Source organism: Streptomyces sp. NPDC002513, from assembly GCF_053595355.1.
The window spans coordinates 114,163-170,442 of sequence record NZ_JBSFXK010000008.1 but is presented as its reverse complement, the minus strand read 5'-3'; the positions used below and the strand labels follow the sequence as shown (position 1 = coordinate 170,442).

General features: G+C 71.7%; 47 protein-coding genes and 4 pseudogenes (2 of these 51 cut by a window edge). 20 read left to right on the top strand and 31 right to left on the bottom strand.

Annotated features, from left to right (window positions below; all coding sequences use genetic code 11):
- A protein-coding gene (locus ACWD5Q_RS08680) for an ABC transporter permease (RefSeq protein WP_451426291.1) crosses the window boundary here: on the top strand, window positions 1-716 show its 3' portion. The gene continues 139 nt to the left of window position 1, outside the view; only the last 716 of its 855 coding nucleotides appear in the window; the start codon falls outside the window, past its left edge; its stop codon occupies window positions 714-716.
- Window positions 717-1,003: 287 nt separating this feature from the next.
- Here the strand turns inward: ACWD5Q_RS08680 and ACWD5Q_RS08675 are convergent, their stop codons facing one another.
- The 3 genes and pseudogenes from ACWD5Q_RS08675 to ACWD5Q_RS08665 form a co-directional block, all read right to left on the bottom strand.
- The gene (locus tag ACWD5Q_RS08675; protein ID WP_451426290.1) at window positions 1,004-2,179 is read right to left on the bottom strand and encodes a GDSL-type esterase/lipase family protein; all 1,176 of its coding nucleotides are present in this window, start codon (window positions 2,177-2,179) and stop codon (window positions 1,004-1,006) included.
- A gap of 125 nt (window positions 2,180-2,304) precedes the next feature.
- A complete protein-coding gene (locus ACWD5Q_RS08670; RefSeq protein ID WP_451426289.1) occupies window positions 2,305-2,874 on the bottom strand; it encodes a TetR/AcrR family transcriptional regulator in 570 nt (189 codons plus the stop codon).
- A 78-nt stretch (window positions 2,875-2,952) separates the two neighbouring features.
- A pseudogene (locus tag ACWD5Q_RS08665) lies at window positions 2,953-3,105 on the bottom strand (TetR/AcrR family transcriptional regulator); the annotation flags it as partial.
- A gap of 457 nt (window positions 3,106-3,562) precedes the next feature.
- On the opposite strand from ACWD5Q_RS08665, the gene ACWD5Q_RS08660 reads away from it, so the two are divergent.
- The 4 genes from ACWD5Q_RS08660 (at window position 3,563) to ACWD5Q_RS08645 (ending at window position 8,164) form a co-directional block, all read left to right on the top strand.
- Entirely contained in the window at window positions 3,563-4,870 is a 1,308-nt protein-coding gene (locus ACWD5Q_RS08660) for a ThuA domain-containing protein (RefSeq protein ID WP_451426288.1), read from the top strand.
- Window positions 4,871-4,908: 38 nt separating this feature from the next.
- The gene (locus tag ACWD5Q_RS08655) at window positions 4,909-5,685 is read left to right on the top strand and encodes a polysaccharide lyase family 7 protein (protein ID WP_451426287.1); all 777 of its coding nucleotides are present in this window, start codon (window positions 4,909-4,911) and stop codon (window positions 5,683-5,685) included.
- 111 nt (window positions 5,686-5,796) lie between these two features.
- Window positions 5,797-6,303, top strand: a complete 507-nt coding sequence (locus ACWD5Q_RS08650) for a molybdenum cofactor biosysynthesis protein (RefSeq protein ID WP_451426286.1) — start codon at window positions 5,797-5,799, stop codon at window positions 6,301-6,303.
- 445 nt (window positions 6,304-6,748) lie between these two features.
- Window positions 6,749-8,164, top strand: coding sequence for a M1 family metallopeptidase (locus ACWD5Q_RS08645; RefSeq protein ID WP_451426310.1), 1,416 nt, complete (start codon window positions 6,749-6,751; stop codon window positions 8,162-8,164).
- Window positions 8,165-8,555: 391 nt separating this feature from the next.
- On the opposite strand, the gene ACWD5Q_RS08640 is transcribed toward ACWD5Q_RS08645, so the two are convergent.
- Window positions 8,556-8,996, bottom strand: a complete 441-nt coding sequence (locus ACWD5Q_RS08640) for a protein kilB (RefSeq protein ID WP_451426285.1) — start codon at window positions 8,994-8,996, stop codon at window positions 8,556-8,558.
- A 119-nt stretch (window positions 8,997-9,115) separates the two neighbouring features.
- A complete protein-coding gene (locus tag ACWD5Q_RS08635; protein WP_451426284.1) occupies window positions 9,116-9,796 on the bottom strand; it encodes a class I SAM-dependent methyltransferase in 681 nt (226 codons plus the stop codon).
- 240 nt (window positions 9,797-10,036) lie between these two features.
- On the opposite strand from ACWD5Q_RS08635, the gene ACWD5Q_RS08630 reads away from it, so the two are divergent.
- Together ACWD5Q_RS08630 and ACWD5Q_RS08625 are read left to right on the top strand one after the other, a co-directional pair.
- Window positions 10,037-12,262: a copper-translocating P-type ATPase gene (locus ACWD5Q_RS08630; protein ID WP_451426283.1), complete on the top strand. Its 2,226-nt coding sequence runs from the start codon at window positions 10,037-10,039 to the stop codon at window positions 12,260-12,262.
- Between the two features lie 227 nt (window positions 12,263-12,489).
- On the top strand, window positions 12,490-13,473 hold the full coding sequence (locus tag ACWD5Q_RS08625; RefSeq protein WP_451426282.1) for an alpha/beta hydrolase: 984 nt from the start codon (window positions 12,490-12,492) through the stop codon (window positions 13,471-13,473).
- A 202-nt stretch (window positions 13,474-13,675) separates the two neighbouring features.
- Here ACWD5Q_RS08625 and ACWD5Q_RS08620 read toward each other — a convergent pair whose 3' ends face one another.
- A complete protein-coding gene (locus ACWD5Q_RS08620; RefSeq protein ID WP_451426281.1) occupies window positions 13,676-14,590 on the bottom strand; it encodes a GNAT family N-acetyltransferase in 915 nt (304 codons plus the stop codon).
- A 407-nt stretch (window positions 14,591-14,997) separates the two neighbouring features.
- Here ACWD5Q_RS08620 and ACWD5Q_RS08615 point away from each other — a divergent pair, with 407 nt between their 5' ends.
- The gene (locus ACWD5Q_RS08615) at window positions 14,998-15,960 is read left to right on the top strand and encodes a helix-turn-helix domain-containing protein (protein WP_451426280.1); all 963 of its coding nucleotides are present in this window, start codon (window positions 14,998-15,000) and stop codon (window positions 15,958-15,960) included.
- A gap of 189 nt (window positions 15,961-16,149) precedes the next feature.
- Here ACWD5Q_RS08615 and ACWD5Q_RS08610 read toward each other — a convergent pair whose 3' ends face one another.
- The 3 genes from ACWD5Q_RS08610 to wrbA form a co-directional block, all read right to left on the bottom strand.
- A complete protein-coding gene (locus ACWD5Q_RS08610; RefSeq protein ID WP_451426279.1) occupies window positions 16,150-16,890 on the bottom strand; it encodes a DUF4142 domain-containing protein in 741 nt (246 codons plus the stop codon).
- A 216-nt stretch (window positions 16,891-17,106) separates the two neighbouring features.
- Window positions 17,107-17,991 (bottom strand): NAD(P)-dependent oxidoreductase, encoded by an 885-nt coding sequence (locus tag ACWD5Q_RS08605; protein ID WP_451426309.1) that lies wholly within the window; start codon window positions 17,989-17,991, stop codon window positions 17,107-17,109.
- A gap of 377 nt (window positions 17,992-18,368) precedes the next feature.
- The gene (gene wrbA / locus ACWD5Q_RS08600; protein ID WP_451426278.1) at window positions 18,369-18,986 is read right to left on the bottom strand and encodes an NAD(P)H:quinone oxidoreductase; all 618 of its coding nucleotides are present in this window, start codon (window positions 18,984-18,986) and stop codon (window positions 18,369-18,371) included.
- A 276-nt stretch (window positions 18,987-19,262) separates the two neighbouring features.
- Between wrbA and ACWD5Q_RS08595 the strand changes: the two genes are divergently transcribed.
- Window positions 19,263-19,445, top strand: coding sequence for a hypothetical protein (locus ACWD5Q_RS08595; RefSeq protein WP_451426277.1), 183 nt, complete (start codon window positions 19,263-19,265; stop codon window positions 19,443-19,445).
- A gap of 64 nt (window positions 19,446-19,509) precedes the next feature.
- Here the strand turns inward: ACWD5Q_RS08595 and ACWD5Q_RS08590 are convergent.
- Window positions 19,510-20,061: pseudogene (locus ACWD5Q_RS08590) on the bottom strand (YbfB/YjiJ family MFS transporter); the annotation flags it as partial.
- Here ACWD5Q_RS08590 and ACWD5Q_RS08585 point away from each other — a divergent pair.
- Both ACWD5Q_RS08585 and ACWD5Q_RS08580 read left to right on the top strand, forming a co-directional pair.
- A pseudogene (locus ACWD5Q_RS08585) lies at window positions 20,060-20,452 on the top strand (SDR family NAD(P)-dependent oxidoreductase); the annotation flags it as partial. The pseudogenes ACWD5Q_RS08590 and ACWD5Q_RS08585 overlap by 2 nt on opposite strands.
- Window positions 20,453-20,547: 95 nt before the next feature.
- Window positions 20,548-20,937: an SgcJ/EcaC family oxidoreductase gene (locus ACWD5Q_RS08580; RefSeq protein WP_451426276.1), complete on the top strand. Its 390-nt coding sequence runs from the start codon at window positions 20,548-20,550 to the stop codon at window positions 20,935-20,937.
- Between the two features lie 147 nt (window positions 20,938-21,084).
- On the opposite strand, the gene ACWD5Q_RS08575 is transcribed toward ACWD5Q_RS08580, so the two are convergent.
- A complete protein-coding gene (locus ACWD5Q_RS08575; RefSeq protein WP_451426275.1) occupies window positions 21,085-21,897 on the bottom strand; it encodes a TetR/AcrR family transcriptional regulator in 813 nt (270 codons plus the stop codon).
- A 109-nt stretch (window positions 21,898-22,006) separates the two neighbouring features.
- On the opposite strand from ACWD5Q_RS08575, the gene ACWD5Q_RS08570 reads away from it, so the two are divergent.
- Window positions 22,007-22,426, top strand: coding sequence for a VOC family protein (locus tag ACWD5Q_RS08570; RefSeq protein WP_451426274.1), 420 nt, complete (start codon window positions 22,007-22,009; stop codon window positions 22,424-22,426).
- Between the two features lie 139 nt (window positions 22,427-22,565).
- Here ACWD5Q_RS08570 and ACWD5Q_RS08565 read toward each other — a convergent pair whose 3' ends face one another.
- Window positions 22,566-24,044 (bottom strand): protein kinase domain-containing protein, encoded by a 1,479-nt coding sequence (locus ACWD5Q_RS08565; RefSeq protein ID WP_451426273.1) that lies wholly within the window; start codon window positions 24,042-24,044, stop codon window positions 22,566-22,568.
- A 132-nt stretch (window positions 24,045-24,176) separates the two neighbouring features.
- A complete protein-coding gene (locus ACWD5Q_RS08560) occupies window positions 24,177-24,956 on the bottom strand; it encodes a PIG-L family deacetylase (protein ID WP_451426272.1) in 780 nt (259 codons plus the stop codon).
- 213 nt (window positions 24,957-25,169) lie between these two features.
- Between ACWD5Q_RS08560 and ACWD5Q_RS08555 the strand changes: the two genes are divergently transcribed.
- Window positions 25,170-25,784, top strand: coding sequence for an HdeD family acid-resistance protein (locus ACWD5Q_RS08555; RefSeq protein WP_451426271.1), 615 nt, complete (start codon window positions 25,170-25,172; stop codon window positions 25,782-25,784).
- 208 nt (window positions 25,785-25,992) lie between these two features.
- Here the strand turns inward: ACWD5Q_RS08555 and ACWD5Q_RS08550 are convergent, their stop codons facing one another.
- The 3 genes from ACWD5Q_RS08550 to ACWD5Q_RS08540 form a co-directional block, all read right to left on the bottom strand.
- On the bottom strand, window positions 25,993-26,241 hold the full coding sequence (locus tag ACWD5Q_RS08550; protein WP_451426270.1) for a hypothetical protein: 249 nt from the start codon (window positions 26,239-26,241) through the stop codon (window positions 25,993-25,995).
- Window positions 26,228-26,542: a DUF6400 family protein gene (locus ACWD5Q_RS08545; protein WP_451426269.1), complete on the bottom strand. Its 315-nt coding sequence runs from the start codon at window positions 26,540-26,542 to the stop codon at window positions 26,228-26,230. Before ACWD5Q_RS08545 ends, ACWD5Q_RS08550 begins: the two co-directional genes overlap by 14 nt.
- 83 nt (window positions 26,543-26,625) lie before the next feature.
- The gene (locus ACWD5Q_RS08540; protein ID WP_451426268.1) at window positions 26,626-27,966 is read right to left on the bottom strand and encodes an amidohydrolase; all 1,341 of its coding nucleotides are present in this window, start codon (window positions 27,964-27,966) and stop codon (window positions 26,626-26,628) included.
- A gap of 182 nt (window positions 27,967-28,148) precedes the next feature.
- On the opposite strand from ACWD5Q_RS08540, the gene ACWD5Q_RS08535 reads away from it, so the two are divergent.
- Window positions 28,149-28,322, top strand: coding sequence for a thiazolylpeptide-type bacteriocin (locus tag ACWD5Q_RS08535; protein WP_031179489.1), 174 nt, complete (start codon window positions 28,149-28,151; stop codon window positions 28,320-28,322).
- Between the two features lie 133 nt (window positions 28,323-28,455).
- On the opposite strand, the gene ACWD5Q_RS08530 is transcribed toward ACWD5Q_RS08535, so the two are convergent.
- The 9 genes from ACWD5Q_RS08530 to ACWD5Q_RS08490 form a co-directional block, all read right to left on the bottom strand.
- A complete protein-coding gene (locus ACWD5Q_RS08530) occupies window positions 28,456-30,414 on the bottom strand; it encodes a TOMM precursor leader peptide-binding protein (protein ID WP_451426267.1) in 1,959 nt (652 codons plus the stop codon).
- The gene (locus ACWD5Q_RS08525; RefSeq protein ID WP_451426266.1) at window positions 30,411-31,163 is read right to left on the bottom strand and encodes an ABC transporter permease; all 753 of its coding nucleotides are present in this window, start codon (window positions 31,161-31,163) and stop codon (window positions 30,411-30,413) included. Before ACWD5Q_RS08525 ends, ACWD5Q_RS08530 begins: the two co-directional genes overlap by 4 nt.
- Window positions 31,160-33,508, bottom strand: coding sequence for an ATP-binding cassette domain-containing protein (locus tag ACWD5Q_RS08520; RefSeq protein ID WP_451426265.1), 2,349 nt, complete (start codon window positions 33,506-33,508; stop codon window positions 31,160-31,162). Before ACWD5Q_RS08520 ends, ACWD5Q_RS08525 begins: the two co-directional genes overlap by 4 nt.
- On the bottom strand, window positions 33,505-34,578 hold the full coding sequence (locus ACWD5Q_RS08515; RefSeq protein ID WP_451426264.1) for a lantibiotic dehydratase C-terminal domain-containing protein: 1,074 nt from the start codon (window positions 34,576-34,578) through the stop codon (window positions 33,505-33,507). Before ACWD5Q_RS08515 ends, ACWD5Q_RS08520 begins: the two co-directional genes overlap by 4 nt.
- A complete protein-coding gene (locus ACWD5Q_RS08510; protein WP_451426263.1) occupies window positions 34,575-37,346 on the bottom strand; it encodes a lantibiotic dehydratase in 2,772 nt (923 codons plus the stop codon). Before ACWD5Q_RS08510 ends, ACWD5Q_RS08515 begins: the two co-directional genes overlap by 4 nt.
- Window positions 37,347-37,434: 88 nt before the next feature.
- Entirely contained in the window at window positions 37,435-39,024 is a 1,590-nt protein-coding gene (locus ACWD5Q_RS08505) for a nitroreductase family protein (RefSeq protein WP_451426262.1), read from the bottom strand.
- 72 nt (window positions 39,025-39,096) lie between these two features.
- Window positions 39,097-41,043: a TOMM precursor leader peptide-binding protein gene (locus tag ACWD5Q_RS08500; protein ID WP_451426261.1), complete on the bottom strand. Its 1,947-nt coding sequence runs from the start codon at window positions 41,041-41,043 to the stop codon at window positions 39,097-39,099.
- Window positions 41,033-43,321 carry a TOMM precursor leader peptide-binding protein gene (locus tag ACWD5Q_RS08495; protein WP_451426260.1) on the bottom strand — a complete coding sequence of 763 codons (2,289 nt, stop codon included), beginning with the start codon at window positions 43,319-43,321 and terminating at the stop codon, window positions 41,033-41,035. The genes ACWD5Q_RS08500 and ACWD5Q_RS08495 overlap by 11 nt, the downstream gene beginning before the upstream one ends.
- A gap of 33 nt (window positions 43,322-43,354) precedes the next feature.
- Entirely contained in the window at window positions 43,355-44,431 is a 1,077-nt protein-coding gene (locus ACWD5Q_RS08490) for an AfsR/SARP family transcriptional regulator (RefSeq protein WP_451426259.1), read from the bottom strand.
- A 277-nt stretch (window positions 44,432-44,708) separates the two neighbouring features.
- On the opposite strand from ACWD5Q_RS08490, the gene ACWD5Q_RS08485 reads away from it, so the two are divergent.
- Window positions 44,709-44,909 carry a hypothetical protein gene (locus tag ACWD5Q_RS08485; protein WP_451426258.1) on the top strand — a complete coding sequence of 67 codons (201 nt, stop codon included), beginning with the start codon at window positions 44,709-44,711 and terminating at the stop codon, window positions 44,907-44,909.
- A 117-nt stretch (window positions 44,910-45,026) separates the two neighbouring features.
- Here the strand turns inward: ACWD5Q_RS08485 and ACWD5Q_RS08480 are convergent, their stop codons facing one another.
- From ACWD5Q_RS08480 to ACWD5Q_RS08470, 3 genes are all read right to left on the bottom strand, one after another.
- Window positions 45,027-46,205, bottom strand: a complete 1,179-nt coding sequence (locus ACWD5Q_RS08480) for an anhydro-N-acetylmuramic acid kinase (RefSeq protein ID WP_451426257.1) — start codon at window positions 46,203-46,205, stop codon at window positions 45,027-45,029.
- Window positions 46,206-46,292: 87 nt separating this feature from the next.
- Window positions 46,293-47,879 carry a sodium:solute symporter gene (locus ACWD5Q_RS08475; protein WP_451426256.1) on the bottom strand — a complete coding sequence of 529 codons (1,587 nt, stop codon included), beginning with the start codon at window positions 47,877-47,879 and terminating at the stop codon, window positions 46,293-46,295.
- An 8-nt stretch (window positions 47,880-47,887) separates the two neighbouring features.
- The gene (locus ACWD5Q_RS08470) at window positions 47,888-48,889 is read right to left on the bottom strand and encodes an N-acetylglucosamine kinase (protein ID WP_451426255.1); all 1,002 of its coding nucleotides are present in this window, start codon (window positions 48,887-48,889) and stop codon (window positions 47,888-47,890) included.
- A 217-nt stretch (window positions 48,890-49,106) separates the two neighbouring features.
- Here ACWD5Q_RS08470 and ACWD5Q_RS08465 point away from each other — a divergent pair, with 217 nt between their 5' ends.
- The 5 genes from ACWD5Q_RS08465 (at window position 49,107) to ACWD5Q_RS08445 (ending at window position 54,075) form a co-directional block, all read left to right on the top strand.
- Window positions 49,107-50,054, top strand: a complete 948-nt coding sequence (locus ACWD5Q_RS08465; RefSeq protein ID WP_451426254.1) for a MurR/RpiR family transcriptional regulator — start codon at window positions 49,107-49,109, stop codon at window positions 50,052-50,054.
- A gap of 64 nt (window positions 50,055-50,118) precedes the next feature.
- On the top strand, window positions 50,119-51,015 hold the full coding sequence (murQ, locus tag ACWD5Q_RS08460) for an N-acetylmuramic acid 6-phosphate etherase (RefSeq protein ID WP_451426253.1): 897 nt from the start codon (window positions 50,119-50,121) through the stop codon (window positions 51,013-51,015).
- Between the two features lie 239 nt (window positions 51,016-51,254).
- Window positions 51,255-51,464, top strand: coding sequence for a ferredoxin (locus tag ACWD5Q_RS08455; protein WP_451426252.1), 210 nt, complete (start codon window positions 51,255-51,257; stop codon window positions 51,462-51,464).
- A complete protein-coding gene (locus ACWD5Q_RS08450; protein WP_451426251.1) occupies window positions 51,454-52,821 on the top strand; it encodes an NAD(P)/FAD-dependent oxidoreductase in 1,368 nt (455 codons plus the stop codon). Before ACWD5Q_RS08455 ends, ACWD5Q_RS08450 begins: the two co-directional genes overlap by 11 nt.
- Before the next feature lie 36 nt (window positions 52,822-52,857).
- Window positions 52,858-54,075, top strand: a complete 1,218-nt coding sequence (locus ACWD5Q_RS08445) for a cytochrome P450 (RefSeq protein WP_451426250.1) — start codon at window positions 52,858-52,860, stop codon at window positions 54,073-54,075.
- Window positions 54,076-54,338: 263 nt separating this feature from the next.
- Here ACWD5Q_RS08445 and ACWD5Q_RS08440 read toward each other — a convergent pair whose 3' ends face one another.
- The 3 genes and pseudogenes from ACWD5Q_RS08440 to ACWD5Q_RS08430 all read right to left on the bottom strand — a co-directional run.
- Window positions 54,339-54,884: a DUF302 domain-containing protein gene (locus ACWD5Q_RS08440; protein WP_451426308.1), complete on the bottom strand. Its 546-nt coding sequence runs from the start codon at window positions 54,882-54,884 to the stop codon at window positions 54,339-54,341.
- Between the two features lie 315 nt (window positions 54,885-55,199).
- Window positions 55,200-55,397: pseudogene (locus ACWD5Q_RS08435) on the bottom strand (CoA-transferase); the annotation flags it as partial.
- A 131-nt stretch (window positions 55,398-55,528) separates the two neighbouring features.
- Window positions 55,529-56,280, bottom strand: partial view of a 3-hydroxyacyl-CoA dehydrogenase gene (locus ACWD5Q_RS08430; RefSeq protein ID WP_451426249.1) — the 3' portion only. Its footprint extends 205 nt past the window's final position; 752 of the gene's 957 nt are visible here — the last part of the coding sequence; its start codon lies beyond the right edge, outside the window — the gene reads right to left on this strand; the stop codon is at window positions 55,529-55,531.

Here is a 56,280-nt window from a genome sequence, read left to right as displayed (position 1 = left end):
AGATGAAACACTACGGCGTGGCCGTGCTGTTCGACGTCACGCTGATGCCCATCGTCTTCCTGCTGACCTTCACCTATCTCTTCGGCGGCGCGTTCGCCGGATCGGCCAGGGAATACCTCCAGTACTTCCTGCCGGGCGTCCTCGTGCAGACCGTCGTGATGCCGACGGTCTACACCGGTACCGCGCTCAACATGGACATCACCCGGGGCATCTACGACCGCTTCCGGACCCTGCCGTTCTGGCAGCCGGCCACCATCGTGGGCAGCCTCCTCGGCGACATCGTCCGCTATGTGCTGGCGCTGGCCACCACGATGGGTGTCGGCCTGGCGCTGGGCTTCCGTCCTGACGGCGGAGTGGGCGGCGTGCTGGCCGCGATGCTGCTGCTGCTGGTTTTCGCGGTGAGCGTCAGCTGGATCTTCGCTGCTCTGGGTGTGGTCGCCAAGGCGCCCGAGACGGTGTCCGGCTCCAGCATGCTGGTGATGTTCCCCCTGGTCTTCACGAGCAACATCTTCGTGAAGCCCGAGACGATGCCCGGCTGGATGGAGGCGATCGTCAAAGCCAACCCGGTCAGCAACGCGGCCACTGCCGTACGCGGACTGGTCCACGGCGATGCGAGCGGCTCCGACATCGGCCGGGTCCTGCTGGCCTGCGGAGTCATCACGCTGATCTTCGCCCCGCTGACCATGTACCTCTACCGCGCCAAGAGCCGCACCTGACGGCACCCCCCGAACGAGCCACGGCAGCCGGGGTCGGTTGTCCCCCCGTCGGCTGACCCCGAGCTGCCGTGGCTCCCCCCTCCCTCCCTTATGTAAGCGGCGTCCCTGAGGCGAAGAGCTCCTCGGAGACGCCGCTTCCGCACGCCGTCTCTCCCGCCCTGGGGGAGAGACGGCGCCGCGCACCGGCGGACGGCAGGGGCGGTCGCGGGTGGATGCCGCCCCCGACCGCGGGTGGGGGGTCTCAACGTGGGTGAGACCCTTGCCCTCGGGCCCGGTCGTGCCTCCGGTCAGCCGGACACCGTGGCGAAGGGGCCGTCGGCGCCGAAGACGAGCCGCGCGAAGTTCTCGCCGATGCGGCGGTGTCCTGCGGGGTCGGGGTGGACCCCGTCGGGCAGCGGCAGTTCGGCGTAGTCCACCTCGCCGTAGAGGTCGCGGCCGTCGAGGTAGTGCAGGTGCGGGTCGTCAGCCGCCCGCTGTTCGACGAGCCGGGCGAGTTCGTCGCGGATGACGTTGAGCGTCAGGCGTCCGGCAGCGCGTTCGGCCGCGTCGCCCATGGCCTTGAACCGCACGGTCCCGCCGTCGAAGTCGGGCGCGAGGGGGCCGGGGGTGTCCTCCTGGACCGGGCACAGGATGGCGGAGACGACCAGGAGCGGCGTGGCCGGATGTCCCTCGCGCAGAGTGTCGAGGAAGCCATGGACGGCCGGGGTGAAGGCGCGCAGACGCATCACGTCGGCATTGACGATATTGATGCCGATCTTGACGCTGATCAGGTCTGCGGGGGTGTCCCTCATCGCACGGGCGGTGAACGGGTCGAGGAGTGCGCCGCCGCCGAACCCCAGATTGACGAGCTCCACTCCGCCCTGCGCGGCGGCCAGGGCGGGCCAGATCGCCGTCGGGTGGGCGGCGTTCGAGCCGTGGCTGATGGAACTGCCGTGGTGCAGCCACACGGTGCGCCCGCTGTCCGGCGCCGGCTCGACGGGGGCGTCGGTGCGCAGGGCGATCAGCTCGGTGATCTCCGTATGCGGAAGCCAGATCTCGACGTGCTTGTCCCGCGCCGGCAGGCCGGTGAACCGGGCGGTGCCGGGAGGCCCTTCGCGCAGTTCGACGGACTGGGTGGCCATGTCGATCGTGTGCACCTTGCCACCGGGCACCGTCGCCTGGGCGGCGAGACGTCCGTCGACCAGGAGGTCGTAGACGCCGTCCGCCGGGGTCGGGAGACCGCGGTAGGCCCTCTTGGTGGGCAGTGTGCCCAGTTCGACGGCGGTGGCTCGGGTGCGGAAGACCAACCGCACGCCGGAGGGCTGGGCCTCGGCCATGGCCAGTTGGCCGTCGGGAATCTGCTGCCGGGCCCGAGCGGGCAGCCGGTGCGGCAGCAGACCGTGCGCGGTGCGTTCCACGTCGAGGGCGCCGCGCAGGATGTCGGGGGTGACGGGCGTCGTGATCCAGCCGTGCTCGGTGTTCATTGCCTCAGTGTGTTGTTCAAGATTTCCGGATGGTGCGGATGCTCTGGTGTGCGGTGTGCGGTGTGCGGTGTGCGGTGTGCGGTGTGCGGTGTGGCTGACCGTATGCGGTGGCGCGGCGCCGACGGTCAGGGTGTGGTCCGGTTCCGCAGCAGGGCGTCGAGCGAATCCACGATCCAGGACCAGGACTCCTGCGGGTCGACGGCGGTGTGGCTGAAACTTCCGCCCATCTCCAGGCTGACGTAGCCATGGAAGACGCTGCCCAGCATCCGGACCGCGTGTGTCTGGTCCGGCTCCGTCAGGTCGTAGCCGCGCAGGATCGCCCGCGTCATCTGTGCGTGTCTGACGCCGGCGCTGGCGGCCGCCGTCTCGGGATCGAGTCTGAACTGGGCGGCGGCGTAGCGACCCGGGTGTTCCCGGGCGTAGTCGCGGTAGGCATCGGCGAAGGCGGTCAGGGCGTCCTTGCCCGCGCGTCCGGCCAGGGCGTCGGCGACTCGGTCGGCGAGCTCCTCCAGGGCGAAGAGCGCGATCCTGGTCTTGAGGTCCTGGGAGTTCTTCAGGTGCGAGTACAGACTCGCGACCTTGACGTCGAACCGGCGGGCGAGCGCCGAGACGGTCACCTGGTCGAAGCCGACCTCGTCGGCCAGTTCCGCCCCCGCCCGAGTCAGACGTTCGGTGGTCAGCCCTACTCGAACCATAGCTCTCCTTCCGTTATACGATGCCTATTATGCGTTTGCCTAATAGTTTTAGGCAAACGGGGATCGGTTCTGTGCGGGCTTTCCGCGTACCAAGGCGGCGAGATGTCCCTCGACCTCGGCCTGGCGGTCGAAGAAGAGGTCTTCCTTGGTGGGGAAGTAGTTGAACACCGTGTTGGTGGACACGCCCGCATGCCGTGCGACCTCGGCGACCGTGACCTGATCGAAGCCGTGCGGGTCTGCTGCTTCTTGATCTCTCGAGGGTGCCGTGCTCCCAGGCCGCCTCCACCGTGGCAGCCGCCTTGCCGTCCGGGATGGCCCGGAACATGTTGCCCAGCGGGGCGGTGCCGAAGCCGAGTCGTCTGGGAAGGTGATGCGCAGAGGGGCACCTCTGTGGCGCCGACCGGCTGTCGCGGACGTACGTGATCAGCCGGCTGAACGCTCATCGCGCCGACCGGTCGGTGTCATAGGGCTGAAGACCCGCCCGCGAGTAGTCCGGCGCCCGGCTCCAGGGTGTGATCGTCCACGTCACGTAGGACTCTTCTGCTGTTTCACCTCTTGACATGCTTGGTTCAGACCTTTAGGTTCTCAGGTCACCAGCAGTTCATGGATGCACTCGTTGTTCAGCCTGTTGAACTCGACTCCGCAGCCTCCCCCCACCGTCATCGCGCGCGAAAGGCTGGAAATCGCCATGGCTGAGCCACCCTCCACCGTCTTCAGGCACCGTGCCGGCGCCCGTAGGGTGCTGCGGCTGTTCGTCCTGCTGGCCGCGCTGCTGGGCCTGGCGATGCCCCCCGCGCAGGCGACGACTCGCGCTGTGTCCCCGTTCAAGGTTCTGGCCCTCTACAACGGAACCTGGGACGCCGCGCACATCAGCTTCGTTCGCGAGGCGAACGACTGGTTCCCCCGGCAGGCGGCCGCGAACGGCTTCACCTACACCGCGAGCAACGACTGGAACCTCCTCGCCAACGGCGGAGTCAACGGCTACCAGGTGGTGCTCTTCCTCGACGACCTGCCGCAGACCGCCGCACAACGGGCCGGATTCGAGCAGTACATGCGCAACGGCGGGGCGTGGCTGGGCTTCCACGTCTCGGCGTTCACCACCGACGCCGCGAGTTGGCCCTGGTACCACAACCAGTTCCTCGGCAGCGGCAACTTCGTGTCCAACACCTGGGGGCCCACGACAGCCGTCCTCCGGGTCGAGGACCACAGCCACCCGGCAACCAGAAACCTGCCGTCGACCTTCACCTCGTCGGTCAGCGAGTGGTACAGCTGGTCCAACGACCTGCGCCAGAACCCGGACATCAAGATCCTGGCCTCGATCGATCCAAGCAGCTTCCCGCTCGGGACCGACCCCAACCAGAGCTGGTACAGCGGCTATTACCCGATCCTGTGGACGAACACCAAGTACAGGATGCTGTACGCCAACTTCGGCCACAACGCGATGGACTACGCCACCAACACCACCCTGTCGTCCACCTTCGCCAGCCCCACGCAGAACCGGTTCCTGCTCGACGGGCTCAAGTGGCTCGGCGGATCCGAGGACACCCAGCCGCCTTCCGGCCCGATCTCCGAGACGGCCTGGTACACGGCGCGGAACGCCGGAAACGGCACCTGCGTCGACGCACGGGCCGCGGCCACCGCGAACGGCACCGTCATCCAGCAGTACGCCTGCAACAACACCACGGCCCAGCAGTTCCAGTTCCGTACCACCGACAGCGGATATGTCCGTATAGCCGCCCGCGGCAACGCCCAGCAGGTCGTCGACGTGACCGATCGTTCCCAGGCGGACAACGCCCCGCTGCGGTTGTGGTCCTACTCCGGCGGTCAGAACCAGCAGTGGCAGCCGGTCCAGGAGACCAGCGGGGAATACCACTTCGTCGCTCGCCACAGCGGCAAGTGCCTCAGCGCCGCGGCCACCCCCGGCAACAGCATTCAGCTGACCCAACGAGGCTGCGACGGCTCCAGCGCGCAGAGTTTCCAGCTCACCGCGCAGTAAGTCCCGTTCTGCTCGTCACTCCATGGGAGGCCCCCCGCATGATGCGTTCCAGGCTCCTCACCCCCACGACCCTCGCGGCGCTCGTCGGCGCAGTGGCAGTGCTCGGCACTGGCAGTGCGAACGCCGCGGACCCGAATGTCGCGCCCGGCGGCAACTTCGACCTCTCGATCTGGCAGCTCCAGGAGCCGGTCGGCTCCCCGGGATCCCCGACCACCATCCCCTCGTCCCGGCTCCAGGGCGCCAACGGCTACCAGGACGCGTACTTCTACACCGACACCCGCGACGGTGCCATGACCTTCTGGGCACCCGAGAAGGGCGTCACCACCCCCAACTCCAACTACGCCCGATCCGAACTCCGGGAGATGAACCGCGACGGCAGCCCGGCGAACTGGTCGCTCAGTGGCACCCACCAGATGACCGCGACGCTGCGCGTGGTGTCCGTGACGTCCAACGTGTGCGTGGGGCAGATCCACCTCGGCACCGGGGGATCGTCCACCAAGCCGCTTCTGGAGCTGTACTACCGCGCCAGCGGTGACATCGTCCTCGGCACCGAGAACTCACCGGCCGGCGGTCAGACCCTCCACACGGTCGGGAACGTGTCGGTCGGGAAGACCTGGAACTACACCATCGGCGTCTCCGGTGGCAACACCATCGACCTGACCGTCAACGGCAGCACCACCCACTACCCCATCTCCTCGTCCTTCAATCCGTACAAGCAGTACTTCAAGGCCGGCTCCTACAACCAGTCCTCGTCCAGCAGCACCACCAAGGGAGCCCGGGTCGCCTTCTACAAACTGAACGTCTCCCACAACTGATCCACCGCACACACCGGCAGCAGGGTCCGCTCACCCGGCGGCGGACCCTGCTGCGCGCTGTGCCCGCCCGCGGCGCGGTCCTTGCGGTGAGGAGGCCGTAGGCTCGGGGAGGTGCAGCATGTGGAAATCGTTCAGTTGCTGGTCTCGCCCGTGCACCGTTTCGAGGGCCGCCCGGGTGGCGGTGTCCCCGAGCTACCGCCGGAGGAACTGGTGTCGACAGCGCGGGTGCGCGCGCAACTGGGCATCGTCGGCGACCGATACTTCAACCGTCCGGCCCACCGCAACGCGTCGGTGACGCTCATGGCCGCCGAGCGCCTCCCGCAGGGCGGTTCCGCGGAGGCGGACCTGCGCCGGACCCGGCGCAACGTCCTGCTCCGCGGTGTGGACATCGACTCGTACATCGGCGCGACCGTGTATCTGGACTGCGGCACCGGGCCGGTGGTGCTGGCGGTCCGCGGTGCGGCCAGGCCCTGTGCGTGGATGGACAGCACCCTGGGGCCGGGAGCGCAGCGGGCGCTGCGCGGCGGTGGCGGAGTCCGCTGCCGTCCGCTGACCGACGGGATCCTCACCGTGGGTCCGGCTGTGTTCGGAGTGCATCCGGACGTCGACGAGCGCTGACGCGGCGGCCGCGTCGGCGATCCTTCCCGGGCCCCTTCGTGTGACTCGGGAGCATCAGCCAAACGCGCTCGGAGGCTTCGTGTCAGGGTGCCGAGAACGGGGAGACGTACTCGTCGAAGAGGGCATGCCGACCTTCGCCCGTTGTTTTGCGCACGCCGCCACGGAGAGGGGTATGGGGCGCGGCAGATTTGGCCCAAGAGTCAATGGCATGTTCTTGTCAATTCTGCCAAGCTTCCCGTAGCCGTTGCCCCGACCCCACGGGGAGACGGCAGGAATCTCACCCAGCGATCGCGCAAGCGATACGCGCAGCCCCGGCTGCCCACCGGCGCACCCAGGCCGACGGGTGGCCACCCAGCATGCCGGAACCCCGGCCGGCGCAAAGGAGTTTCGTGTGAGACCCACCCCCCACAAGGCCCTCGCGGCGAGCGCACTCGCCGTCGCCGCGATGGCCGCTGTCCTGTTTCCCGTGACCCCGGCGGCCTCCGCGCCGCCCCTGGCCTCCGCGGCCGCCGCCTTCACCGGCACCGAGGACTCCAGCCTCCAGAGGAGTTTCATCGACGACGTCGCCCTCGACACCTCCGACGGCACGACGTCGGCCGCGGACTCCACGCGCACCCCGGCCGCACCCTCGTACACCGTCAGCCTCAGCAGCAACGCCTCCGGCACGGTCTGGACCGGTCATGAAAGCGCCACCTTCACCAACGCGTCCTCCACGCCGCTCAGCGAGGTGTACCTGAGGCTGTGGGACAGCTACCACGGCACCTGCTCCACCCCGCCGATCACCGTCAGCAATGTCACCGGCGGCACCGCGGGTTCCCTGTCCGTCAACTGCACCGCCCTCAAGATCGATCTGCCGACCCCCCTCGCGCAGGGCCAGACCGCCGCGATCGGCTTCGACCTGGGCATCACCGTTCCCAGCGGCGCCGACCGTTTCGGTCACGACGGGGCCTTCAGCTTCATCGGCAACGCCCTGCCGGTCCTCGCGGTCAAGGACGGGGCGGGCTGGCACCTGGATCCGTACACCAACAACGGCGAGTCCTTCTACTCACTGGCCGCCGACTTCAGGGTGACCCTGGACCACCCGAGCACCCTGCTCGTACCGGCCACCGGTTCCTCGTCCGACACTCCCGGCTCCAGCGGACGCACGATCACCACCGCCACCGCCTCCAAGGTCCGCGACTTCGCCTGGGCGGCCGGCCCCTTCAGCAAGATCTCCGGCACCTCGGCCGCCGGCACGCCCGTCAACGTCTACTCCGTCTCGGGCATCAGCTCGGCCAGCGCACAGTCGATGCTCGCCACCGCCAAGACCGCCGTGGACACCCACGGGTCACGGTTCGGCGCCTACCCGTACGGCGAGTTGGACGCGGTGATCGACAACAACTTCTGGTTCGGCGGCATGGAGTACCCCGGGTTCGTCCTCGACCTGGTCAGCACCACGGCGCTCACCCACGAGATCGGTCACCAGTGGTGGTACGGCATCGTCGGCGACGACGAGTACAACAGCCCGTGGCTCGATGAGGCGTTCACCGACTACGCCACCGACCTGGCACAGAACAAGACCGGAACCAACTGCTGGAACAGCGTCTCCTGGGCCTCGTCGGCGGAGAAGATCACCAACTCGATGGCCTACTGGGACGCCCACTCCTCCCGGTACTCCACCGTCATCTACGGCTACGGCAAGTGCGCTTTGCACGACCTGCGGCGTGTCCTCGGCGACAGCGCCATGGCGCAACTGCTGAAGAGCTACGCGGCGTCGCACTGGTACGGCGTCTCGACCACGGCCGAGTTCAAGGCAGCCGCCCAGGCGGCCACGACCACGGACCTGACCTCGTTCTGGACCCAGCACCGCATCGACGGCTGACCATGGCACCGGTTCGCCGCAGCGGGCCTCTTTCGGAGTCACCGGCGGCGAACCGATGCCAGACGCCGAGGGTCCCCCGACCTCGTGGGGGGACCCTCGGCGTCCCGCGAGAGCACTGACAACTGCCCACGTCACGGCTCGCGTTGACCGACACCCCGCGACCGGAGGAGGTCACGCGCACCTGCCCGTACGACCGGTCCGCTTTCGCGGACCACGACGGCACCGCTCCGCGATCACGGGAGCCCGCCTCGCCGACGGCTCCGCGGCCGAGCTCTCGGCCCTCGGCCGCGTGGGCCGGCCGGTGCAGCGATCCTACGGTCCCGGGGCGCGGTCGGTGTTGAAGACACCGAGCATGGTCCGGCCAACCTGGGCGCTCCCAGCGTCGGTGTGATCAGGCCATGGCGCGCCCCGCAGCGGCGACCAGGTCGTCGGTCGCTGTGATGGCGGCCTCGCGGCGGGTGGCCAGGACGGTGTGGTCGGCGACGTCACGTATGCCGAACGCGGCCAGGGCGGCCCGGCGGGCCGGTTCGGCGAGGGACGGTTCGAGGACGGAGACCGAGACCAAGGGAGCGGTGACGGCGGAGCGGGTGGCGTGCGACGTCGCACGGGCCGCCTCGAGGGCTTCCCGGCTCGCGCCCTTCAGGCGAAGGTCCTCGCGGTGCCACATCGCCCGCCGGTGGTCACCCAGGGCGGCCACCAATTCGCCCAGCGCCAGGCGCAGTGCTTCCGCCCTCCGGTCAGCGCGGGCGGCCCGCTCACCCCTGAACTGGAGCAGCCCGGTGAGCGCGCCGCCGAGCAGTGTGCCGGCCACGGCGATGATGCTGGACCACATCGGAAAGCCCTCCTCAGGGATCGGTGGTGATGCTGGGGGACTCGGCGCTCCTCCAGCATGGGGTCGGGTCTGCGCTGCCTGTCGACGACGATCAGGTGGCCGTCACGCCGACGGATGTCTCAGACCGTGGGAACCGCGCGTACCCATGTCCGGTCCTCCGTCAGGTACTTGTCCACCCTCAGGCCCGCCCCTGCCAGCACCTCCTCGAAATCCTCCTTTGACAGCGGCCGGGACAGGAACGTCTGCGTCCATGTGGTGTCCGGGAACTCGTACTCCGCACGCACGGAGCGCACTCCGTCACCGACCGGCTCCGACGACGTGATCCGCATGGTGAAGCCACGGGGGTCGACGCGCTCGCGAGGCACGTTCGTATGCCAGTCCTCGCCCTCGCGCTGAATCAGTACACAGCCGTCTGGAGCGACATGCCGCAGACAGGCGTGCAGGAGTGCCTGCCGGACCTCGACGCTTCCGGCGTGCACCAGGAACGACGCCAGCATCACGGCATCGAACGACTCGCCCAGGTCGAGGTCCTCGATGGGACCGCACACCGTGCGCGCCCCGCGGACACGCGCCAGCATCTCCGGGGACTCGTCCACCGCGGTCACTCTGAAGCCCCGCTCCAGGAGCGGGTGGGTCACCCGCCCCACACCACAGCCCAGTTCCAGGATGTGCGCACCCGCCGGCACCGCCGAGCCGATGACGTCCGGCTCAGGCCCGACCGGAAGCCGCGCATACATCTCGACGGCGCAGCCGTCGTGGGTGATCGCACCCGGTCCCGTCCCCCGATGCCCTGCTCGCATGTTCAGGCTCATGCCCGTCCAACGGGTCACGCCCTACGACCGTTCCTGCACCCGGCACACCCCTGTGCGGCGCGGTCGGGAATCGTGCACCCTCGGAACAACACGCTGCGTGCGCGGCACCCCCTGGCCTCGGCCCGTCCTTCTACCTTGGCGCGGACGTCGAACGGTTGCAGCCCGGGACCCGCTCGCTCACGGGAGTTCCCTACGGCATCGCCCCCCGGGCCGAGGCAGGGAGAAGCGATGACCCATATGGGCCAGAGGCCGGGCGCGACGGACCGGGACTACCCCGGCCGCAGCCACGGTCCGGATACGGGTGAGCATGGCCAACACACCACGCAGACCCGCCCTGTCGGCCACGGAGACCACCCCGGCCCCGCACACCACCACCTCCGGGAGCCCCACCACTCGAGCCATGAGCAGCACACCGGCCACGAGGAACACGCAGGCCACGACGCCCACGCCGGCCACGACGCCCACGCCGGCCACACCCCTGAAGTCTTCCGCCGGCGCTTCTGGTTCGCCCTCGTCCTGAGCGCACCGCTCGTGGTGTCGAGCCCGATGATCCAGACCTGGTTCGGCTACGAACTGTCCCTGCCCGGCGCCTCCTTGATCGCGCCGGTCCTCGGCACCGCGGTGTTCCTCTACGGCGGGCAGCCGTTCCTCTTCGGGGCGGTGGCGGAGATCCGCTCCAGGACCCCGGGCATGATGCTGCTGATCTCCATGGCCATCATCGTGGCCTACGCGGCGTCCGCGGCTACCACGCTGAAGCTCTTCGGCCTCGATTTCTGGTGGGAACTGGCCACCCTCGTCACGATCATGCTGCTGGGCCACTGGCAGGAGACGAAGGCGATCGGCCAGGCCCAGGGGGCACTCGCAGCGCTGGCCTCCCTCCTGCCCGACTCCGCCGAACTCGTCGGGCGCGACGGAACAGGTCCCGTTTCCGTACCTCTTTCGGCGCTGCGGCCGGGCGACGAGGTACTCGTGCGGCCGGGCGGCAGGGTTCCCGCCGACGGCACCGTCGTCGACGGACGAGCCGAGGTCGACGAGTCGATGATCACCGGCGAGTCCCGCACGGTGACCCGCTCGGCCGGGGACCGTGTCGTGGCGGGCGCCGTCGCGACGGACTCCGCACTGCGCGTCCGCGTCGAGGCGGTGGGGGAGGACACGGCGCTGGCCGGCATCTCCCGCCTGGTTGCGGAGGCGCAGCGATCCCGGGGACGGGCACAGGTGCTCGCCGACCGCTTCGCCGGTGCGCTGTTCTACGTGGCCGCGTTCGCGGCGCTGGCGACCTTCGTCGCCTGGACGCTGGCCGGCGATGTCAGGGAAGGCGTGGTGCGCACCGTGACCGTGCTCGTGATCGCCTGCCCGCACGCGCTGGGGCTCGCCATTCCCCTGGTCGTGGCGCTGTCCATGGCGGTTGCCGCCAAGGCGGGCATCCTGGTCAAGGACAGGCTGGCCCTGGAGCGGATGCGTACGGTCGATGCCGTCCTCTTCGACAAGACGGGGACCCTGACCAAGGGCAGGCCGGCGCTCAGGGACACGGTGGTCGCGGAGGGGGTCACGACGGAACGCGCTCTGCTTCTGGCGGCCGCCGTCGAGGCCGACAGTGAACACCCGCTGGCCAGGACACTGGTCGCCGCCGCACCGTCCGGGGCTCCCCGGGCCTCGGAGTTTCGTCCGTTGCCCGGTCAAGGAGTCGAGGCTCGTGTGGACGGGCGACTCCATGCCGTCGGCGGCCCCGCCCTGCTCCAGGCCACCGACGCGGTCCTCCCGGAGGAGGTACGAGCGGCTACGGACGCCTGGACACGAGACGGCGCTGCCGTGCTGTACCTGCTGGACCTGCAGGAGACCGGCCGGCCGCGGGCCGTTGCGGCCTTCGTACTCGAAGACGAGGTGCGCGACGAGGCGCCCTCGCTCCTCGCACGGCTGAGGGATGACGGCCTGAAGATCGTCATGATCACCGGCGACAGCAGGGCAGTTGCCGAGAGGGTGGCCGAAACCCTGGGTTTCAGGCCGGGCCTCGACGAGATCTTCGCGGACGTGCTGCCGGCCGACAAGGACCGGGCCGTGGCCGCGCTCCAGGAGCGTGGGCTCACCGTGGCCATGGTCGGTGACGGCGTGAACGACGCCCCCGCGCTCGCCCGTGCGGACGTCGGCCTCGCCATCGGCGCGGGCACGGACGTCGCCATCGAATCCGCCGGAGTGGTGCTGGCCTCCTCCGACCTGCGCGCCGTCCGCGCGGTGGTCACGCTGTCCCGGGCGTCCTACCGGAAGATGATCCAGAACCTGGCCTGGGCGGCGGGGTACAACCTGATCACAGTGCCGCTCGCGGCCGGAGTGCTCGCCTGGGCGGGTGTCGTCCTCAGTCCTGCGGTGGGCGCACTGCTCATGTCGGCCTCGACGGTCGTGGTGGCCCTCAACGCCCAACTGCTCAGGCGGTTGAGGCTCAGGCCTGACGGCGTGTGACGCCGCGTGACGTACGGGTGCCCGCCCGTATGCTCCGTCCGGCCGACCCGCAGGCTGTTCCTGCGACTGAGTCATGTGACGGGGCGACGGTCCCGGCCGGGAGGGCGTGGAGCTTTGGGCCATGCGGGTGCACGCATAGTCATCGCATGGTGCGCTGACGGGCGTACGGGATGGCGGAAGCCTTTCTACAGTGCGGGCACGACCACCACCTCCAGCAGGAGCTTCGCGTGCGCCTCGACGACTTATCGCCCCAGACGCCTGTACTGGAGCACACGGTTGCCGAGTTCGTTCAGCGGCATGTCTGCCCCTCGGTGCCATGGGGAGCGGACCCCGGGCCGGCCCGGGCCTGGGCGGCGTCCCTGCTGACAGGGGACGCTCTGCCTGAGGACGTGAGCGAGGAATGGCTCGCGCTGCCCAACTGCGGTGACGGACAGAGGATCAGGGTTCGCATTGTGCGGCCGGTCGGCCTGGACAGGCCGCTGCCCGTCGCTCTCTTCCTCCATGGGCTGGGCTGGATGCTGACCGATGCGACCGAGCACGGGCATCTGATCGCCGACATCGCACTGGGCGCGGAGGCCGCGGTCGTCGTACCGGAATACGACCGGGCACCGGAGGCGCGTTACCCGGTGGCGGTGGAGCAGGCGTACGCGGTCGCGCGCTGGATCACCGACCACGGGGAGGAGCGGGGGCTGGACGGGAACCGGATCGCCGTCGTAGGGGCCTCGGCAGGAGCCAACCTGGCTGCCGCGCTCACCCTGCTCGCCAAGGAACGCGGCGGAGTACGACTCGTTCAGCAGGTGCTGCTCTGTCCTGTGACCGACGCGGCGATGGACACCGAGAGCTACCGGGACTTCGCCGAGGGCTTCTTCCTCGGACGGGAGGCCATGCGGCATTTCTGGCACCAGTACGTCCCCGACCCCGCGGACCGGCTCAGGAACACGGCGTCTCCTCTGCGGGCCACGGACGCCGAGCTGACGGGCCTGCCCAAGGCCCTGATCGTCACCGCGGAAGCCGACGTGCTACGGGACGAAGGAGAGGGCTACGCGGCCAGACTGCGCCGGGCCGGCGTGTCCGTCGTATCCGTCCGCTACCACGGCACCGTGCATGGCTTCCTCCTCTTCGAGTCGCTGCGGGGCAGTGATGCCTCCCGGGCGGCGCGCATCCAGACCATGGACACCCTGCACGCGGCGCTGCACCCGTGGCCGATGTGAAAGCCGCGGTGAAAGCCGACGTGGCCGTCGACCACGGCCGGCGGGAGGTGGCCCAGACGGCACTCACCTTCGTCCCGCGCTTCACCCGCTGACGCCAAGGGGCGGCGCGGACAAGACGACCGAGGCGGCCGATCGGTCACGTCAGGTCGCGAAGCGGCGGTACCGGCCCCTGGGGTGCGGTACCGCCGCGCCGTGAGCCGGGTCAGGCCACGGCGGGGGGAAGGCCGAGGGAACGGGATTCCTCCAGGACCCGGTAACCGGCGCTCGTGTACAGGTTCATCGCCACCTCGTTGCCGCCCCATACGGTGAACATCAGCGCCGAGTCGCCGCCCGCGAGGGTGGCCTGCTCACCGACCGCCATCGCGGCCCGCCCATATCCCTTGCCGCGGTGCCGCTCCTCGACGTGCAGCGAGTAGCCGTAGGTGACACCCGGCAGGAAACCGTGCTTCAACCAGCCGGTGCCGATCCGCTCACCCGCCGCCTCGAGTACCAGGAACGTGTGGTCGGGCGTCGCCAGGCCCTCGTTGACCAGCTTCTCGAAGTCGCGGTCGGACTTCCGCACGGCCTCCTCGGGGCTCAGGGCTCCCGCCCGGACGATGCCCGCGACGTAGGAGGCCTTTTCGTGGGCGAGCCACTCGGGATATTCGGCCTCGGTCATGGGCCGTGCGGTGACGCCGTCGAGCGGCTCCGGCGGGGAGCTGAGGGGACGCATCCTTCTCTGCGCCTGGACGGGATAGTGGTCGAACAACTCGCCCGCGGGCTCGGTGAGCCGGACCTCCAGCCGGCGTGCGCCGCGCTCCGCGCACCACCGCTCGGCCCAGTCGCGGGCGGCCTGTTCGTGCCCTTGACCGGCGTGGGGCGTGTGGACGCGGAGGTCGCCGATACGGCCCGCGAGCGTGCCGTTGTTGTCGGCCACGACCACGGCGACGTATCCCACCCGGGTCCCGGCGTCCGTGATCTCGGCCACGGTCCAGTCGCCGACTTCGGTGCGTAGATCCTCAAGTACGCGCTCGGTCGCGGCGGCGCCGAGCCCGGCGGCGGTGTACGAGGCCCGAAGCCGCCGCTCGAAGTCCTGCTGCCATTCCGCGCTGTCACCCAGGATGCTGAATTCCGTCATTTGATCACACTTACCGTGTCGTCGAGGTGCTGAGCCAGTGGTTTTTCGGCGCCCGTGTGGCATGCGGCCCAAAGACCGCGAAGGTGGCTGCCGGGTCAGGCGGATCCGCCCAGGGCTCATGCGAGTTCGTCGGCCTTCAGGGCTCGGGCCGGCTCCGCTCGGCAGGTAATTCCGAACTTCGGGTAGATTCGGTACAGATGGTCCAAGACCGTGCGCGGGGACGGTCGCAGGCGCTGGAGGCGCCGGCTCCCTGCCGACGAGGGAACGCCGGCCGGGCCCGCTGTATCGGCCTGTGAGTGCAGGGTTGTGGTTTCTGCGTGCCGGATGCGGACGTCGGCCGCCTGAGCGGCCCGTTTCCCACCAGCGGGTGATTAGTCTCCGTCCGTGCCACCGTGGGAAGGACGATCATGACGACCACGACTTGGAGAACGGCGACCGTCCCCCTCGGGAACCGTGCCGAGGCGCTTCGCCAGATGATTCGGGAGCAGGTCGTACCGGTCGAACTCGTGCTGCCCCGCAAGCCGGAGCAGGTGCAGGCGGACGTGACGATCACGAACGTGGGATCGCTTCAGATGAGTTCGGTGCAGGCGAACCCCGCCACCGTGCATCGCACCGCCACACTGGCGAAGGCTGACGATGAGCCGGTGCTCTTCGTCAGCCTGCAGGTCTCCGGGGAAAGCACCGTCATCCAGGACGGGCGCAGTGCTGTCCTGCACCCGGGGAACATAGCCTTCTATGACACCCGGCGGCCCTACACGCTGCTGTTCGACCATGGCGTGGACATGCATTTCTTCCGTGTCCCGGTGCACGAGATCGCCCTGCCCGACAAGGTGCTGGGCCAGGTCGTCGCCCGCACCCTGGGTGCGGAGGACGCCGTGGCCGGACTGGCGGCGGGGTATCTGGCCCATCTGGCCGAAAGCCGCGAACTCCTCGATGGGACCGCCGACCGGTTGCTCGCCGCGCCGAGCATGGAGCTCATCCGCGCCGTGATCGCGGTGGAGTCCGACAAGCCCTCGCTCGCCGTGGGGCCCCTGCACGAGGCGCTCAGCGTGCGCATCCTCGCATACATGCGGACGCATCTGGCCGAGTCGGACCTCACTCCCGCCCGCGTTGCCGCCGCTCATCACATCTCGGTGCGCCACCTGTACGCCGTCCTGGCCCGGAGCGGCGTCGGATTCGGCGAGTGGGTGCGCACGCAACGGCTCGACGCCTGCCGCCGCGACCTCTCGCGCGTACCGCCGACGACGGAGACGATCGCCGATCTGGCCCACCGCTGGGGCTTCAAGTCCCCGTCCCACTTCAGCCGCGCCTTCAAGGCCGCCTACGGGCTGTCCCCGCAGGCGTGGCGTGAACTGCGCCACCCGGCATGATGAGTGGCGAGGGCCGCCCGTCGCATGTTCCCACCTGATTTTCCGGATGCCCTGAATCCATGGCTCCCTGGCCCGCCCGGGTGTGGGCCACCGGCCGCGACGGACTGCCCGGACGCCCTCACCGGCCATCCGGCCATCCCGTCCGTCCGAGGCCTGACACCTTCTGGACGGGACAGCTCCCGCCGCTGATCAGCCGACCGCCGGGCTGGGCGCCGGGGAGGCGGTGTTCACGTTCAGGTCCGGGCGGGGCGTGAGGACGACCATGGGTGCGCCCGGCTGCGGCGGGGGCGGGGTGAGCTGGTCCTTGGGCAGCTTGGGCGGGGTGCTCTGCTGGAAGAGGACCTGGTCGAAGTTGACCGTGCCGGTCTTCTCCAGCACCGTGATGTGGTCGAGGACCGTGTCGTTCGCCAGGTCGGCGAGCTGGCGCACCATGGTGTTCCTGGTGGTGGCGCGGACCTTCGCGATGACCGGGAAGATCTGGCCGTGGGTGACCCGCATGATGTTCGCGGCGGTGTTGTCGAACTCCTTGCCGTTCGCCGCCGCCGAGGTCGCCACGAACTGCTGCTGCTGCGGGGTCGCCTGATTCGGCAGGGTGATGCCCAGTTCCGGGGCGATCTTGCGGCACATCGCGTCGAGTCCGGCGTGGCCGACGATCAGGTGTTTGCCGGCCTCCCTCATCTCCGGTGTCGAGCCCTTCTTCAACGCGATCTCGCCCAGCGGGTACTCCCACAGCCCGGCGGAGCGCACCTTGACCACGAAGTCACGGTCCGCTTCGGTCAACGGGCCGTAACGGGTGTTGGCGATGACACGGTCCGGGGAACTGGACGTGGTCTGGACACCGAGCACGGCGGGGTACGCGAGGGCGGTGAGGGTCAGCCCCAGCGCACCCGCCAGGAAGACGGTTCCGGCCATGTTCCGGGAAATGGGCATGCTGCCTCCAGGCGTGAGCGGCTTGCTACGCCAGGAAGTACGTACGGACCCGGCGGATGGATCACCGCTGCGGGCAGAACGTGCAAGCGGCTGTGTACCGCGTCGAAGACACAGGGACCGAGCCGCGGCCGATCCCCGGGCAGCCAGGGGGCCGGCCGGCCCCCTGCACGTCGCGCGCGAGGTCACAACTCCGTCGTGGCCACGGCTTTGACGACTCTACGTGGGCAGGCCGGCCCGGCGCCGGGAGACGTCCGTGATGACCGCCCAGTCCTTGTCGGCGTCCCCGTGCGCGAGGGCGTCGAGAAAGGCGTCGCGCAGCACACTGCCGAAGGGCAGCGGGGCGTTCGCCCCGGCGCCCGCCGCGAGGGCGAGGTTGACGTCCTTGAGACCGAGGGGGAGGCGGAAGCCGGCGGGCTCGTAGCGGCGTTCGGCGACCATCGGACCGTAGCCGCCGTAGACCGGGCCGGGGAAGGCCGTGTCGGTGACCATCTCGATGAGGTCGGTCGTGCGTACGCCGTTGGCCTCGGCCAGCGTGCACGCCTCCGCCATCGCCTCGATCGCGCAGGCCAGCAGGAAGTTGACGCTGATCTTGGCGATGATGGCCTGCCGGGGACGCTCGCCGAAATTCCAGATGCGCCGGCCCATCGCCGTCAGCAGCGGTTCGGCCCTGCCGAGGAGCGCCGGGTCGCCTGCGGCCAGGATGTTCAGCTCACCGGCGGCGGCCACCGGGGGACGGCCGAGGACGGGCGTCGCCAGGTACCCGATGCCGTACTCGCTGTGCAGAACCTCCGCCCGGTCGGTGAGCTCCGGTGAGACCGTCGCCATGTTGACGTGCAGGGAGGCCTTCGCCCCCGCCAGCAGCGCCCGGTCGAGCAGCAGTTGGTCGACGATGTCGTCGTTGGCGAGCATGGAGAGGACCACGTCGGCGGCGAACGCTCCGGCGATGTCCCCGGCCGCCTCGGCACCCTGCTCCACCAGCGCGGCGACCGGCTGGGGCGAGCGGTTCCAGACCCGCACGCGGTGGCCCGCGCGTACCAGAGCCGCGGCCATGCCCTGTCCCATCGCGCCGAGACCGACGAATCCGACCGTCATTCCCGCCATCATGGCCTTCCTGTTGTCTCCGAGCGGCCGACCGTGCGGCCACGGCAGGGTGCGCCGCTCGAGGAGGGCGGACCCGTGCTCGCAGCGCTGGTGGACATCCCGAGGGTCTTCCACCCAGCCCGGGAGGGCGGTGCGGCAAGCGCCACCAGATTACACACCGGGGTCGGGTGCTCACTCATGGTGGACGCGGGCCGTGCTCAAGTCCGCGACCTCGCGCAGGGGCTCCCGCTGTCTGCCGGCACGCGCAGGCGGCCGGCCATGACACACCGGGCCGGAACCGCTCATCGTCCGACGGCACGGAGCATCCCGCCCATACGCCGCCGCGCCGACAGGAAGAGATGTGTCCCTGTCGGCGCGGCGGCGGTGCGGAGTGCGGCTCAGGCGGAGAGACCGGCCTTGAGCGCCGCGGCGATCTGGATGACGCGCTCGGCCTGGTGCCGGGCGGCGTTGCGGGTGGTGTCGCCGATCGGGTTGTTGCCCTGGGCGTCGACGTGGGAGGTGCCGTAGGGGTTGCCGTCGATGAACTTCACCGGGTCGGTGTAGCCGGGGGAGACGATGATGCCGCCGAAGTGGTGGATGGAGTTGTACAGCGCGAGGAGCGTGGACTCCTGGCCGCCGTGAGTGGTGGCGGTGGTGGCGAAGCCGCTGTAGACCTTGTTGGCGAGCTTGCCCTGGGCCCACAGGCCGCCGAGGGTGTCGATGAACTGCTTGAGCTGCGAGGCGATGTTGCCGAAGCGGGTCGGAGAACCGAAGATCACAGCGTCGGCCCACTCGACGTCGGCGGGGGTGGCCACCGGGATGCCGGCGCTGGCGGCCGCGTGGGCGGCCCACGCCTCGTTGGAGGCGATGGCCGCTTCGGGGGCCAGCTCCGCGGCCTTCAGCAGCCGGACCTCAGCCCCGGCCTTCTCTGCCGCCGCGCTGATCTCCTTCGCGATCTCGGCGCTGAAACCGGTCGAGGAGTAGTAGATGACCGCGAGCTTGACGGGGGAAGTCACGGGGGTGGTCTCCAATCCAGCGGTGCTGTCGGTGTTGCGACGGAAAAAGCCCATGGTGCTTAAGTAGCTTTCATTTGAGCTGTACATCCCAGAACTGACGAGATGTGCGCTTGCGGCGCGTGGTTGAACAGTAAACCGCCCGGACGGGTGGTGCAACAGATGTCCGGACTTGCTGCCGGGCGCGGGTTCCCGTGGTGGCGACTCCACGGGTCGAAGTGCGTTTCCCGGCCCTTGAGATGGCGCTGCGCCGCGCAGTGCGGTGCACGCGGAGCGTGTGTGAGGGCCGCCTGGGCGCGCGTTCCGGCCGACGCTGTCGTCGCCGAGGCCCAGCAGCGTGGGGAGGTCGCCGTGACCGACACCCGGGAAGCCGCGCGGTCGGTGGTTGTGCAGCCCCTGTGGCCCAACTGCCTGGCTCTCCTCGGCGGATGGCCGGCGCCGGAGGCCGTGGCAGGCGTCTGAGCACGGTCTTCGCCCGCGCGACTGCTCCCGGCGGCTGCGGTTGGCCGGCGGCGGCCCGGGCTGCTCAGGCCTTACCCTCGCCCTCGCTCTCGCCCTCGTCCGGCACGGGGACGGCGCACGCCGGTGCGGACTGCCCCGTCTGTCCGGCAGACCGTGCCTCAGGGGGCCGGCCTACGACCGGCATCGCGTGAGGGAAGCCGACGCGCAGCACGGCGGCGGCGCCCGCGGCGGCCAGGACCACCACCGAGGCCAGGATCAGGGCCTGGTGGTAGCCGTGGTGGAGCAAGGGGGTGACCGCCGACGGGCCGAGGATCTGGCCGACCGAGTAGCCGGCGGTCAGCAGGGCGACCGACCGCGGGAACCGCAGATGAGCGCCCGCGGCAAGGGCGAGGGTGCTGACGCCGATGAAGGTCGCGCCGAACAGGATCGCGGAGACCAGTGCCGCCGGCACTCCGCCGACCACGGCGGGCAGGGCGATGCCGACGGCCTGGACGACCAGCGCGGTGAGGAGCAGGCCGGGGCGGGACCAGCGATGCCCGAGCCATGCCCACAGCGCCGAGGACGGTACGGCGGCCAGTCCGGCCAGTACCCAGGCGCCGCTGCCGGCCCAGCCCGGCTTCTTCCGCATCACTCAGCTGGCGGTCGAGCAGATGCTCGCCCAGGGCGGCGGTCACGTCGTCAACATCACCACCAGCCTGGTGGACAGCCCTGACTCCAAGGTGCCCTCCGTGCTGGCCTCTCTGGCCAAGGGCGGCCTGCAGTCCGCGACCAAGTCCCTCGCCATCGAGTACGCCCGACGCGGCATCCGCACCAACGCGGTGTCGCCGGGCACCATCAAGACCCCCATGCATCCCGAGGAGACCCATGAGTTCCTCGCGGACCTGCACCCGATCGGCCGGATGGGCGAGTTGGGCGACATCGTCGACGCCGTGCTCTACCTGGAGCAGGCCCCGTTCGTGACCGGCGAGATCCTCCACGTCGACGGAGGCATGAGCGCGGGTCACTGAGCCGGGCACAGGCCCCGAACCGGCCGCGCGGCACCACAACCGCCCGGCCTCCCGCCCCCACCCCGACCCCGAACTCACCTGACCGGAGGAATCCGATGGACAACACGACGAACACGGGCCGCGAAGCCGTCCTGAGTCATGTCCTCGACCAGTGGAAGGACGCCATCGAGAGGCACGAACCCCAACGGGTGGCCTCCTTCTTCACCGAGGACGCGATCTTCCAGGGACTGCATCCCTACAGCGTCGGACGGCCGGGCATCGCGGAGTACTACGACTCCCAGCCCCTCGGAATGACACTCGACTACCGGATTCTCGAAACCAGGCGCCTCGGCGAAGACCTCGTACTCGGCTATCTGGCCGTCGACTTCATGTTCGTCGACCGTCCCACGAAAAGTCTCAACCTCGGCGTGCTGGTCACGCGCGTCCAGGGCCGGTGGTACATCAGCCACTACCAGGTGTCCGGCCCCCTGCCGGACAACGGCTGAGTACGTACCGCCGGGCCGAACCGGTGCTGAGGGGGTGGTTCCCCGCTGACCGTCAGCGGGGAACCACCCATGGTGTCGGGTCGGTGTCGCCGCGCACGCCGCTCACCGCGGGGCGACGGTGACCCGCATGGGCGCGAGGGGGCCGGCTCATGAGGCGTCGGCGCAGCGTTCGTGCGGCGGTGTGCCCGTGTCCGCTTTTCGGCCCCGGTCGATGAGTGCGGTGAAGGCGTCGAGGACGCGTTGCAGGCCGAAGACGTAGGCGTGATCGGGGTCGTAGGCGCTGCCGTGTGCGGTGCCTGCCGCTGTTCCGACGCGGGCCGCCGTGGGGTAGGCGTTCTCGTCGAGGACGCGGGCGAGGAGCGGGGCGTTCGCCTCCCACCACTGTCGGTCGTTCATGGCGCTGTCGTGCTGGGCGGCACGGGCGTCGGCGGCTGCGTGGGCGCATGCCTGTACGAAGGTGAGCAGAAAGGTCAGACAGTCGTCCATCTCGACGTCGCTGAGGCCCAGGCCGTCGAGCGCGGACAACTCGTGCTCGTACTTGGCCATCAGCCCCGGTCCGAGCGGAGGCCTGGCGGTGGAGATGGTCGCGGCCCAAGGGTGCCGCGCGAAGAGGGCCTTGTTCTCCTCGGCGATGGCGGTGACGCGTTGGTTCCACGGCTGTCCGGTGGTGACCGTACGGGGCATACGGGCATAGGCGGCGTCGAGCATCAGGTCGAGCAGTTCGGCCTTGCCGGGGACGTAGGTGTACAGCGTCATGGGCACCACACCGAGTTCTTGGGCCAGTCGCCGCATGGTCACCGAGTCCAGGCCCTCGGCATCGGCGATGGCGGTGGCCGCCTCGACCACCGCGTCGACGCTCAGCCCGCGTCGTGGGCCTCGGCGGCGGTCGGGGGTGGAGTGACGCCACAGTAGCTGCAGGGTACGGGCCGGGTCGCCCGCGCTGGTTCGTTCCGTCGGCACAGGGCAATCCTCTCGCACCGCATCCCTGTACGCTTTATTTTGTACGCTGTACAGAGTGAGTGGGAGTTCGTGTCGAGCATCAGAGATGCGTCACCTTGAAGGAGTCCCCATGAAGGTCACGTCCAGCGCCGTGTCGCTCAACGTCGACGACGTCCCCGGCTCCGCTGCCTTCCTCGTCGATCACTTCGGCTTCAGGGAGGAGATGAGCGCCGACGGATTCGCGTCCCTGACGCGTGACGACGTCGGCATGAATGTCATCTTTCTGCGGCGAGGGCTGGCGACGCTCCCCGCGGACCAGCGCGACGACCATGCCGCCGGTCTCATCCTCGCCTTCGTCGTCGACGACCTCGAAGGCGAGCTGGCACGCCTGCGCGCCGAGGGTGTCACGATCACGATGCCGCTGACCGAAGAGGAGTGGGGCGAACGCGCCTTCCAGGTCCGCGATCCCAGCGGCGTCATCGTGCAACTGGTCGCCTGGAACGCGAACGCCGACGCTGAGCCGACCGGTTCCGGCGCCGCGCACGGATGACCTCCCGGCGCGGGGAAAACGTAACTCTTGCGGCCGGCGACGGTGAGGAGGTCGCACCGGCGGGATCCCCATGGCGATGGGGATCCCGCCGGCGGCCGGGGCGGCGTCGCAGTGGAACAGCGCAGCGCCTACGCTCGGCTCAGCGGGGTCGCGCGCCCGCTGCGGGGCGCTGCCAGGTTGACGGACGGCCAGCCGGGACCGCTCGCCTGTCACCGGTCCGGCGCCGCACGAGTCCCACGGCTTCCCACACCATGGTGGCACCGGTCACCAGTGCCAGAAGCAGGTAGAAGACGAAGAGCTTGCGCAGGTCGTCCAGGAAGTACCAGATCGACGCGGTGGCGCTGAACCAGAAGGCGACCAGTGCGCCGGCGCCGCGCTCCCGGCTGCGGGCGGCGCCGACGAGGCAGCAGGCGGCGGTCAGTGCGAGCAGGGCCCCGATGCCGACGAACGAGCTGTCCCATCCGACGTCGGCGCGCCGCACCTCGGAGTTGACCGCCACGGCCTCGGCAACCGGTCCCCAGCTCACCGCGCACGACAGGCGCGCCGACCATGGCAGCGCCACCACGCCCAACAGAGCGGCCGCAACGGCGACCCGCCCGAAGTGGTCGGTGTCCACCAATTCACCCCGTGCGCACAGCCACGACAACAGACATCCGAGCAGGGCCAGGGCGCCCTGGACCGAGGGACGCAGCGATATCCGGAACCGGTCCCGCAGCGGGGTTCGACCGGCGGAGCGCGTAGCCGGAGCGGCAGGGCCGACGGCCTCGATCGTCGGCATGGCCGCTTGTGCGAGGGCTTCGGTGAGAGCCGCACGCATCTGGCCGGCGTCGGCGAACCGTTCCGCCGGGTCCTTGCGCAGGGCGCGTTGGATCACCGCGGCCACGGCCGGCGGTACCTGCGGCCGAAGCCGCGAGACCGGCTCGGGTTCGGCGAACAGGTGCTGATGCATGACGGCGAACGGTGAGGCGCCACGGAACGGCGGCTGCCCGGTGAGCAGTTCGTGCAGCAGGCATCCCATCGCGTACAGATCGGCCCGGTGGTCGATCTCCTCCCCGTTGATCTGCTCGGGCGAAAGATACGCGGGAGTGCCTATGGCCGCACCGCTGCCGGTGATGCGGGTGGCGGCCTCGGTGAATGCCTTCGCGATGCCGAAGTCGAGAACCTTCACGGTGTCGGGTCCGGCCAGCATGATGTTCGAGGGCTTGATGTCCCTGTGCACGATTCCACGTTCGTGGCTGTGCTCCAGCGCGTCCAGCACGGCGCACGCCGCGTTGACCGCCTCCGCGACGGGCAGTGGTCCGTCGCGGAGGGCTTCGGCGAGGGTGGTGCCCTGTACGTATTCCATGACCAGGTAGGGCCGTGGGCCGTCCGGGTCCGGCTCCTCGCCGACGTCGTGGATGGTGGCCACGGCCGGGTGGTTCAACGCGGCGGCCGCGTGTGCCTCACGCCGGAAGCGGGCTCGCGACTGAGGATCGTGGGCCAGTGCCGGAGAGAGCAGCTTCACCGCGACGGTACGCCGGAGCCGTTGGTCCACCCCACGATGGACCGTTCCCATGCCGCCCTGCCCGAGCCTCTCGATCAGCTCGTACCGGCCGCCGAGGACCATGTCCCGCCCCACCCGCGCCTCCCCGTGAATCGTGGATCCCGACGCAGCTTACGGTGTGTTCAGGCGATGGCCTGCGCTGACAGGACGGCATGGCCAGAGCGGCCGCTTCCGTGTGTCCTTCTGCCTCCTACGCCCCGGCACGAGTCAGGCAGTGAGTCTCTCCAGGCCACCGGCTGTGGGCGCGGCCTCAAGTCGCGTGTAGTACTCGGTGGAGAGGATCCGTCGCCTGGCTTCGGCAGGCAGAGTGGACAGGATGCCGGGCAGCGAGCGCTCTCGCTCCACTTCCCTGCGGTGCGCGACGATGGCAGACCACTTCTGCTCCAGCCAGGGACTCACGTCGACCGTTGCGGTCACCCGCTCGTCCGGCACGCTGAGCACGGACTTGCCGACCCCGGTCAGGAGGCCGCCCAGCTCCGCAACGCGCGAGTGCGGATGTGTGGCCAGGTAGAGCGCGCTGGGCTGCCACGGTTCTCCAGTGTCGAGGTACCGACGCTCAAGTCCGGCGGCCTGCACGGCGAGCAGGGTCACGCGATGGGTGTGCACATGGTCCGGGTGGCCGGACAGCCCGCCGTAGGCGTCGTGGGTGACGACGATGTCCGGGCGTACCTCACGCAGGTGTCGTACGAGCCGCTCGACGGCCTCCTCGAGCGGAGCGTCGCCCAACCGTGCCTCCCCGGGCGCCGACTCGGGTACGCGGGCGTCGGCGTACCCCAGCATGCGCGGCTCGCCGGCTCCCAGGACCCGCAGAGCGTCGGCGAGTTCCGCAGCACGATGACTGTCCGGCGCCCAGGTCGCAGTGACAACGGCGGTCCGTGCTCCCCCGGCGGCGTGCTGGGCGAGAACGCCGCCGGCCACCAGGGACTCGTCGTCCGGGTGGGCGAAGACCGCGAGCAGGTTCGGCTCGGACGAGGGAGATACGGTCACAGCAGTGGAGTCTCTCCCATGGCACCTGAGATGGCCATACGCCCTTTCCCCGGAGCAGCCCGCACGCGGCTCAGGGCGCTCCCGGGCAACGACGTTGCACTACGAGTCAAGACGGACTGTCCGGCGCGCAGTAGCTTCCGGGTGCGCCGGTCGCGGCGCCTCCAGCAGCGCGTCCGGAACAACGCCGAGGCGCCGACTCAGAAGGCAGACGTCATGACTACCCCCCATGTGACACCGAGTGTTGACCCGCGGGGCGAGCGGAACCTCTCGGACAGCGCGAACGGCAACGCCATGATGCGCGTTCTGGCGGCTTCGGGGTGGCAGATGCTGCTGGCGGCCGGAGTCGCCGCCTTCGCCCTCGGTGTCGTCGTCCTGGTGTGGCCCGGCGCCACCCTGACCGTGGCCGGTGCCCTGTTCGGCGTCGCGCTGCTGGCGAGCGGTGTGTTCCAGCTCGGCGGGGCGTTTGCGCACCATGTGCCGGGGCACCTGCGGGCGTTGGGCGTGATCAGCGGTGCGCTCAGCGTGTTCCTGGGGCTGTTGTGCTTCCGCGGTCCCGCGCAGTCGGTCCTGCTGCTCGCGTTGTGGATCGGCTTCGGCTGGCTGATGCGCGGCATCATGGCCGTGTCCGTGGCGATCTCGACCCATGACCTGCCGGCCCGGGGCTGGCACGCGTTCCTGGGCGTCGTCTCCGCGCTGGCCGGGATCCTGCTCATCGTCTGGCCCTTCGGCTCGATCGCCACCCTCACGCTGTGGACCGGAATCTGGCTGGTCGTCCTGGGCGCCGCCGAAGCGGTCCACGCCGTCGTCCTGCGGGTACGCACCCGATAGCAGTCCCGGGCCGCGCACGGCCCGGCCAGGCATGGTGCGCGGCGTACTCGGTCGCCGCATCCCACTCGCCCTCGGCGCCCTGATCGGCAACGCGGCGAACGCCGAGCCGGTCGCCCGGACCCCGAGCGCCACAAAATCCGGGCTTACTGGGGCCCGCCCAGGACTGCATCCCGGCCGGCTCGCGACCGGCATCCGGAGAACTGCGTGATCACCGGGCCTGGCGACTTCCCTGATCGTTCACGCGTGTCGCTCCGAAACCGGACTCGTGCGTCCAGATGTGGGTGCACGACGGGCACTGGAGGTGGAGCAGGCTGCCCGTGGTGGAGAGCAGGTAGCGCCAGTGCTTGCCGCAGGTACGCCGCTCCTCGCATGCAACACATCCGGCCCTGTCGTTGCAGTTCGGGCAGGCCACCCAGGCGCGGCGGCCGATCTCGGCCTGAGGGTCAAGAGGCAGCACTGCCGCCCCCTCTCCCGGGCAGCACGCCCGCCGCGACCAGGTCGTCGTACAGGCGCTGCTGCTCCTCGCTGAGATCGGAGTACAGCAGGTCGCGTGCCCTGTCCTCGTCGCGCAGCACCGCGAGGGGGTCCCAGTCGGGGCCGAGAGCGGCGAGGACATGGGTGCGGCGCAGGGCCTCGTGCGACGTCAGGTCGACACTGAAGTCGACCGGCGACGCGCTGTCCGGGCGGTCCGCCGCGGGCCGACGGCCTGCGGCGGTTTCATCCGGTTCGTGGGGGAGAGTGGGGTCATGGGGGGACATAGGGCAGAACTTAGGTAGACCTTGCTGGGTGGGGCAAGGGTGGGTGGGGGAAGTCACAGCAGGTCGGCGCGCATCCCTGTCCCTCAGCGCCCCCTCGCCCCCAGCCGTGCCAGCGCCGCCGTCGTGAGGGCGGCCGTTCCGGTTTCCAGGGTGAGGCGGACGCTGGGCAGGTAGCGGGGGGCGTGGTTGGCGGGCAGGGCCCGGAGTTTCTCGGCGGCGCTGGTGCCGGGGGCGGCCGCCCACTGGGCGGGACCGACCGCGCCGAGCATCCAGTAGCCTCCGCGGATGCCGGGCCGTCCGTGGAGGGAAGCGCCCGCGCCGGTGAGGAGCGGGAAGTCCTCGGTGGCCGAGGCGGCAGGCCAGCCGGTGACGCGAGCGGCGCCGAACAGTTCCCGGTGGACGGCGCGGACGGCGCTGGTGACGTCAGGGTCGGGCAGGGTGACGCCGGAGCGGGAGAGCGGGGTGACGGTCACCCGGGGCGGCAGGGCGGCGGCAGCGGCCTCGGCGCGGACCACGCGCTCCACGGCGGCGGCAGCGCGGTCCAGGGCCGCCTCGGAGAAGGCGCGGATGGTGAGGCGCAGGACGGCGCGCGAGGCGATCACGTTCCCGGTGTGCCCCGCGTCTCCGGTCCGGAGCGAGGAGGCGGTGAGGACCAGACGCTCGGCGGGGTCGGCTTCGCGGGCGGCGATGGTGGGGAGGCGCGTCACGACACCGGCGGCGGCGAACAGCGGGTCGGCGGTCAGATGCGGGGTGGCGGCGTGGCCGCCGTCGCCCTCGAAGAGCGCCTCCAAGGTGATGCTGCCGGCCATCACCGGTCCCTCGGCATGCGCCACCATCCCGGCCGGGAAGGGCGCGGTGTGCTGGGCGAGGACCTCGTCGGGCGGGGTGATCCGGTCGTACAGGCCGTCCTCCAGCATGGCCCGGGCGCCGCTGAGGGTCTCCTCGGCGGGCTGGCCGACGACGAGGAGGGTGCCTCGCCAGCGGTCCCGATGGGTGGCGAGCCAGCGGGCGGCGGCCGCCGCGCAGGCCAGGTGGGCGTCGTGGCCGCAGGCGTGCATCACGGGGACGGGCACCCCGTCGGGACCGGGGGCGGTGGCGGTGCTGGCATAGGGGACACCCGTGTCCTCGGCGACGGGCAGCGCGTCGAGTTCGGCACGCAGGAGAACGGCGGGACCGTCTCCGTTGCGCAGTTCTGCGGCCACGCCGTGGCCGCCCACGCCGCGCAGGACACGAAAGCCGTCGGCGTCCAGCCAGTCGGCGAACCGGGCGGCGGTGCGGCGTTCGGCGCCGGAGAGTTCGGGATGGCGGTGCAGGTCGAGGTACAGCTCGGTGGCGGGTGCCAGCAGGGTGTCCAGGCCGGGGAGGGCGGGGGAGGGCCGGCCGTGGTCGGTGGCGGCGCCCGGTACGGGTCGGTGGGTGCTCATGGGCGGGACTCCTGGGGTGGGTGCCAGCAGGGTGACAGCGGACGGCAAGTGCGGTGACGGCGGCACCGCATAGAAAGGGAGGTGCCGAAAGGCCCGGAGTTCTCCGGCAGGTTCAGCGCACCACCGGCCGGGACCGTCCCGTCCCGTCCGGCGTCCCGTCCCCGGACCCAGAAGGAGCCATCATGGCCGACAACACCCTCGCCTCCCTCGCCCAGGAGATCCTGGACCTCGAGTCGGAGACCTTCGAGATCACCGACTACTCGGACGCCAGCGAGGTCATGCTCGGCTCGTCCACGAGCTGCTCCTCCACCAGCACCTGCTCGAGCACCACCAGCACCACCTCCTGCACCGCCTGACGTCCGTCGTCGGTCGCGAGGGCCCCTGGCGCGCGGGCGCGAGCCGGGGGTCCTCGGCGTGCGGGGTCCCTGCGCGCGGTGTCCCGGGTCCGGACGGGCGCCCCGGGACCGGAGGGCAGGGCGTCCTCACCGGTCACGGGAAGGGATGCGGCACCCGCCGCACGTCCGCTTCCCCCAGCGGCGCCGGGACCAGGCCGGCGCGGTACGGCGCGGTCCGCAGGCGCGGCATGTGGAGCGCCCGCTGGCGCAGCCAGCCGAAGTCGATCGGCAGCAGCCCGGGGGCGATCGTGGCGACCGTGCGCAGTCCCATCCGGCGCTGCTCCGGTGTGGTCTGGTCGACGGCGATGACGTCGCAGCCGACGTCGGCGAGCAGGTCGCGCAGGAACAGCAGATCGTCGCGGAGGTCCCCGGTGCGGGGCCGGCGCTCCTCCCATCCGGTGAACAGCTCGGCCAGGGGCGCGACGTGGGGCGTGGCGAGGTAGCTGCGGGCGTGGCGGCGCATGGCGGGCAGCCCGAACAGCGCCGCGTGGTCCGGGAGCCGCTTGACCAGGTCGAAGTCCTCGGCCATGGCGGCGAGTTCGCCGGGCCGTTCGGCGACCTGGCGCGGCAGGTGCGGGATGTAGGTGAGGATCTCCGAGATCGCGGACTCCACAGCCGTCTCCGGGTCGAAGGACGCCCCGGCGGCGAACGCCAGACTCCCGGGCGCGTCATCGCGGCGGACGGCGAGGCCGGTGACGACGGGCAGGGGCAGGTCCACCCGGTTGTCGAAGACGTGGACGTCGTAGCCCTGGAGCGCGGCCCGCGCCACCATCGCCCGCACCTGCGGACCGCGCACCGACTCCAGGTCGATCTCCGGCAGCGGCAGACCGCCGTACCAGCCGAGCAGGAAGGCGTCCCGCTCGACGAGCTCCAGCAGGCCGAAGAGAACGGCCTCCTCCAGAGTGCCGCCGGTGGCACAGCCGTTGGAGCACTCGAAGACGAAGTTGTCCTCGCGGGTGCCCGCGCTGTAGTACGCGAGCCGGGCCGGGACGAGCACCGGCCGCTCGTCGCGCAGCGACCAGCCGGTGACCCAGGGCAGGGGCCGGGCCGGATCGAACGGCTCGACCATCGGGTCCTCGGCGTAGGTGCGCGGCCCGTACAGCCCGCAGGCGCGCGGGTCCAGGGCCCGGTCGCCCAGTTCGTCGAGGGAGGCCGTGACGACGGGGGCGCGGTGGCGGCGGTGCGTGCCCGCGTAGCGTTCCAGGCCCTCCAGGAAGGCCAGGGTGCGGCTGCGGGCGAAGGAGTTGGCCTGGCCGCTCCAGGTGACGTCGGTGAGACCGGCGTAACCCCGCATGAAGACACTGCCGGCGACCGGCGCGGTGGTGGGCGAGGTGACGTCGATCCAGGTGCCGCCGCCGAGGACCCCGCACACCGGATTGGCCAGGCCCTTGACCGGCAAGGGGTAGTCGGCGGGGCGGCGCAGCCGGTAGGCGTCCGGGCGGGGCTTGGGCCGGGCGGCCAGCGGCGCCACGGCTGCCTCCGCGGCGGCCCGTTCCTCCGCCTCCCTGGTGAACGGGCGGCAGTGCGGGCACATCGGTTCCGGCACCAGCGGGAAGGTGCGCACCCGCAGTGTCTCCAGGTCGAGTTCGGTGACCAGGGGGAGCGCCGCATCGGCACCGGCCGGGGTGTGGCGGGCGGCGCCGGAGACGATGAGACGGTGAAGCGACCACACGGCGTCCACCGTGTGGTCGGGCAGGACGGGCCAGTGGCCGGCGGCGGTGGTCTCGGTGCCGGTCTCCAGTGCCTCGCGTTCGGTACGGGTGCGCAGCCGTTGGCGGCGCATGGCCAGACAGGTGCCGCAGGCCGGCCCGGCGTCGGGGCTTCCACCCCAGGGGCCGAACAGCACGGCCTGGGCGGTGAGGTGGACGGCCGCCGTGTGCGGGGGCACGGCCTGCCGGGGCGTCTCCCCGAGGACGTTGGCGTCGCCGATGCGGGAGACGGCGGGTGCGGTCATTCCGGCGGCTGCGGCGCGGGCCGCCAGACGGGCGTGGAGATCCGCGCGGGCGGCCTCCAGAGGGGATACGGCCGGCGCGGGGGCGGTGACAGTGGTCATGTCCGGTTGCTCCAGCGGAAGATCCGGGTGGCGATCAGCCCGAAGAGCACGGCGAACAGGGCGAGTCCCGCGCAGTCCACGGCGATGTCGCCGAGGTCGCCGCGGCCGCCCATCGCGTCGGTGAGCCCGTCGTTGAGGTAGTGCAGCGGCAGCACCTTGGCAGCCGTGCGCAGCCAGCCGGGCATGAGGTCGTCGGGGAAGAACGAGCCGGAGAGGAAGGCCATCGGCACCATCACGATGTTGGCGATGGCCGCGACCGCCTCCGGGGTGTCGGCGACGCTGCCGACGACCAGCCCCATGGCGAGGAACGCGGTGACGCCCAGTATCAGGAGCGGTACCGCCGCCCACCAGGGCCCGTTCAGCCGCAGGCCGAAGAACGGCAGCAGCGCGACAGCGGTGAAGAGCACCGTCTGCACGCAGGCGACGCCCAGTGCCACGGTCCAGCGGGAGGCGAGGAGGGTGCGCAGCGGGGTCGGGGTGCGCCAGATCAGGCGGAGCAGATCGTCCCGGCGCCACTGCATGAGAGCGAAGCCGACGGAGAACACGGCGGCGTTGCCGACCCCCCAGGAGAGCACACCCGGGGCGATGTAGTTGATGGACGACAGGCCGCCGTTGACGTGCTGGCCCCGGAAGATGAGGCCGAACAGGACCAGGAAGGCGAGGGGGAAGGCGAAGGTGAAGAAGAGGGTCGTCTTGTCGCGTACGCTCGCGACGTAAGTGGCCCTGGTCAGTGCGGCGTACGCGCTCAACGGCGGTGCTCCGTTCCGGTTCCGGTCAGCGTCAGGTAGGCGTCCTCGAGGGTGGCGGTGCGCACGGTGACCGTCTCGATGTCCACCAGGTCGCCGAGAGCGGTGAGGACATGGTTGGCGGCGGTCGTCTCGATGACGAGTTCGTCGCCCTCGACGGTGGCCCGGTCCACCCCGTCCAGGGCGCGGGCGGCCTCCGGTGAGAGTTCCGCCGCGGGCAGCAGCAGCCGGGCGGGGGCAGCGAGGGAACGGATGAGGTTGCGGGGCGTGTCGAGCGCGACGACCCGGCCGCGGGCGATGATCGCCACCCGGTCGCAGAGGGCCTCGGCCTCGTCGAGGTAGTGGGTGGTGCAGATGATGGTGCGGCCCTCGGAGCGCAGTGAGCGCAGCAGGTCCCACAGTTCGCGCCGAGCTTCGGGGTCGAGGGCGGCGGTCGGCTCGTCGAGGAAGATCAGCTCGGGTTCGTGGAGCAGCGTCGTCGCGACGGCGAGGCGCTGCCGCTGACCGCCGGAGAGGTGGTCGACCCGGGCGTTCTCCTTTTCGGTGAGCCCGACGCGTTCCAGCGCCGTGCGCGCCGCGGCCGGGTCCATCCCGTAGAGCGCGGCGACGGTGCGCAGATGCTCGCCGGCGGTGAGGCGGGCGAAGAACGCCGATGCCTGAGTCTGTACGCCGATCCGGGCGAGCAACGCGGTGTCGCGCGGCCAGGGGCTCGCGCCGAGGACGGTGACGGTGCCGGAGTCGGCCTCGCGCAGCCCCTCGACGATCTCCACCAGGGTGGTCTTGCCGGCGCCGTTGGGGCCGAGGATGCCGAAGAACTCGCCGCTCCGGACGGTCAGGGAGACGCCGTCGAGGGCCGTCACCTCCCCGTACCGCTTGGTGACGCCGTCCACGACGACGACCGTCTCGGTCGCGGTGCCGCCGTGGGCGGCCGCGGTCTCGCTGTCGGGTCCGCTCATCTTGCCTTTCCTTGCGTGGTCCGACGGATCCGGAGCGCGCGGGGCGCGTCCGGTTCCTGCCTCCGCCGGGGCGGAAGGCCCCGACGGGTGAATGGGGGGTACGGTCGGCCGGCGCCCCGGCCCGTCGGGACGCTCGGCGGATTCGGGTCCGACGGCCGCGGAGGGCGGTGTGCGACGGGCGCGCAGGGTACGGCCCAGCGCGCCGAGCGCCCAGAGCAGCAGGACGGCGCCGAGCAGGGCGGGCGGCAGCCACCAGGCGAGCGCCGCCAGGCCGTCCGGCAGCACGGCGTGCAGCGCTGCCCCGGACAGGGCGAGGAGCGCGGCGCTCTGCACCGCGGTGAGCAGCGCGAAGCCGCCGTAGAGCAGCCGCAGCCGGGGCGGGTACGCGGCTGTGGCGCGGTCGCGACGGAGCAGTGCGCGGACGGCGAGCGCCAGGAACGTGCGGCTTCCCGCGGCGAGGCCGGTGACGCCGAGGGCGTGGCCGAGGGCCTTGTAGCCGTCGAGGGGCGGCAGCGGCAGGAGGTTGGCGACGGCGGAGACGGCGCCGAGGAGCAGCAGCGCGCCCAGCGCGGGGCGGGCCTGGGCGCCGGGCGGCAGCAGCGCCCACACCAGGGCGAAGGGCACCAGGAAGAGGAGGTTGGCGAACGCCCCGGCGCAGGCGGTGGCGACCTTGCGGGCGCGGCTGCCGAGGAACTGGACGTCCTCGACCTCGCAGTAGAGGTAGGTCGCGCCGAGGATCCAGCGCAGCCCGATCTCGGTGACACGGCCGCCCCAGGCGCGCGCGAACAGGCCGTGGGCCAGCTCGTGGAGGGCGAGACTGCACCACAGGACGCATCCGATGGCAAGCAGCAGCACGGGCTGCCGCGCGGTCTGCTCGGTCTGCCGCCACAGGGTGCCGGCCTGGACGGCGACCGCGGCGAGCAGCGCGACGGCCAGGGCGGTGAGCACGATCAGGACGGCGGGCCGCCGGGCGGGGGCGGTGGCGCGGTGCAGCCGGTCCATGAGTGCGGGCGCGTCCGCGACCAGCCGCGTCCGTCCGGCGAGAACGCCGTTGGGGCGGCGCCCGGACGGTGCCGCGGCAGGCGGCGCGGTGGGTACGGGAGCGCCGTCGAGGAGACCCCGGCCATGGAGCAGCCGGAGCATCTGTCCCCACTGGGCCTCGCCGAGCCGGGCACCGAACTCTCCCGCGTACTCCCGCCCGATCTCGGCGAGGGTACGGCTGCCGTCGAGACGGGTGATGAGGAAGTGTTCCCTGGGGCCCACCTCCAGGCGCTGCCCGGAGCGCGGGTCCTTCAGCAGATGGATACGGGCCGGTCCGCGCACCAGGCTGGGGCCGGCGACGACGTCGGGGCGCACGCGCGGCCGGGCGGAGAGAAAGGCGTCGGTGGTCACTCCTTGTCCTCCGGGACGCCGTCGCGCAGGGCGCGGGCGAGGACGTAGGACAGGAACGCCTCGTCGCGGACGGTCAGGCTCAGCCGGTTGTTGGTCATATGCAGGTACGGCGACAACAGCATCGGCAGGGCGTGCGCCGGGTCGCAGGGGCGGATGTCGCGGGTGCCGTCCCAGGCGCGGAAGGTCAGCTCGCCGCGCCGGGCCAGGCCGGCGGCGCGGTCGCGGAGTTCGGCGCAGTGGGCGGCCCAGCCGCGCAGGAACGCGGGAAGCCGTTCCGGTTCGCCCTGAGCCACCGCCTCCCGGATGTGCTGGAAACGCTCGGGGAGGCGGGCGCCCATGGTGCTGTAGGCGCGGTCATAGCCGCTGTCGGCGGTGTAACTGGTGCCGCTGAACGCCCTGTTCCAGAACATGTGGTAGCGGTCGAGGAAGGCCAGCAGGGCCTCGTCGTCCCCGAGGAAGGTGCCGGACATGACCATCATCAGCTGCGCGGAGAGCCCGAGGAGCACCGTACGCAGGTGGAGGTTCATGCTCCGGGCGGCCTCGATGACCAGGTCGCTGGAGTGCTGGAAGTGCCATTCGGCGAGCGCGACCCCCGCGGGCCCGCCGTACTTGGCGTACTCGGGCTCGTAGGGACGGTCCTCGAAGGTGTTGTTGGGCCGCAGCTTCATCCGCCCGTCGGGGCCGAGGAGTTCGGCACGCTGGTCCTCGCTGTACTCCAGGGTGAAGAGGGTCTCGTACAGGTCGGCGAGGAAGCCGGCCTTGACCTCGTACAGCGCGGGGCGTTCGCGCAGGAACGCGGCGAGCGCGGCGTGTGTCCGCTCCCGGACGGCGGCGGCGTGCGCGGCCCGGGCGGGCTTGAGGCGCAGCCGCAGATGGGGGCCCTCCAGCCAGTAGTTGATGAAGAAGTGTCCGGCGAGCAGGCCCTCCTCGGTGAGCGCGTCCACCAGCGGCTTGACGCACTGCAGGAGCAGCGGGCGGGGGCTGGCCGCGTAGAAGACGTGCACGGCCAGCCACGTGCCGGGGGCGTCGTCGGCGGCCGTTTCGGACGGGGAAGCGGTGGGTGCGGTCATCTGGTTCCGTCCTCTTCGGGCAGGCCGGCCGGGCGGGGCAGCATTTCTACGGCGAGTTCGGCGACGTGACGGCCGCGAGGAGAGGTCACGTGGAGTTCGTCCTCGCCGGGGAGCATCTCCTCGAAGACGGTGCGGGCGCGTTTGCCGGCGACCAGTCCTTCGAGGGCGGTGAGCGAGAGGGGGCTGTCGAAGTCGACGTACTGGGGCTTGGAGCCGCCGAACCAGCCGCCGCCCTCGCCGTCGGCGGCCTCCTCGTGGACGGTGGCGAAGACGCGGGCGGGCAGCCCGTGCCGGGTGCGCCAGCGGTGCCAGGCGAGGTACCAGTCGGCGTCGCCGGTGCCGGGGGCGCGCTGCGGGAGACCGCCGTCGGCGACCGTCCAGGAGCGCCGCTTCAGGACGAGGGCCTGGTGGCGGACCCGGGGCCGGCGGGTGACGCCCTCCTCCTCGGGCCCCAGGGGCACCCCGCGCCACACGTCCAGCACGGAGCGGGCGGTCGGGGAGAACAGCAGGAGAGTGCGCGGGATCTCGGGCAGCACCATGGGGACGAGATAGCCGAGGTAGAGCGGGACGACCTCTCGCTCGAGGCGGCGGGAGCGCAGGACCAGCCGGTCGGTGTCCGGGTCGTGCACGGCGTAGAGGTCGTCGAGGTGGAGGCGGGCCTCCTCGGGGGCGGTGCTGTGCTCGCCGGGGCAGACGATCTCGTAGTCGGTGAGGCGGCCGTGGAGGTTGAGGTTGGTGGTGGCGGCACCGGCGGTGATCTCGGCGAAGACCGCGCCGGGCGGGAGCAGCCGGCGCACCTCCTCGCGCAGGGCGGCGGTCAGGCCCGGGCCCGGCTCGCCGTCGAAGCAGTGGGTGAAGCGGGTGAACGGGAAGCAGAGGCCGCCGAAGGAGTCGTTGAGCACGACGAGGGGGTCGCCGTCGCGGCGCGCCAGCTGGAGGAAGTGACTCTGCGGCTGGAAGGCGGGCGCGGCGTCGGCGAGGGCGGCGGCCGCCTCGTCCACGGTGGCGTCGTCGAGGACGAACTCCTCGGCGTCCGAAGGAAGTTCGGACCAGCCCGCGCGCACCCGGGCGGTGAGCGTCGCGCGGGCGGTGTCGACGGCGGTGATCTCCGGCACGCCCAGCCAGTTCTCCTCGGGGGCGTGGCTGCCGTCCGGGAGGAAGTCGTCCTTGGTGGCGGTGAACTGGAGGTACTGCCGGAAGATGTCCTCGTGGAAGTCGTGCACCAGCCGCAGCAGGTCCTCGCAGCGCCCGCCGCGGCCGAAGCGGGCGAGGAAGAAGCCCTTGAGGGTGAGCCGCTGGGGCAGCGCCACGTCGAAGGCGGGCAGGATGCGCCCGAGTGAACGCAGCGGGGCGGCGGCGAGCGCGGCCCACTCGGCCAGGTCGGCGGTGGTGGTGCCGGCGGACACGTCCTCGTAGAGGAGGGTCTGCGGCAGGGCAGGGTGTTCGGCGCCGAGGTCGGCCTGGAGGGCGAGCAGATCGGCGCGGAGCGAGCCGAGCAGGGCGCGGCGGGTGGGCACGTCCGCTTCCGGATAGCGCGCGAGGGCGTCGGCCGGGCCGTCCAGGCGGGCGGCGAGCGCGTCGGACCAGGGCCGGTCCAGGGCGCGCAGTGACCGCTGGAAGGTGTTCAGCGGGTCGCCGCCGTGCACGCCCGTGGCGAGGCTGGGGAGCTGGAGCATCCCGAGGTCGCGCAGGGCGGTGAGGTAGTGCCCGGCCTCCTTCTCGCCGGCGCCGGTGGTGGTGGCCAGCCAGCGCGCCAGGGCACCGTGGCGGAGGGTGCCGTCGTGGTCCCTCAGCAGGGCCAGCATTCCGTCCAGGGCGCCGTGGCGGCGGAGGAAGAAGAGGCGGTCCTGGGCGGCGTCGAAGCTGACCGGGGCACTGTCGTCGCCGGCGGTGACGGCGCGTTGGACGTAGCGCACGCGGTCCTCGTCGAGCTTCCACCCGGAGGCGAGGGCCACCGGAAGGTCGGCACGGCGCTCCGGGTCGGCGGCGATGAGTTCGGCGAGACGGGTCAGGACGACGACGTTGAGCCGCGGGTGCCCCGTCCAGTCGTCGCCGACCTGGGTGGGAACCGGTGCGGGGCCCGCTCCGGCGGTTTCGAAGCCGCCGAGGGCGACGCCGGTCAGGGTGCTGAAAGGGCTGGTCTTGCAGGCGGTGCGGTAGAGGTAGGAGAGCAGCGAGCGCTCCATCTTGCGGGCCCGCTTGCCGGGTACCGGGGCCGGGTCGGCGGCGAAGGCGTCGAGCCGTTCCTCCAGGGTGGGCGAGGCGAGCAGCAGTCCCCGCCGGAGTCGGTCGTCCCGGGCCAGCTCGCGCAGGGCGGTGCGGGTGCGGGTGAATCCGGCCGCGAGGACGGAGTTCCCCTCGGCGCGCAGTTCCTCCCAGCGGACCCGGGCGTCCAGCCAGGCCGCGAGGTCGGCTCCGGTCGTGCCGCCGAGGCCGGCGGCGAGGGAGCGGGCCGCGTCGAGGTCGCCGGGCAGGCGGTTGTTGAAGACCTGTCGGCGCAGGGCGAGCAGGCGGCGGCGGAGCCCGGCGTCCTCGGTGGCGCCGACCGCCTCGGAGAGCGGGTCGCTCAGGCGGGCGCCGAGGGCGCCGAGCCGGTCCTCCTCGAGAGCGGTCCGGGCGGCCCAGTCGGCTGCTTCGGGGGCCCGCAGGGCGACGACGGCGCCGGCCGGGAGGCCCGCGACGCGCAGCATGAACCGGCTGTGCAGGGCCGCCGGTCCGCCGATGGCGGCGGGGGTGTCCTCGGCCGGGGTGGTGGCGGTCGGGTTCACGCCCTCCTCCTTTCGTGTGGGGTGTGCTGCCGTCCGGGTCCGGAGCGCCGGGTTCCCCGGCGGTCCGGGGCGGGTCGGGGGCCGCGGTTCACGGGGCGACGATGTCGTAGCGGTAGTCGGCGGGCCGGGGCCGCTCGTGGCCGATCATCATGATCAGCAACGGGATCTCGCCCCGTTCGGCCAGCCCGAGTTCCTCCTCGAAGGAGACGCTGTCGAAGCCGAGGGCGACGCCGCAGGCGGTGCCGGCGGCGCAGGCGGCGGTGTAGACGGCCTGGGCGGTGGCGCCGACGACGGCGTTGACGAGGCGGTAGCCGCGGTCGCCGACCGCGTCGAGCACGGCGTGGGTACGGGCGACGGGCACGAGCACGGCGGCGGCCTGCTCCAGGTTGTAGTTGGCGAGGAAGTAGTTGTCCTGGAGGAAGGCGCCGAAGTCACCGGCCTTCATCCGCACCAGCTCGCCGGTGTCCCGGTCGTACTCGTAGAGGCCGGCCGGCACCCCGCGCACATGGTTGACGAAGACGCAGAGCCGGGTGAGGGGCGCGCCGCCGGGGCTCTCGGCGTCGCTGTCCAGGGTGCCCGCGGCGACGGCGGCGGCCAGTGCGGCGGAGAGCCGGGCGGCGTCGAGCGGCGTGACGGCGGAGAACCGGCCGAAGCTGCTGCGGCGTTCCCGCAGCGCCCGGCGCACGGGGGTGTCCAGCGGCACGGGCGCGGGCAGCGGGACGCGGTCGCCGGGCGCGGCGGGGGCGGCGAGGGCGGCATCGAGGGCGCCGGGGGCGGGCCGGTCGGCGGCGCCCTCCAGGGTGGCGGCGTGGATGCGGCGCACGGTCGGGAAGGACAGCACGCGCCGGGACTTCTCGTCGGGCACGCGGGTGACGCGGGCGCCGGGCGTCCGCCGGGCGGGCGCTGCCGGGGCGCCGCCGGCCCAGGGCAGCGGGACGACGGCGAACACCCCGTCCTCCTCGGGGTCCAGACCGAGCAGCCGGCCGAGGCGGGGCTCCTCGAACCAGAGGGCGCTGCCGAGGTGCAGGCCGTGGGCGCGGGCCCACATACGCCAGGTCTGCACCAGGGCGCCGACGTCCATCGTGACGGCGTGGTAGCAGAAGCTGTTGTACTTGAACGCGTTCTGCCAGAACGTCACCCCCAGGACCAGGAACTGGTCGGTTCCGGCGGCCTCCGCCAGGTCGCCGAGGGCCGCCCGGACCTCGCCGGTGACGTCGCCCGACAGGAGCCGGGTGACGCGGTGGTGGGGGGTGTCGTAGTAGTAGACGCCCGGAGTGAGGGGACCGCTCGCGCCGCTGACCCAGTGGACGCCGATGGGGTAGAGGCCGCCACCGGAAGCGGTGCCGCGGGACCAGTTGGCGTGGGAGTGGAACGGCAGCGAGCCCAGATCGGTGTTGGCCTGGACGGCGAGGCGGCGGCCGGTGAGACCGTAGGAATCGCGGAGCATCGCGCCGAGCAGCGGCAGGGTGAACGCCCCGGTGCCGGGCTGCCCGAACAGGCCCCGTCCGAGAGTGGCCTCGTCCGCACTGCCGCCGTCGGGCAGCGGGAAGGACGGGGCGCCGGGGAAGAACTTGCCCTTGCGGGGGCGGTCGGACCAGTCGGGGACGAAGTCGGCCGGCTCCATGGGGATCCTGCCCCGCCGCATCACCGCGGTCGCGTACTCATGGGCGTATCCCATGGTCACTCCCTCTTCTGCTCGTCTGGGGTGGGCTCCGGCGGCCCGGGCGCCGGAGGTGGGTGGAGTGGGTGGTCAGGGGAAGGGGTGCGGCGCCGGGTTGAGGTCGTCCGGCGTCAGATCGTCGTCGCGGAGGCCGCCCTCGCGCAGCGCGGTGCGGACGCGGGGCATCAGGGGGCCGCGCTGACGGCTCCAGCCGAAGTCGATCGGGATCAGACCGGGCACCAGGACCTTGACCGTGGACAAGCCGAGAGCCCGCTGCTCGGGGGCGGTCTGGTCGACCACCACCACGTCGAAACCCCGCGCGGTCACCGCCGCGACGCAGCGCTCCACGTCCTCCCGCAGGTCGGGGGAGGGGCGCAGTGCGCCGGGGCCACCGGAGAGCGAGGCGAGCGGCACCCGGTCGGCGTCGTCCCGGCCGCGCAGCAGGAAGTCGGTGTACCTGCCCATCTCGGGCAGCCCGTAGAGAAGAGGGTGGTCGTGCAGGACGCGCACCTCGTCGAAGTCGCGCGCCATACGGCGCAGCCGGCGTTCCTCGCGCGCGGTGCGGCGGCGGAGGTTGACGGAGTCGGTGGCGATCTCGCAGAGTCCGGCGGCGAGCGCGGCCTCGGGGTCGAGGGAGGCGCCCGCGCCGAAGCAGAGCAACCCCGGTCCCCCGTCGACGCGTTCGGCGACGGCGGTCACCACCGGCACCGGGAAGGTGATGCGGGTGTCGAAGAACCGGGCCCGATAGCCGTACATCGCCAGCCGGTCGACCATGGCGCGGGTCGCGGGCCGGGCGCTGCTCGACGGGTCGATCTCGGGTAGCCGGGCGCGGCCGAACCAGGCCAGCAGGAAGGCGTCGCGCTCGATCGTCTCCATCAGCCCGTGGTGGACGGCCTCGGTGAGGCAGCCTCCGGAGGCGCAGCCGTTGGAGCTCTCCTGCACGAAGCGCCGCCGGATGCCGCCGGGCGCGTGGTAGTAGGCGACCACTTCCGGTACGAGGACGGGGCGGGCGTCGCGCAGCGACCAGCCCCACACCCACGGCACCGGGCGGTCCGGCGCGAAGCGCGGCGCGTCCGGCTCGGCGGTGTGGAAGGCGTCGGAGTACAGGCCGGTGGTGCGCGGGTCGACGGCCGTGTCGCCGAGTTCGTCGAGGGCGGCGGTCACCACGGTGCGCTTGGCGCGGGCCCGCATCCCGGCGAACCGCTCCAGGCCCTCCAGCAGGCCGACGCGGACGCTCGTGCCGTAGGCCCCGGTGTGACCGCCCCAGTAGCAGTCCCGGAGATAGGTGCCGGAGCGGGTGGTGAAGGCGCCGACCGCCGAGGAGGTCGAGGCGGATGTCAGGTCGGGCGCGACGGACGGGCCGAGCATCCCGGTGACGGGGTTGGCGAACGCCTCGAGCGACAGGTCGTAGGCGTCCAGCGGGCGCAACCGGAAGCTGTCGGGGGCGTGTTCGGGACTGGGTTCCAGGGTGATCCGGGCGGCATCGGCGGTGTCGTCCGGGCGCGTCCCGCAGGATGGGCACTCGCCGTCGGGCAGCAGCGGGAACCGGGAGACATGAAGGGTTTCCAGGTCCAGCAGCCAGACCCAGGGACGGCGGGCCGGGCGCGGCTGCCGGCCCGCCGCCGCGACGAGTCCGGCGAGCGCGTCCGCGGTGAAGGCGGCCCGCCACGGCGGGTTCCCGGTGGCGCGGGGTTCCCCGCCGCGCTCCAGCGCCTCCCGGAGGTACCCGGCCCGCACCGCCTGCCAGCGGCGGGCGAGGCACTGCGGACAGCCCGCGCCGCCGTCCGGGGTGACCGGGCCGACGACGGCGTGGTGCCCGTACAGGCCCACCGGGACGGTGCCGGGTGCGAACTCGCCTGGTGCAGCGGTCAGTTCGTCGCGCACGCCGAGCGGGGTCACCACGGCCCGCGGAGTGCCGGGGTGGCGTTCCGCACGGTCCGCGAGGGCCGCGGTGAGGGCGGCGCACACCGCCTCCCACGGCCCCGTGGAAGCGGCCCCGGTCCCGGCGCGCGGCGCGGCCACGGTGTCAGTGGGCACGGTGCTCCCCGTCGGTCAGCAGGACGCGCACCGCGTGGACCTCGCCGGCGGCGAGGTCGGGGGCGGTCACCGGCACCGCGAACGCGTCCCGGCCCGCGGCCGCGAGGCTGTCCAGTACGGCGGCCCAGGTCGTGGCGGACTCCGGCGCCGGTACGGGGTCCTCGGCGACGAGGGTGGCGGCGTCCAGGTCGGCCCACAGCGGGTCCCCGGTGTCGGGCTCGCCCGCGGCGCGGCGCATCTGCTCGGTGCCGAGGAGGTCGCGCAGCGCCTCGCGGACCGCCTCGCGGTGGCGCAGTCCGGAGCCGGCCGCCCAGCGCATCGCGCCCGTCTCAGGGTCGGTGAGGCGGGCCACGGCGATGGGCAGGGTGTGGCCGCCGGCCGCGGTGAGGTCGAGGATCTCGGCGGTGACGCCGAGGTTCTCCGCCGAGCGCAGGAGGAAGAGGAGTTCGGGGTCGCGGGTGAGGGGGGCCGGGTCCACGGTATGGACCGGGGCGGTGCGGCGGACCGCTGTGCGCAGCGCGTCGTGGGCGAGGGCCGTGCGCAGGGCGCGGGCGAGCGCGGCACGCGGGCTGCCGGCGGCGCCGGTGCCGGCCGACGTCCGCTCGAAGAGGCCCTGGTCGTTCCAGCCGCCGAGGGTGCGTACGGCGCCGGCGGGCACCAGCACGGTCCGTCCGTCGAGCAGCGAAGTGGCCTCGCTCCAGTGGGCGACGCGGTCGACGGGCACCTCGAGGCCGCTGGAGAGGGCGAGCCCGGCGGGGGCGACCCGGGTCCACTTGCCGAGGGCGGCCTCCAGGGCGACGCCGTCCAGCACCCGGGGCGGGACGACGTGTTCGGCGTAGACCTCGGCGGCGCGGAAGACAGCGGTGAGGCGGGCGCCGGCGACATGATGGACGTCGATCGCCGATATCCGGCGCACGCGGCCGGGCCTGGTGCCCAGGCGGACGGTGCTGACCTTGAGCGGGGTCTGCTCCCAGTCGTCGTCGACGTAGGCGCTGAAGACACCGGCCTTCTCCCGGACGAGGACGTCGCGTTCCTCCAGCACGGCGAGCGCGGCCCGGGCGGCGTCCTCGTCGGCGGCTCCGTCGGCGGGGAGGACGGCGGGTTCGTCGTCCGTGTGGGGTGCGCGCAGCATGTCCCCGGTGAGGGCGATGGCCTCGACCGCGCCGGTGTCCGCGGCGGCGCAGAACGGGCAGCGGGGGTGCGGCAGCAGCGGCTCGGTCAGCACGTCGAGGGAGTCGAGGTCCTGAACGACCACCTGGTTGCGGGTCTCGGCGGGCAGCGCCTCGGTGACGAGCCGGAACACCTCGAAGGCGAGGAGGTTGCCGAGCATCCCGGCGAGCGGACCGCCGAGGACCCGCGGGGGAGTGCCGAGCGGCGCGGCGGGACCGACGGAGGCCCAGAGTTCGGCGCTGTCGGCGGCATCGGCGCCCGCACCGAGCCGCAGCGCCGCACAGGACCAGCAGCCGGGGGTGCCGGCGGTCATCACCGGGCCGACGACTGCGTGGTTGCCGAACGTCCAGGCGCCGAGCAGCCGGCGGCCGGCGGGAACGCCCTCGGTCAGCAGCCGGAGCAGCTGGCGGGGCCCGGCCGGGCCGGTGACCAGGACGGTGTCCCAGCCGTCGAGGTCCGCCCAGCCGTACGTTTCGGCGGCGGAGGCGGGCAGGCGGGTGAGCCGGGGGGCGCAGCCCGCGTCGGCGAGGGCGGCGGCCTCGGCGTCGAGCTCGGCGGTGCCCTCCACGCCGTGGAGTTCGCGGCGCAGGACGCCGTGCGGGGCGTCCTGCTCGGTGACGGCCACGGCGGCGCTTCCGTTGCGGAGCAGGCCGAGCGCGGCCCACCGGGCAAGCGCGTCGTCACCGAGGACGGCGACGGAGGTGGAGCGGAAGCGCAGGAACCGCCCGGGTGCGTCGTCCGCGTAGTGGTCGAGATAGTCGAGCTGGTGCGCGAAACGCTCGGTGACCTGCGGCGAAATCACATCCGCCGAGGGCCCGGGCGCGGCGTCCCGGGCGAAGCCACGCGCGTAGAGAGCGCGCACGAGTTGAACCACCATGTCGCGCTGCTTGTCCCCCAGACCGGCACACAGCTCCTCGACCCGCCGCTCGCCGTTGAGGTGGGGCACGATCAGTGCGGCGAAGCGGTAGGCCGACTGGGTGGCGACGTTGAACCCGCCGTGGGCGTTGTGGAAGAGAACACCGGACGGGGTCCGGGTGAAGAGCACGTCCCTGCGGATGCGGGGCCGGGACTGCGCGATCTCCTCGTCGGACGCGGGGGTGTGGGCCATGGGTTCCGAAACCTCCGAAGGGCAGCGGGGCGGTCAGCCGGCGGCCGACGGCGGGAGATCCGTCGGATCGCGCGGGGCGGCGGCCGGGAGGGTGGTACCGGCCGCCTGGACGAAGAGGCGCAGCAGATCGTGGACGCGGTAGCGGCCGGGCGGTCCCTCCTCCAGCAGTCCGGCGTCGACGAGGGAGCGCAGGACGAGGGCGCCTGAGGCGGCGGGAGAGGCTCTGCCGAGGCCGGGGGGTGCCTCGGCCGGCGCTGCGGGCGGGGTACCGGCCGGGGGCAGCGTCTGGAGCCCGTCGGCTGGTTCGCCGCGCAGCACGGCGAGTTGGAGGCCACGCAGCGCCGCTCCGGGTTCCACACCCAGTTCTCCGGCGAGATGGGTGTGGATCCTGCGGTACTCGGCGAGCGCCTCGGCGCGCCGTCCGCAGCGGTACAGCGCCTCGATGAGCAGGGCGGCGAGCCCCTCGTGCCCGGGGTGGGCGTGGACGGCCTGGCGGGCCTCGGCGATCATCTCGCGGTGCCGTCCCAGGCGCAGTTCGCCGTCGAAGACCTGCTCGACGGCGAGCAGGCGTTCTTCGGCGAGGCGCGGGACCTGGTCGCGGTGCAGTTCGTCGGACTGGACGTTGCCGAGGAGGGGTTCCTTCCAGAGCCCCAGCGCGGTCCGGGCCAGGCGGAGCGCGGACTCCGGGTCGTCGCTGGCGTACGCCCGGGAGAGCAGGTCGCGGAAGTGGAGCAGGTCGAGTGAGTCGGCGTCGGCGTGGAGCCGGTAACCGCCGGGGACGGCCTCGATGGCGTGATCGGCGACGCCGTACTTCGTGAAGAGCCGGCGCAGCCGCAGTACGCAGGTGTGCAGCGCGGACTTGCCGCCGGCGGGTGGCCGGCTGCCCCAGACCACGCGCTGGAGGAAGCCGGAGGAGACCACGGAGCCAGGGTGGAGCAGGAGCGCGGCGAGGAGGGAGGCGGGGCGGGAGGGCTGCAGTACGACCGTGTCGCAGCCGTCGGTGATGGCCAGCAGGCCGAGGACCAGGAACCGGGGACGGCCGGGGGCCGGTGCGGCGGTCAGCCGCTCGGGGAGCGCGCCGTCGGGCGCGGGGACACCGGTCTTCTCCACAGCCCCTCACATCGCACGGTCGTTGATGCGTCAAAGCCCTTGCATGGAAGGGGCGTTGCCCATGCCCGGGTTGCAGGTCATGGGCGAATCCACTGCCGAGAGGGGAACTTAGAAGCGATCGACGTGTGAGTCCAGTGCCTGAAGTGAAAACGTCAGGTGACGAGGGAATTGATCAACACCCCTCGGTGTGTTCATCGTTGGCGGGCGGGACGCCAGGGGCATATCCTGTCGGGGCGTGCCGGGCCCTTCCCGGAACATCGCATCCAGGGGAGGATCCATGCCGTGGTGGGCGCTGATCCCGGTCGTCTCGATGATCACCGGGCCGCTCGCTCTGTTCGTGATGACCCGACGCAAGCGCAACTCGGACGCCGCCGACGAGCGGTACGAGGAACTCTCGCAGAAGTACACGGCGCTGCTGGAGGAGTCCACGTCCGGCGAACTGCCCAACGGCAAGGGGCGTTACCCCGAGGCACCCTGACCTCTGCCACCGCACGCGGGGGAACGCCCGCATGTGCGCGGCATCTTCTCCGTGGGGATGTTCTCCCTAGGGTTGCGCGAGCACACACGCAGCGCGGGCGCCGGTACGGGCCGGCGCTCAGTGGACGCCGGCGGTGATCCGCAGCAGGCGCGGCGGACGCGCGGCGGGCTCGGGCAGACGCAGCGGCGACAGACCGGGGGTGATGCTGCCCAGCAGCGCGGCGCGGCGGGCACCCGTACCCGAGGGAAGGGCGCCGGGCAGGCCGTTCACGGTGAGGAAGCCCAGCACGGCGAACGCCAGTGCCTCCTTCGCGTCCGACGGCAGGCCCAGCTCGTCGCTGGGGCGCAGCGCCACCCCGGGCAACTCCTCGGCGATCATGCGCATCAGCACCGGATTGCGCAGGCCACCACCGGACACCACCAGGCTCGTGACCGCCTGGGCGCGGCAGGCGTCCGCCACCGTGACGGCCGTCAGCCTGGTCAGGGTGGCCAGAACGTCGTCCGCGGCGGGCGTGGGCACCGCGGCCAGCGCCCGCAGCAGATACGGCAGATGGAAGTGTTCTTTCCCCGTGCTCTTCGGTGCGGGCCTGCGGTAGTACGGATCGTCGAGGAGCGCCGTGAGCAGCTCCGGGCTGACGCGGCCGGCGCCCGCCCGGCGACCGTCCTCGTCGTAGTCGGCGGCGCCGTCGGTGAAGTGGCGTACGGCGGCGTCGAGCAGCGCGTTGGCGGGGCCGGTGTCGAAAGCCAGGGGCTCCGCGCCCGGCGCGACGACCGTGACATTCGCGATGCCGCCCAGGTTCAGCGCCGCCGGGACACCCGGCAGCCCCCGCAGGAGCAGGGCGTCGGTCATCCCGACCAGCGGTGCTCCCTGCCCGCCCGCGGCCACATCCCGGCTGCGCAGGTCGGACACGACCGGGACCCCGGTGGCCTCCGCGATCCAGGCGGGCTGGCCCAGTTGCAGGGTGCCGCGGACGGTGCCGTCCTCCACCCAGTGGTACATGGTCTGGCCGTGGGACACCACCAGGTCCGCGGTGCCGTCGCACAACTCGCTCAGGGCGCGCCCGGCGGCGCCGGCGAAGGCCTGCCCGAGGCCGGTGTCCAGCGCGCACACGGCCTGGGCGGTAGTCGCCGTGGGCGGCAGCGTGGCGGCGATCAGGTCGCGCAGTTCGTCCTCGTAGCGGACGGTGAGGTGACCGAGCGGCCGCATGTGCAGGGTGTCGCCGTCCAGGGTGAGGTCGGTCGCGGCCGCCTCGATGGCGTCGTACGAGGTGCCCGACATCAGGCCGATCACGCGCATGGCTTCTCCCGGTGAGGATCGCGGGGTGGACAGGTGGGCCCGGGTGCGGGGCCGTCGGCGGTGGACGGCCCCGCACCCGGGGCGTTGTCACTCCTGGCCGGCACCCGCCGCCACGCGGCCCGTCCCGGAACCGGACTCCGGCTCACCGCCGGGCAGGGCGACCTCGTTCACCTCGGGCGCCTGCGGCGCGCGGTGGAACAGGCTCATCACACCGCCCACCACCAGGGTGATCACCACGCCGATCGGCACGAGCCACTGGGCCGCGATCGAGGTGGGCACCGTCGCCCCGGCCACCGTGACGTCGATCTTGACCTGGCGCACGATGTAGGTCATCACCACGACCGTCACGAGGAAGGCCACCACGGAGTCGGTCTGGTTGGCCCGCTTGACGAGCCGCCCGAGCAGGAACGCGCCGAGCAGCGCGCCGTAGGTGTAGCCCGCGATCGTCAGGCCGGTGAGGTAGACGTTGCCCGTGCTGGTGCTGAACGCACACGCGAAGACGGCCATGAGCACCGCCCACACCAGCGTCATCACCCGGGCCAGCTTGAGCAGGAACTCGTCGGAGGGCGTGTTGCGGAAGAAGCTGTGGATGATGTCGGCGACCGTCGAGTTCGACATGGAGTTCAGCGCCGAGGACAGCGAGCCCATCGCGGCGCCGAGGATGCCGGCCACGAGCAGACCGGAGATCACCACGGGCAGTCCGTGCAGGATGAAGTCCGGGTAGAGGTTGTCGGAGCTGGCGAGGCCGAGTTCCTTGAAGCTCTTACCCTTGTTGTAGGACCACAGCAGCGCGCCGACGAGGGAGAAGGCGGCGAACTGGACGGTGACGAAGACACCGGAGGCGATCATGGCCTTCTGGCCGTCGCGCAGCGAGCGGGTGGCCAGGATGCGCTGGACGATCAGCTGGTCGGAGCCGTGGCTGGCCATCGCGAAGATGGCGCCACCGATGATCGCGGTGGGCAGGGCGAACGGGCTGGTGAGGATGTGCGCCAGGTCGAAGTTGGTGTCGAAGAGCTTGAACTGGCCCGCGTCCAGGGCGCGCGAGAAGCCGCTGCCGCCGACGTGGCCGGACAGCACGGCGATGGACAGGATCGCGCCGCCCAGGTACAGCCCCATCTGGATGGCGTCGGTCCAGATGACCGCCTTGATGCCGCCGAGGTAGGTGTAGACGACGGTGATCACCGTGAGCACGATGATGATGGCCTGGTAGCTCGCGTGCACGCCGAACTCGTCGAGCAGGAGCTTGATCGGGATCGCGGAGGCGAACAGCCGGACGCCCTCGGCGAGGAGCCGGGTGAAGACGAAGGTCACCGAGGCGAGCCCCTGCAGTTTGAGCCCGAATCTACTGCCCAGGTACTGGTACGCGCTGACGAAGCCCCCGCGCTTGTACAGGGGGATGAGCACGGTGGCCACGATGACGCGGCCGATCACATAGCCGAAGGCCAGTTCGACGTTGCCGAAGCCCTGGCCGCTGTAGGCACCGCCGGGCACGCTGATGACAGTGAGCACGCTGGTCTCGGTGGCGACCACGGAGAACGAGACGGTCCACCAGGGCATTCGGCCTTCGCCGACGAAGTAGTCCTTCGCCGTTTTCTGGCGTCCGGCCAGGCGCAGTCCGATCACGGCGATGGCGACCAGATAGACCACGATGACCACGAGGTCGAGTTGGCGCACGCTCACTCCTAAGCGAGGGCCGGCGGTGTCACCGGCGAGGTGGGGACAGGGGGGAGGGGCGTCGTCCGTCGTACGCGGACGACGTGGGGTTCGTGCGGCGTCGATGCGTCCAGCGCCAGCAGGCGCGCGCCGTCCAGCGGGTCCCCGAGCGGGGGCCGCAGGTGAAGGGGGTGCGGGGAGCCGGTGAGTGCCGCCCGCAGCGGGCCGAGGAGCGGTTCGCCGAGGCCGGTGAGCCCGCCGGTGACGGTCACGGGGAGGGCGTCGCCGCCACCGATCCGGCGGGCGGCGGTGAGCACGGCCTCGCCGAGCGCGGTGGCGGCGTCCCGGACGATCGCGGAGGCGGCGGCGTCACCCGCGGCGGCGGCACGGGCCACGTCCGGGGCGAAGGACGCGGCGGTGCGGGCGGGGTTGCCGTCCCGTCCCAGGGCCGAGGGCAGCCGGTCGGGGTCGCCGAAGCGTGCGACGGCGACGGCCAGCAGCGTGGTGTCCGGTCCGCGTCCGTCGTGGGCGCGCAGTGCGGCCCGCAGTCCCGCCGCGCCGATCCAGGCGCCGCTGCCCTCGTCGCCGAGCCAGGGGCCCCAGCCGTCGACGCGCGCGTACGCTCCGCCGTCCCCGATGCCGATGGCGACGGAGCCGGTGCCGATGGCGAGCACCACGCCGGTGCGGCCGCCCAGGGCGCCCGCGTGGGCGGTGACGGCGTCGCTGGTGACGGCCACCTCGTCCGCGGGCAGGTCCTCGAGGAGCTGGACGGCGAGTTCGCGGGCCGCCTTCGGTGCGGAGGCCGCCCCCGCGGCGCCGACGCAGACCGCCGCCACCCGCTGTGCGGTCTCCTGCTCCAGGAGCGGGAGGACCGCCGCACGTACGGCGGCACGGGCCGCCGCCACCCCGTTGTCCGCGGCGAGGCCGGGGGCACCGGGCACCTCGTGGATGCCGCGGGCGGGGCGGCCGTCGCTCCACAGCACGGCACGGCAGCCGGTTTTGCCGAGGTCGACCGCCACTGCTGCTGTCATGGGCACGCCTTCGCGTCGTCGGGGATCCGGCGCGTCGGGCAGTCACAGGACGGCCACAAGGCCGGTAACCGGCGCGGATCGCGGTCCAGCGAGTATCCGAAGGCTGACCTCCGAATGTCAATAAGTAACTTCCTGAAGTTCGGTTCGTAAATTTTTGACGTGCCGCCGGGGTGTGGTTAATGTGTCGCCCACCCACCCACTCAGGAGGGAACGGCCCATGGCCCGCCAGGAACCATCCCGCACACCCGACCAGCCGACGGAGGACACCGCGCCCGCCGCGACCCTGGCGCGCATCCGTGCGGCGCTGCCGACCCTGGCCCCCTCGGAACGACGGGTGGCCGACGTCGTCCTGGCCGATCCGGCGCAGGCCGCGGAGCTGTCCATCAGCGCCCTCGGCCGGCGGGCCGACACCTCGGTGGCCACGGTGATGCGCTTCTGCCGGGCCATAGGCATAGCCAACTACCCCCAACTGCGCCTCGCGCTGGCTGCGGCCGCCGCCCGCGAGCACGCCCTCGGCGGCGAACGCCAGGTGCCGGGCACCGACATCAGCGCCACCGACACGCTGGGCGAGATCGTCAAGAAGATCATCTACAACGAGGTGCGCGCCCTGGAGGACTCCGGGGCCGGGCTGGACATCGAGGTGCTGGGCCGCGCGGTGGACGCGGTGGCAGGGGCCCGGCGGATCGACATCTTCGGCGTCGGCGCCAGCGCCTTCGTAGGCCAGGACCTGCACCAGAAACTGCACCGGATCGGCCACATGGCCTTCATCTGGACCGACCGGCATGCCGCCCTCACCGCCGCGGCCCTCCTCGGGCCCGGCGACGTCGCCCTGGCCATCTCCCACTCAGGGGAGACCGAGGACACCCTCGAGCCCCTCCAGGCCGCCGCCGAACGCGGCGCCACCACCATCGCCCTCACCAACGTCCCACGCTCCACCCTCGCGCAGAGCGCGGACCTCGTGCTGACGACATACGCCCGGGAGACTCCCTTCCGCTCCGGTGCGACCGTCAGCCGCATCGCACAACTCGCGCTCATCGACTGCCTGTTCGTCGGCGTGGCACGGCGTTCCTACGACGCCACGACCACGGCGCTCGAGAAGACCTACGGGGTCATCCAGCGCCGTAGGCGCCCGCAGCCGCTGCGCCGCACACCGTCCGGCGACTGACCGCCGGCCCTGTTTCTCCCTCCAGCACCACCTCAAGCACCACCTGTGAAAGGACGACCGCGCCGTGGACCTCAGCACACTGGGCACCGAGACCCGCAACGAGCGGACCGCCGAGCTGGACCGTATGCCGGTCTCCGAACTGCTCTCGGTCATGAACGCCGAGGACCAGACCGTCGCCCTCGCGGTACGCGACGCCCTGCCCGACATCGGGCCTGCCGTCGAGGCGATCACCGACTCGCTGCGGCGGGGCGGACGGCTGATCTACCTCGGAGCCGGCACCAGCGGCCGCATCGGCCTGCTCGACGCCGTCGAGTGCCCGCCCACCTTCGGCACCTCCCCCGAGCAGGTGGTGGGCCTGCTCTCCGGAGGCCCGGGCGCCTTCATCGTGGCGGTCGAAGGGGCCGAGGACCAACCCGAGAGGGCGGTCGCCGACCTCGACGAGATCGGCGTGAACGACAAGGACACGGTCGTCGGACTCGCCGCCAGCGGCCGTACCCCCTATGTCGTCGGCGGCCTGAAGCACGCCGCCGCCAAGGGTGCCGTCACCGTGTCGGTCGCCTGCAACCGCGACGCGGTCGTCAGCCGCTACGCCGACATCCCGATCGAGGTCCCCACCGGCCCCGAGGTCCTCACCGGGTCGACCCGGCTCAAGGGCGGCACCGCCGAGAAGATGGTCTGCAACATGCTCTCGACCGCCTCGATGGTGCGCCTGGGCAAGGTCTACGGAAACCTCATGGTCGATCTCCGGGCCAGCAACGACAAGCTCGTCGACCGCGCCCGCCGCATAGTCGTCCAGGCCACCGGCACCGACCCGGACACGGCCGCCGAGGCTCTCCGGGCGGCCGACGGCCACGCCAAGACCGCCATCGTCATGCTCCTCACCCACTCCACCGCTCAGGAGGCAGCCCAGGCCCTGGAGCGGGCCGCCGGCAACACCCGCGCCGCCGTCGCGGGTCTCTGACGCGGTACCCGCCGGTGAAGAGGCGGCGTCCGCAGGCATCGGGCGCTGCGATCCGACGCCGCTGAACGGGTGAACAGCCACCACGCGGCGCTGGGGCTCGCCGGCCCCTCGCCGTCCGCGTACCTCCTGCCCGCGAACCCTGCTCCCGCCCCGCCTCCGGCGTAGTAGCCGGGCGCGCGTCCGATTCTTCCCTCACTCTGTGAAGGAGGAGGGGGTGAGACGACGGAGGGAGTGGCGGGATGCAGATCGTTGTGGACCTCACGCTCTGCCAGGGCTATGCCCAGTGCGTGTTCCTGGCGCCAGAGGTGTTCCGCCTGCACGGGGAGGAGGCACTGCTGTACGCGCCCACGGTCCCCGACGATGAGCTGGAGCGCGTACGCCAGGCCGCCGCGGCGTGCCCCGTCCAGGCCATCCTCGTCGGTGAGGAGGTGAGCGCGGGTGACCGATGACCTGCGCACGGGCCGGATCGTCATCATCGGCGCGTCGCTCGCCGGCCTGAGGGCCGCCGAGACGCTGCGCGAGGAGGGCTTCACCGGGTCGCTGACCGTGGTGGGGGACGAGCCCCACCCGCCCTACGACAGACCGCCGCTGTCCAAGCAGGTGCTGCTCGGCCAGGTCGCCGCGCACACCACCGGCCTGCCGATGCGCCGCGATCCGGACGCCGAGTGGCGGCTGGGAGTGCGGGCCACCGGTCTGGAGCCCATGGGCAAGCGGGTGCTGCTGGCCGACGGGGACGTGGTGCCGTTCGACCGGATGCTGATCGCCACCGGGACCCGGGCGCGCCCCTGGCCCAACCCGGAGGAGGCCGCCCTGGAAGGGGTGTTCACGCTGCGCACCCGCGACGACGCCGCAGGGCTGGCCGGGATGCTGGCCGCCGGGCCACGGCGGGTGCTGGTGATCGGCGCGGGCTTCACCGGCTCGGAGATCGCCTCGGCCTGCCGCGAACGGGGACTGGCGGTGACGGTCGCCGAACGCGGCCCCGGCCCTCTGGTGGGGGCGCTCGGCGGGACGCTGTCCAAGCTCGCCGCCGCGATGCATCGGGGCCACGGAGTGGACCTGCGGTGCGGGGTGACGGTCACCACGCTGCGCGGCGACGGCAACGGCCGGTTCGTCGGCGCGGACCTGTCCGACGGCAGCCGCGTCGAGGCGGACGTGTGCGTCGTGGCGTTGGGGGCGGTGCGCAACGTCGAGTGGCTGGCGGACTCCGGCCTCGCGGCGGGCCCGCGCGGGGTCGCCTGCGACGCGGGGTGCCGGGCCTTCAACATGTACGGGATCGTCACCGACGACGTCTTCGTGGCCGGTGACGTCTCCCGCTTCCCGCACCCCCTGTTCGAGTACCAGCTGCTCTCCCTGGAGCACTGGGGCAACGCGGTCGAGCAGGCCGAGGTGGCGGCCCACAACATGGTGAACCCGGGACCGCTGCGGCGTCCCCACCTCGCGGTGCCGGCGTTCTGGTCAAGCCAGTTCGGGCTCAACATCAAGTCGGTGGGCGTCCCCTCCTTCTCCGACCACGTGGTCATCGCGCAGGGCTCGCTGGAGGCGCGCCGTCTGGCGATGGTGTACGGCTACCGGGGCAGGGTCACCGCCGCGGTCACCGTCGACATGGCCAAGTCGCTCCCGTACTACCAGCACTTGATCGAGACCGCCGCTCCGTTCCCGCCCGCCCCCGGCGCGGCGGACCGTGCGCTCGCGGCCGACATCCCGCTTCCCTCCGATGTGCCGGATCCGAAGGGGCTCTCCCACGGCCCCACCGTCGCGCTCACCGGATACCTGCCGGACCGCCGGCTGACCGTGGTGCAGCCCTGAGGCCGACCCGTCCACCCGTCCCCGAGGAGCCACACCATGACCGCGGACACCCTGCTGGAACGGATCACCGACTACGCCAACCGCCCCGACCCCTACCCGCTGTACGCGGAACTCCGCGAGGCCGGGCGCGTGGTGCCGCAGACAGACGGCAGCTACCTGATCGGCACGTACCACGAGATCGCCGCTCTGCTCCACGATCCGCGGATCAGCGCCGATCCCCGAAGCCGTCCGGCCTCACCCGGCACTCTGGACGCGGAAGGGAGGAAGCCGCCCTTCCTGCGGCTCGACGACCCCGAGCACCACAGACTGCGCACCCTGGCCATGCGGCCGTTCGGCCCACCGCACAGCCCCGGCCGGGTCGACGCCACGCGTGGCGAGATCGCCCACATCACCAAGGATCTGCTGGAGGCGCTCCGGGGCCGCAAACGGATCGACATCGTCGACGACTTCGCCTATCCGCTGCCCGTCACGGTCATCTGCCGACTGCTCGGTGTGCCACGCCAGGACGAACCGCTGTTCCGGGAATGGTCCGACGTGATCGTCGCGGCTGCCGACGTCAGGCCCGAAGAGGACACCACCGAACGGGACCGGGCGGGCCAACAGGCGCGGGTCGAGATGGGACAGTACCTGGTGGACCTGGCCGAACAGCGCCGCGGCCGGCCGAGCGACGACATGCTGTCCGCCTTCATCAACGAACCCGACCCGGCCATGCGGCTCACCCACGAGGAACTCGCCGAAACCGCCGTCCTGCTGCTCATCGCCGGACACGAGACCACGGTCAACCTGATCACCAACGGGGTCCTCACCCTCCTACGCCACCCCGACCAGCTCGACCGGCTGCGCCGCGACCCCGACCTGCTGCCCAGCGCGGTGGAGGAACTGCTGCGCTACGAGCCTCCGGTCCACATGCGGGAACGCACCCCCCTCGCCGACGTCGACATCGCCGGCACCACCCTTCCCGCAGGCAGTTCCGTCGTGCTCGCGCTGGCCTCGGGCAACCGCGACCCCAGGCGGTTCCACGACCCCGATCGGTTCGACCCCGCCCGCCCGGACAACCAGCACCTGGGCTTCGGCAGCGGTATCCACCTCTGCTTCGGCGCACCGCTCGCCCGTATCGAAGCCCAGACCGCACTCGGCGCGCTGATCCCTTACCTCGGCACCGCGACCCTGGTCCAAGACCCGCCCCCCTACCGGCAGAACGCCATGCTCCGCGGCCCCCGCCACCTCCTCCTCGAGCCCCGGCAACCCGCCTGACCCGTTCGCCCACCCGGGGCAGGCGTGCCGCACACTCCGTGATCTGGCAGTGGACGGGCCTCTGCGTGCCGGCGGCCGTCGCCACCCAGCGACCAGACCACTCTCCGCTCAGCGGCAACCTCGGCTCCAGGAATCGCTGCCGGATACGCTGAGCCCTTCCTCACGGCAGTGTGGGGCCCGCGGGAATCGCCACCCGTGCAACCGGGTTGAAAGAGGATCAGTGGGCACCGGTGACAGGGACCGTGTCGGACGGGAAGGCCCCGTCAAGAAGGGTCGAGCCTGGTGTGGTGACCTGTCGTGGTGAAGGCTTCCGTGGCATCGACTCCGCAGACCCGCAACAGGTTGACCACGATACGATCCAGATCTTCGCCGACCTTGGTGACCTCGGGAATGCCGAGGCTGGCGAACTCGTCGCTCGGCCGATGCATGGTGAACACCGCATTGCCGTCAGCGTCGCTGTAGACCAGCATCCGCAAAGGCGCATACAGCAGTGCTCTCGGGTCATGACGAAACATGGTCTCGGCGATGACATGGTTGCCCGTCAGGTATTCAAGCGACCTGGTGGCGTGCCCTGCGAGGCTGAGGAGCCGGGTGCCGTTGATGCGGGCGTAGCGGATCAGGCCGTTGGGCGCGTTCACGGCGATTGCGGTGCGAACGTCGTCCCAGCCTCCCCCGGTTTCCGCAATGCGCTCCAGGGGGCTCGGATCGAATGCGGGTGCCGCTTTCTCGAATGCCGTCACAAAATCGTCATAGGCGATTCCCGTGGGGATTTCGACCCGAGTTACGGTGTGGCTGTGCTGACTGGCCATACGACTGCTCCCTGCTCCTGGGATCCGGGCCCACTTGTCACCCGCTGTCCGAGTGCCCGCGCGGCCATGAGACCGGACCGCCGCCGCAGCTTGTATGGCACCGTACTGGTCGTCCTTCACCGGCACCCCTGAGAACCGCACGGCACGCCGTGATGACCGCACGCAGCGGACGGACCAGCCCTCGGTGCGGGAAACGCCGGCCGGTCTTCCGTCGCCGGTGGTGCACCGCTGTGAACCATGGCTGTCAGAGCAGCGGGGCGCGGCGGAGTCGCTGGGGGGCGCGGGTAGGAGCCGATTCCCGCTCATGTCGCGCAGCGGCACGCTGATTCGGTCGAGCAGTGACATCACGGCGAACGTCTGCTTGGCGCCGATGGCCAGGTCCATGGCTCCACCGACCGCGGGAATGGCGTCTGGCTCTCCGGTGCTCCAGTTCGCCAGGTCGCCGTGAGCCGACACCTGGAACGCACCCAGCACGCAGAGATCGAGATGGCCGCCGCGCATCATGGCGAGAGCTCCGTTGTACCGGCCGAATGGCGTGCGCACCCCTCCCTGGAGGTAGGCGGTGGTCATGGCTTCCTTCCTCCTTTCCTTCCGTGCCCGCGGCATCGGTGCGGCGGGTGGTCCTGCGTCCGTCCAAGGTGTTGTCAGGTGAGGGGTGGGATGGCCCTGACGGCTGCCTCCTGCGCCTGCTCCCAGGCCAGCAGCGCCATCAGACGTTCGTCGCGCCAGCGCACCCGGTCGTCCCACTGGTCGAGCGGGAGCAGGGTCCGGCGCTCGGCTGCCGCACGTGCGACGAGTTCGGGCGTCCAGGGATCGAGCTGGCCGCGTTCGGCACCCATTCGTGCGTAGGCAGGGCCCATCTTCTGCGCGTGTGCGTCGATCCCGCCCCGTGTGTTGAGGTCGACGGCCTCGAAGGGACCGACGATCCCCCACCGGCGGCCCAGACCGAGGCGCACCACGGTGTCGATGTCCTCGACTCCGGCAACGCCGTCGCGTAGCAGGCAGTACGCCTCCCGCAGGAGGGCGCCCTGGAGCCGGTTGAACACGAAGCCCTCCACCTCGCGGCGGAGCAGTACCGGATGCAGGCCCGCGTCGGCGTAGGTCGCGCGGGCCCGCTGCACAGTCTCCGGACTCGTGGCCGGTGACGGCACGACTTCGATCACCGGGAGGAGATACGGCGGGTTGCCGGGATGCCCGACCAGTATCCGGTCGGCGGCGTCCAGGCCTTCTGCGAGGAGGCTCGCGCGGATTGCGGAACTGGAGCTCGCCAGGACGACGTCCGGGCCGGTCAGGCGGTCGAGCCGGGCGTAGAGCTCCTGCTTGACGTCAAGCCGTTCCGGGGCGCACTCCTGGACGAGCGTGGCGTCCTGCACGGTGGTCTCCAGCGTGGTCTCGA

Excerpts from the sequence above, each read along its gene's own strand:
- ACWD5Q_RS08660 (WP_451426288.1), top strand. The coding sequence starts at position 3,563 with ATGGCTGAGCCACCCTCCACCGTCTTCAGGCACCGTGCCGGCGCCCGT.
- ACWD5Q_RS08465 (WP_451426254.1), top strand. The coding sequence starts at position 49,107 with ATGGCCCGCCAGGAACCATCCCGCACACCCGACCAGCCGACGGAGGAC.
- ACWD5Q_RS08670 (WP_451426289.1), bottom strand. The coding sequence starts at position 2,874 with ATGGTTCGAGTAGGGCTGACCACCGAACGTCTGACTCGGGCGGGGGCG.
- ACWD5Q_RS08480 (WP_451426257.1), bottom strand. The coding sequence starts at position 46,205 with ATGCGCGTGATCGGCCTGATGTCGGGCACCTCGTACGACGCCATCGAG.
- ACWD5Q_RS08445 (WP_451426250.1), top strand. The coding sequence starts at position 52,858 with ATGACCGCGGACACCCTGCTGGAACGGATCACCGACTACGCCAACCGC.
- ACWD5Q_RS08630 (WP_451426283.1), top strand. The coding sequence starts at position 10,037 with ATGACCCATATGGGCCAGAGGCCGGGCGCGACGGACCGGGACTACCCC.
- ACWD5Q_RS08540 (WP_451426268.1), bottom strand. The coding sequence starts at position 27,966 with ATGAGCACCCACCGACCCGTACCGGGCGCCGCCACCGACCACGGCCGG.
- ACWD5Q_RS08440 (WP_451426308.1), bottom strand. The coding sequence starts at position 54,884 with ATGGCCAGTCAGCACAGCCACACCGTAACTCGGGTCGAAATCCCCACG.
- ACWD5Q_RS08605 (WP_451426309.1), bottom strand. The coding sequence starts at position 17,991 with ATGGCGGGAATGACGGTCGGATTCGTCGGTCTCGGCGCGATGGGACAG.
- ACWD5Q_RS08545 (WP_451426269.1), bottom strand. The coding sequence starts at position 26,542 with ATGTCCCCCCATGACCCCACTCTCCCCCACGAACCGGATGAAACCGCC.
- ACWD5Q_RS08640 (WP_451426285.1), bottom strand. The coding sequence starts at position 8,996 with ATGTGGTCCAGCATCATCGCCGTGGCCGGCACACTGCTCGGCGGCGCG.
- ACWD5Q_RS08610 (WP_451426279.1), bottom strand. The coding sequence starts at position 16,890 with ATGCCCATTTCCCGGAACATGGCCGGAACCGTCTTCCTGGCGGGTGCG.
- ACWD5Q_RS08570 (WP_451426274.1), top strand. The coding sequence starts at position 22,007 with ATGAAGGTCACGTCCAGCGCCGTGTCGCTCAACGTCGACGACGTCCCC.
- ACWD5Q_RS08505 (WP_451426262.1), bottom strand. The coding sequence starts at position 39,024 with ATGGGATACGCCCATGAGTACGCGACCGCGGTGATGCGGCGGGGCAGG.
- ACWD5Q_RS08635 (WP_451426284.1), bottom strand. The coding sequence starts at position 9,796 with ATGCGAGCAGGGCATCGGGGGACGGGACCGGGTGCGATCACCCACGAC.
- ACWD5Q_RS08580 (WP_451426276.1), top strand. The coding sequence starts at position 20,548 with ATGGACAACACGACGAACACGGGCCGCGAAGCCGTCCTGAGTCATGTC.
- ACWD5Q_RS08530 (WP_451426267.1), bottom strand. The coding sequence starts at position 30,414 with ATGACCACTGTCACCGCCCCCGCGCCGGCCGTATCCCCTCTGGAGGCC.
- ACWD5Q_RS08620 (WP_451426281.1), bottom strand. The coding sequence starts at position 14,590 with ATGACGGAATTCAGCATCCTGGGTGACAGCGCGGAATGGCAGCAGGAC.
- ACWD5Q_RS08615 (WP_451426280.1), top strand. The coding sequence starts at position 14,998 with ATGACGACCACGACTTGGAGAACGGCGACCGTCCCCCTCGGGAACCGT.
- ACWD5Q_RS08645 (WP_451426310.1), top strand. The coding sequence starts at position 6,749 with ATGGCCGCTGTCCTGTTTCCCGTGACCCCGGCGGCCTCCGCGCCGCCC.
- ACWD5Q_RS08495 (WP_451426260.1), bottom strand. The coding sequence starts at position 43,321 with ATGGCCCACACCCCCGCGTCCGACGAGGAGATCGCGCAGTCCCGGCCC.
- ACWD5Q_RS08515 (WP_451426264.1), bottom strand. The coding sequence starts at position 34,578 with ATGACCGCACCCACCGCTTCCCCGTCCGAAACGGCCGCCGACGACGCC.
- ACWD5Q_RS08535 (WP_031179489.1), top strand. The coding sequence starts at position 28,149 with ATGGCCGACAACACCCTCGCCTCCCTCGCCCAGGAGATCCTGGACCTC.
- ACWD5Q_RS08455 (WP_451426252.1), top strand. The coding sequence starts at position 51,255 with ATGCAGATCGTTGTGGACCTCACGCTCTGCCAGGGCTATGCCCAGTGC.
- ACWD5Q_RS08655 (WP_451426287.1), top strand. The coding sequence starts at position 4,909 with ATGATGCGTTCCAGGCTCCTCACCCCCACGACCCTCGCGGCGCTCGTC.
- ACWD5Q_RS08555 (WP_451426271.1), top strand. The coding sequence starts at position 25,170 with ATGACTACCCCCCATGTGACACCGAGTGTTGACCCGCGGGGCGAGCGG.
- ACWD5Q_RS08470 (WP_451426255.1), bottom strand. The coding sequence starts at position 48,889 with ATGACAGCAGCAGTGGCGGTCGACCTCGGCAAAACCGGCTGCCGTGCC.
- ACWD5Q_RS08675 (WP_451426290.1), bottom strand. The coding sequence starts at position 2,179 with ATGAACACCGAGCACGGCTGGATCACGACGCCCGTCACCCCCGACATC.
- ACWD5Q_RS08485 (WP_451426258.1), top strand. The coding sequence starts at position 44,709 with ATGCCGTGGTGGGCGCTGATCCCGGTCGTCTCGATGATCACCGGGCCG.